The following is a 50,965-nucleotide window of genomic DNA, read 5'->3' as shown; positions in this document are numbered from 1 at the left end:
ATGAACCCAATGCGTGGAATTTAAGTGTTCACGATAAAACCGGAATCGGTGTTCACCATCACCGGAATACGCAAATGTAGAGAATGTCATAACTTAATTGATTATAGAGCTTCTGAGGCGTTTTTAGAGTGTGGTTGTGGTTATAAACCAACCAGTAGTGAACAGTTAAACGATGCAGACTTTAAAATTGCATTTGCGCTTGCAAGTAGTAACAGCCAAAAAATAGTGGGGTTGATACCGTGGTTTGCGAAGGTTAAGCAACTTGATGTAAGCGATGCTGACTTTAATCGAGCTTTTGTTGATTACTTTAGTACTTGGCCTGATGGCTTTACAGCTGAACTAGATTTACTCACAAATAATGCGCGGCTCAAACAACTTAACCCTTTTAATAAAACTAAGTTTAACTCTGTGTATGGCAGGGTGATCCGTGATGGTCAAATAGCTGCAACAAGTAACCGTAAAAACAAAGTTCTTGATGAGATTATTAATTACTTTGTCGAATTAGTTGGTAGTAATCCTAAAGCTAAACATCCAAATATTGCAGATTTACTGCTTTGTACTTTTGATGCCGCAGTATTATTAAACACCACTACAGAGCAAGTTTACAGGCTTCATCAAGAAGGCTTTTTAAACTGCGCTTATCCACAAAAAAAGCACGAACAGCTCAGAGCTGATAGCCATGTTTTTTATTTACGCCAAGTGATTGAACTACAGCAAGCATTCGCAGCAGAAAAGCCTCAAACAAAAAAACAATTTATAGCGCCGTGGTAACTTATGAACTTACAAGATGCATTTGCAATTGAACCATTAAAAGAAAAAACCACAATACTAAGAAAGTTGTTTGCGCCATACACGCCTCATGTTGTGGTAGATGGATTTGAAGAACAAGCGCTGACTGTACTCATTAACCTAGTTTATAAGCGCAGTGAAATTGATGATCTAACAAGTACAAGAACCGCTAAAAGTGTATTACGCGATGAAGTGTTACTGAGTAAGTGCATTAACGAAGTTAAATGGTTTCATACTCATAACTTAAAATACCCCGATATACGCGTAAGCCATCAACGTTTAATTAGTGAGGTTGTAAGTGAAGATATTGCGGGTATTTGCAGCCGGTCATTACCTTTAAGTTTTGGCTGGTCGCACAACAGTGCTGAAATTAATCATGCAAAGCTATTTTTAACCTCATTTATTTGGCAAGGTGAAGTGACTTGTTTAGCAAGGCTGTTAATTAATGAAAAGCATGTTTGGATTAATTTAATAAGAGCATACGGGTTTGCTAAAAAGTCGGTTTTAGAAATCTCGGGTAAAATAAAACAGCAGTTGCCAGTGGTAGAGCTCCCATTAGAAGTAAGTTCTTTTTCACCACAACTACAAATGCCACTCCAGCAAAGCTACCTTGCGGTTACGCCTGTAGTTAGCCACGCAATGCTAGCTAAAATTCAGCAATTAACAACAGAACGTAAGTTAAACTTTGGTTTAGTTGAGCACTCAAGGCCAGCCAATGTTGGCGATTTAGCAAGCTCAGTAGGTGGTAATATTAGAGTGTTGCGCTACTCCCCTAAAACATATTCAAAGGCTATTAACCGCTCAAAAGTAGCCAATAATGATATTGAAAAAACATTTAAAATTCGTGCGCTATTAAGTAATCAATTTCAGCATGCACTCTTGGTGTTGGTTGGTATTAAGCAGTTTAATACGTTAAGGCAAAAGCGATTAGCGCGAGTAGCGGCTATTAGGCAGGTACGTGTTAGTTTGCAGTTATGGCTTGATAACATTCTTGAAGCTAAAAATAACGCGCAAAACCAAGCTTACCCTGAGTGGGCAAAGCATTACTTAGATCAGAGTATTACTAACTGTATTAGCCAATTTAGTAACATACTAAATGAGAGCCTAGGTACTTTAAGTAAGCTCAAACGCTTTGCATATCACCCTAATTTAATGGGGTTGTTTAAAACGCAGTTAAACTATGTGTTTACTCATTGTACAACTCAAGAAGAAATATTAAATGATGAGCAAATAGTGTATGTACATTGCCAAGATATGCGAGTGTTTGATGCCGAGGCAATGGCTAACCCATATATTCAAGGCATGCCGTCACTTACAGCTTTAAATGGGCTTGCTCATAATTTTGAGCGTAAGCTAAAAAACTTTATAGACCCTTCAATTAAGTGTATTGGCAGTGCTATTTACATTGAAAACTATCAACTACATAAAGGTAAACCATTACCTGAGCCAAGCAAGTTAAAACAAGTTGCAGGGCGTAGTCATGTAATAAGGTCAGGTATTATTGATAAACCTAAATGCGATATAACACTCGATTTAATATTTAGGCTTTTTGTACCAAATACTGAGCTGTTAGATAAGTTAAATAGTCAGCTTATAAAGCCCGCACTACCATCTACGTTTGCAGGCGGCACTATGCATCCACCTTCGTTATATCAAAATATTGACTGGTGCCATTTATATACTAAACCAAGTGAGCTGTATAAAAATATAAAGACAAAATCGTTAAATGGCAGTTGGTTGTACCCTTCAAAAAAAGTAGTCAAAAGTTTTGAACAATTGATTGATGCCCTTAACGGTAACTTTAATTTAAGACCTGCTGCAATTGGCTTTGCTGCGCTTGAAGAACCCGTAAAGCGAGATGCAGCATTACATGAATACCATTGTTATGCTGAGCCCGTAATTGGGCTTTTAGAGTGTGTTAGCAATACATCAGTAAAGTACGCAGGGGCTAAGCAGTTCTTTCATGACGCATTTTGGGTTATGGATGTTCAAAAAGAGTCTATGCTTATGAAAAAGTCTAAGTTTGAGTATGAATAATGCAATTACCTCGGCACTTAAGTTACACGCGTTCGCTCTCACCCAGTAAAGCGGTGTTTTTTTATAAAACACCAGAGTCTGACTTTGAACCGCTACAAATAGAGCAAAATAAATTAGTTGGGCAAAAGTCAGGGTTTGGCGATGCGTATCAAAAGCAAAATGTGGCTAAAAATTTAGCGCCACAAGATTTCGCTTTTGGTAACCCACAAACAATTGATGTGTGTTACGTGCCCCCAACAGTAAATGAGCTGTTTTGTCGTTTTTCACTCAGGGTTGAGGCCAATAGTATTGAGCCTCATGTTTGTGATGACCCTAAAGTTATTTATTGGTTAAAACGTTTTTTTGAAACCTATAAAAAGCACAATGGCCTTAATGAAGTTGCGACTCGCTATGCTAAAAATATACTGATGGGCAACTGGCTTTGGCGCAACCGCCAATCACCAAATGTTGATATTGAAATCCTCACAGAACATTTAGACCCAATAATCGTTGAGGGTGCACAAAAGCTAAAGTGGCAGGGCAATTGGAAAAATAATCAAACAGCACTAATAACACTATCAGAAGCTATTCAAGAAGGGCTTAGCAGCCCTCAAAATTATTGTTATTTAGATATAACCGCAAAGATTAAAAATGCATTTAGCCAGGAGGTTCACCCAAGTCAAAAGTTTGTAGATGCTGTTGAACAGGGCATGTCATCTAAACAACTTGCGTACACCCAAGTGGGCGATAAAAAAGCAGCAAGTTTAAACTCACAAAAAGTAGGGGCGGCTATCCAAACTATCGATGATTGGTACGAGGGAGGCTACAAACCTTTACGCACTCACGAGTATGGCGCAGATAAGCAAATATTAGTTGCACACAGAACACCTAAGAGCCATTCAGACTTTTATTCATTACTCCCGCGCATTGCTTTGCATATTAAACACATGGAAAAGCATGGTTTAGAGCAAGGTGAAGAATCAGACGCAGTTCACTTTATTGCGGCAGTGCTGATCAAAGGTGGCTTGTTTCAAAGGAGTAAAGGTTGAAGCGCTATTATTTTACTATTACTTATTTACCTAAAAATTGTGATGTAAGCCTTCTTGCTGGGCGTTGTATTGGTATTTTGCATGGGTTTATGAGTTCACGCGAAATAAGTAATATTGGTGTGTGCTTTCCTAAATGGAATGAGCAAACAATAGGTAATGAAGTAGCGTTTGTATCGACAGATAAGAAGCAATTAATCAATCTATCTCAGCAAAGCTATTTTGAGATGATGGCTCATGATAAGTTATTTGGCTTATCAAAAATACTCGAAGTACCAGTAAACCAAAGCGAAGTCATGTTTGTTCGCAACCAATCAGTAGCCAAAGCATTTGTTGGCGAAAAGCAAAGACGGTTAAAGCGCGCTAAAAAACGAGCTGAAGCCAGAGGCGAGGTTTACAATCCTGAATATAAATTTGAGGCAAAGGACATAGGCCACTTTCATTCAATACCCGTATCAAGCAAAGGCAGTGGCCAAAGTTATGTTCTGCATATACAAAAAATTGAAAAAGCTGAACCCATAAATAATCATTTTAACAATTATGGCTTTGCTACAAATCAAACATTTCAAGGCACGGTTGCTTCTTTAAAGGCCCTTTAAAAGTAGTTATAAAATATTCATAGTTTTTTCAATAGCTTAAACTTATAGGTAAAAGTAAGTGTAGATCATATAAAAATCACTTAACAGTTTGGTATTTAAGGTAATACGTACTATTATTTATAGTGAACTGCCGAGTAGGCAGCTGGAAATTTTCCAGCATCTACAGGTCAAAGCCTGCACCTGTGAACTGCCGAGTAGGCAGCTGGAAATTTTTGAATGTGGTCTGGTCGTTCATTACGATGGTGAACTGCCGAGTAGGCAGCTGGAAATTCTAAGTTAACTAATGCTTCTTTACGCAAATCGTGAACTGCCGAGTAGGCAGCTGAAGTTAGGCCGGGAAGTAAACAACCACAAATTGTAACTTTTAACTGCCGAAAAGGCAGAGGGTAAATAAAAAGACCTCAGCAAACGCTGGGGTCTTTTTAAGCGTTATAACCGTGTTTAAGGCTATTAACAACGTTCCTAATTAACCTTCTACCCGCAATTGTATTTACAAATGTTAAAGGTGTTTTAGAGCTAAATTGTAAGGAGCATGTATTTAGCCATTTATTCCATCGTTCAATATTTTCAAAGTAATCAATACAAGTTGATGCTAAATGAGCCAACTCAAAGGTATTTTCGCTCAAAGTTGCATTTAAACGTTTATGCTCTTTTTTATGACGTTCGAAAATTCTAGTATTTGTACCAATTGCTTTAGCAAAGGATTGAATATCCCAACGTAACTCAAGCCTAAATTTCTCAACACTTTTTATATCTAAACCACGCTGAATTAATTCAATTTCATCTAAAGGGTTTGAGCTTAAATTAACTTTTCCATTGCTAAGTATATCTACAAATTTATGATTAGCACTAAGTTGAATATCACTAGGCATAGATACCTCAAAGCCAGAAAAGGTTATATTTAATAATAGCACCTCTACTATCCAGCTGATAGTCGGGTTAGAGCGAAAACCAGCCATTGAGATTGACTAAATATAATAGTTAATTGAGCCGTCAAACGGCTCTTTGCGCATATATTCATGAAAATGAGCGACGCGCGCATATTGGTTCATTTAACTTTACTTTAAAATTTAAGAAAACATTGTGATAGTAATACCTTAGGTTATTTGTTAAAACTCTATAAAGTTGATGAATGAGCGTTAAATCGATAGAAATATGCGCGATGAGCGCACTATTAAATGTTAGGCACACAAGGAGGTAGAATTTGAGCAATTTAAATATTGTAGAACTGAAGGCATTTATTCCATCAAAAGACTTTAATGTCTCAAAGCAGTTCTATTCCGATTTAGGTTTCATAAAAGCATCAGACCAAGATGGTGTTGCATATTTCCACTGTGGTAATTGTAGTTTCTTGCTTCAAGATTTTTACAATCAATCATTAGCCGAAAATCTTATGATGCATCTACTCGTCGAAGATATAGAGTCATGGCATAAACAAGTCATAAACTCAGGTGTCGCCGATAAGTATGGTGTTACAATTTCAAAAATAACTAAACAACCATGGGGCATGCTAGATTTTGTAGTCCATGATCCAAGTGGCGTTCTTTGGCGGTTTGGTCAAAATGTATAGCCTATCAAACAGCTCCACCGGACTCCGCAATGTTTGCACCTTTCCTGCAAAAACACGCAGTAAAGTCGCCAACATTACTTCGCGCGGTGAGCTGGGCGTTATGCATCTCTGACGGTTTAGGATTTTACAGAGGGTAATAAAATGGGAATTAACCAAAGTGACATTAAAAAACTTTTCAGTTTGTCTGCTGGTAGGTGCAATATCTGTCGTTGCTCACTTATTGAGGATGACGTTCTAATTGGTGAGATGGCTCATGTCATAGCTCGAAGCTCAGACGGGCCACGAGGGATTGATGGAAAATCAAACATAAACACATATGATAATTTGATATTGCTTTGTGCTAACCATCATAAAGTGGTGGATTCAAAGCCTGTGGATTATTCTGTTGAAAGACTTTTGCAGATAAAAAAAGATCACGAAGAATATGTAAAAACAAGCTTGGATAATACTTCTGAGCACTTTGCAGACTTATCATCTTTGAATACGCTCTTTGAATATATTCCCATTCTTAAGTTTCGGGGAATGGCCTTAGGTTTACCTCATAAAATATCTATAGATTTTGATGCTCGTTACATGTTTGAAGCTTTTGTTCAAGGGAATCCTCAGTCATATCCTTTTTGGGACCATTCTCTAACACAATACTGGAGCGATTTTATCCATAAAATGGATAAGCTAAATTTCTGGTTGAATGGCAACCTGCGGGGAGTCAACTTGGTTAATGACGACAACATGTTTTCTGGTGAGCCATTTACAAATATTTATGTCAGCAATAACCACGGGGACATTGTTTTAAATAAAGCTGCGTTGTCTTGGGAACAAATTAATTTAATAAATGAGAATATTTCCAATTTGGTACGGGAATTTCTTCACGCTCACACTACTCTTGTCGATTATATTCGTTATAATTTCAAAAACATAAAGTGGTGATAAAGCAGCATAACAAACGCATTAAGTCGCCGCTGAAAAGCGCGGCTGGGACACCAAAGCTACGCGGTGATTTAGTTTTGGTGCTTCGCAAATTTTAAACTAATCGCCGCTACGTTTTGCTGCTCCTTATGCGGGCGTAATGTATTAGGAGTAACTTTTGACTATTTATGAATTTGTAAGTTCTTCCATAGCTCTTATTGCATCGATTATTTCTATCGTTGCTCTTGTGAGAACGAGAAAAAATACACACAGGTTAATTGAGCTAGAAGAGGTTCATGCAAGATTAAGTGAACGCCAATTACAGAAAATGGATGAACAAGAACAGCAAACTTTAAAAGCTAACATAACAGTTAGTTTAGAAAGGACTGGTAGTCAAAATCGTTTTGTAGTTGAAAACTCTGGTCCCTCGACTGCTTCAAAGATCTATTTTTCGTTAGGGCAAGATAATCAGCATAACCCTTTAGTTTCTGGGGATTATGATAAAAAATCACCATACCCAGCACTAAACCAGAATGAAAGTTATTTTCTCCTCGCAAGTATCCCAATGGATGTTACGCAAATGGTTTATGATATTGATGTGCGTTGGTTAAATGAAGATGGCACACAAACAAAACGTAAATATGCAGTATCAAGATGACACATAACAAAAAAATTATGGTGGAAATTTTACTCGCTGAAAAAGAGCTACTAAAATCCCCATATTTAATGTGTGAAGCTGTAGAATTACTCTTTTTTTAAGAAAAAACAGCCCGTTTTATGGGTTCCAATGCATTACCTAATGCTTTAAAAGCGCTTAGAGTTGATTTGAGGAACTCGTTTTTTAATTGAATTTTACTGTTGGAGTAATTCTACAGCCTCGTTAGCAAACAGGAGTTAATGTGAGTCCTACGGAACGAATTACCAATATTAGAGGTGACGTAAACAGATTAATTTCGTTGCATAAACAAAATTTGTACGAGCATACTTTGCTTGCATATTCTTCTAGCTTACTAGATCTAGCTGATGCAATAATTACTCTCAGCGTTACAGGAAAGTTATCAGGCATTCCTATCCTCTATCGAACATTTTCTGAAACCTTTGTTGATTTTCATAATTTGTCTTCAGATCGCGATTATGGCTACAGATTACAATCAAATCGATTGAAAGAGTGGATAAAAGTATTAGAACATCTAGACCCCAAACATTTGGAGTGGTTAAAAGAGTCTAATGAACTTGATGACCTAGTAGAGTTCAAGGCTCAGCTTGTCAAAGATAAAGCTGAGCTTAGCGATCAATTTAAACCAATTAAAATTAGTGCTAAATTCGATTTAGCAGGTTTAAAAGACTTTTACGAAACAATGTACAATGAACTATGTAGTGACTCTCACTCAAACCTTAGGTCAGTGCGCAGTCGCCTGTGTTTAAATGATAATGATCCTAAAATTCAGAAATGTATTGGTACGATACCTCAAGCACTAACTGAATTAGAAAGAACACTTATTAAAGTCTTTCAGTGAAAAAGCTTGCTAACAACACACTTAAAAGGATAAAAACAGTTGGCTTTTGCTCGTTCCTCGCTGGTTTTGGTCAACTATTTGATTGCTGCTTAGCAAAGCGTTACCACCGTCCGCAATTGGCACATAGCAGCCAACTAAACTTGACAGTATTTTTATGTGGTTGGCTCTAAAACCAGTATTTGGTAACATTATGGGTAGTGTTTAGAAATCTGTGTCATTTCAGTAATATTAAGAAAACAGGAGTGACACATGACTCAATCTTTCGACTTCAACAAAGCATTAGCTGAACTTCAATCTGGTAAAGGGTTAACTGGTGAAGATGGTGTTTTAACACCGCTAATTAAACAATTAACTGAAGCTGCACTCAGAGCAGAGCTAGAGCAGCATCTAGAATCTGATCTGCAACCAAACCGTAAGAACGGCACTAGCAAAAAAACCGTTAAATCATCTGTAGGTCAATTTGAACTTGAAACACCAAGAGACCGCGCTGGCTCCTTTGAACCGCAACTCGTTAAGAAAAACCAAACTAAGTTAACGCCAGAAATTGACCAAAAAGTCCTATCTATGTTTGCGTTAGGCATGAGCTATCGTGATATTCGCAGTCACATTCAAGAAATGTATGGCATTGAAGTATCAGAAGCCACAATAACCGCTGTGACTGACCAGCTAATACCAGAGCTTAAAGCGTGGCAATCTCGCAGTCTTGATGCGTTGTATCCATTTATCTGGCTTGACGCTATTCACTATAAAATCAAGGAAAATGGTCGCTACGTTAGCAAAGCGGTTTATACTGTGCTGGGTATTAATATTGAAGGCCGTAAAGAATTACTTGGCCTCTACGTATCAGAAAGCGAAGGTGCTAACTACTGGTTATCAGTGCTGACCGATTTACATAATCGTGGCGTATCCGATATTTTAATCGCCTGTGTTGATGGACTAAAAGGTTTCCCTGAAGCCATTGGCACTATCTATCCTGAAACAGAGGTTCAACAGTGCGTTATTCATCAAATTCGTAACTCGATGAAGTACGTAGCCTCTAAGCACCAAAAAGCCTTTATGGCTGACTTAAAACCCGTTTATCGTGCAGCAACTAAAGGTGCCGCAGAAGCAGCACTGGATGAGCTAGACGATAAATGGGGCAAGCTATATCCCATTGTTATCGACTCTTGGCGTCGTAAATGGACGAACCTGTCGGTTTACTTCAAGTACCCAGATTATGTGCGAAAAGCCATTTATACCACCAATGCTATCGAGGCGGTTCACCGCCAGTTTAGGAAATTGACCAAGACTAAAGGCGCATTCCCGAATGAAAATAGCTTGATGAAATTATTGTATGCAGGCATATTGAACGCCTCGAAGAAATGGACAATGCCAATCCACAGTTGGAACCTGACATTGTCGCAATTAGCCATTCACTTCGAAGGTAGGTTAGATGGCGTGCTAGATATTTAGCAATTTAGGCTGACACAGAATTCTGAACGCCCTCACATTATGCCAATTTTTACTTCAATATTATGCCAACATACACTACACTAACGGAGCTGTAGCCCAATAAGCTCGTTTGTACTTATGCCAACTTATACTTCAAACAACATTGGGTGCTATAAACTAATTACTTATAATTAAGCCAATTTTTCAACTACATTTTATTCAATTTATTTCTCTCTCATTATTCTACTTTTTTCTAATTTTAATCCCATACTTTAAATACTCACTTAAAACTTACGCTATATCAGCATATTAAATTTATATAAATGTTCGTACATTAAAGTAGATTGCTACCACCAAGGCACTTTATTCTGTGTTTGCGTAACTTAATTTAGTAAATGCGACCTAAGTCTAGATTGCGAAGTGCGCTGTAATACTTAAAATAACGCCAAATTAAAAAGGGGCTCAGTAGTATGCAGTTAGAACGTATCCGCAATAGCAATCTGCACCAAAAAGTAATGTCAGCAGAACAAGCTAGCCAATTTATTAAAGATGGAATGACAGTAGGCATGAGTGGCTTTACTCGTGCCGGTGAAGCTAAAGCCGTGCCAAGAGCACTGGTTGAGCGTGTTAAAAATAATCCAATGAAAATAAACCTAATGACCGGTGCGTCGTTAGGTAATGATTTAGATAAACTACTTACAGAAGCGGGTGTGCTAGCCCGCCGTATGCCTTTTCAAGTAGATAGTACATTACGTAAAGCGATTAATAACGGCGAAGTAATGTTTATTGACCAGCATTTATCAGAAACCGTTGAGCAGTTGCGTAATCATCAATTAACTATGCCTGATGTGGCGGTTATTGAAGCGGTAGCCATTACTGAAGAAGGCCATATTGTGCCTACTACTTCGGTAGGAAACTCTGCAAGCTTTGCTATTTTTGCTAAAGAAGTGATTATTGAAATAAATATGTTGCACAGCCCTGAACTTGAAGGCTTGCATGACATATATATTCCTTCGTATCGCCCTGTGCGCCAACCAATTCCTTTAACTAAAGTAGATGATCGTATTGGTAGCACGGCTATTCCAATTGATCCTGCTAAAATTGTTGGCATTGTTTTTACTAATCAGAGCGATTCGTTTTCAACAGTTACCGACCCTGACGTAGATACAGCGGCTATTGCCAGCCACTTAGTGAGCTTTTTTAAAGAAGAAGTAGCACAAAAGCGTATGGCAGAAAACCTAGGGCCATTACAAGCAGGTATTGGTAATATTGCTAACGCGGTAATGATGGGATTGTTAGATTCTGATTTTGAAGATTTAACAATGTACTCAGAAGTATTACAAGATTCGACCTTTGATTTAATTGATGCCGGTAAACTTAAATTTGCTTCAGGCAGTTCAATTGTTTTATCAGAGCGTTGTAATGCAAAAGTATTTAATAACCTATCAGAATATAAAGATAAGTTAGTGTTACGTCCGCAAGAAGTGTCGAATCACCCTGAAATAGTACGCCGTTTAGGCATAGTGGCAATTAATACTGCGCTTGAGTTTGATATGTACGGTAACGTAAACTCAACCCATGTTTGTGGTACTCGCATGATGAATGGTATTGGCGGCTCGGGTGACTTTGCACGTAATGCGCATTTAGCGATATTTGTTACTAAGTCGATTGCTAAAGATGGCGCTATTTCGAGTGTAGTACCTATGGTAAGCCACGTTGACCATAACGAACATGACGTTGATATATTAGTAACCGAGCAAGGCTTAGCCGATTTACGCGGCTTAGCGCCACGTGAACGTGCTGTACAAGTTATTAAGCACTGTGTGCACCCAGATTACCGTGATGCCATGCTAGATTACTATGAGCGCGCTTGTAAGCGAGGCGGACACACACCTCATTTATTAGAAGAAGCGTTTAGCTGGCATATTCGCCTTGAAGAGCAAGGCAGTATGAAAAAAGCCTGATAAATATAATCCCAAATTGCACCAATCCATACAGTTAATCTGTTTTGGGTTTAATTAAACGCTCCTTTTAGGGGCGTTTTTTTAGCGCTACTCTACACAATTAATTAGCCACTTAGTCTTGAGTATTAAAAGGCCTAAATTCGGATAATAAGTGCTGGCTAATTACCTTTAAGTAATCCATTAACACCTGGTATTAATGGGTTACTTAAACAGCCTCTAAAATCAAACTTAAGTAAGCTTTTTAGTTAGCCACATACCGCCTAGCACGGCCGCAAAAAACAGCAAAAATTCCATTTTAAGAGACACTAATTGAACCAAGCCCGGGCCTGGGCATATGCCACTTAAACCCCAGCCTAAACCAAAGAGTATTGAGCCAGTAATTAAGCGCGCATCAACTTTTTTTAAATCACTTAAATTAAATGATCCTGAAAGGAGTGGCTTCTCTTTTTTTGCAACCCATAACCACGTAAGCATCATTATTAGCATGGCAACAGCCATCACTATAATTAAACTTGCGTCCCATTGGTTCCCGTAGGTAGGAAAGTTAATTACTTTAGCGGGGTTTGTCATACCGCTAATAATAAGCCCTAAGCCAAATATAAAGCCTATAACAACCATCATAATTGCTTTCATTACTTATCCTACCAGGTTTGCTGTAATAAAGGCGACGAGCATAAATGTACACGTTGCAACCCAAGAGCGGGTAGAAAAACGCGACATGCCACACACACCATGGCCACTTGTACATCCATTAGCTAAAGTTGTACCTACGCCAACTAAAAGCCCCGCAACAACAATAAGCCAAGGCGACAACTGTAATTCGGCTTCTAATAAAGAAGGGGCAAATACCCTTACAGCTACACCTGCCAACAACAACCCTAAAATAAAGTATAGCTGCCAACGAGAGCCCGAACTTACTTTAGCAAATACAGACTTAACAATGCCCGAGATGCCTGCAATTTTTCCGTATAAAACCAGTAATAACGTACACGCTATACCTATTAATGCACCGCCTATTGCAGCCGACACTGGGGTGAATTCTGTTACCATTTTTTAAATTTCCCAAACAATAGAAACACCTAAACCGGTTTGTTTCATTTCGATTGATACTTGCTGATTCGGCGCTAAGTAGTTAGCACCCGTTATTTTTTTGCTGGCGATTAATATCACCGCTTTTAAAAATTACATAGATTCGAGCGTTTTACCGCGTGTTTCTTTTATGTATTTAACAACAAAAAACAGGCTTATAAGTGCCGATAACGCATAAAAGCCATAAGCACCGGCAAGGCCAATGTTAGCCAGCATAATAGGGAAGGTCATGGTAATGGCAAAGTTAGCAATCCACTGCGCACTGGCGGCCACAGCAAGGGCTGCAGCATCATAATTAGCGTAAGAAATAATATTATTAGCACTATTAATGGTGCTAAATCTTGTCCTAATTAACGCCTGATAACTCAAAGCATTACTGATTACAACTTTAAGATTGAATAATAAGCATAAATACTAGATACTGTTTTTATATACAGTCATGGCAATGTTATGAAAAAAGAATTACCAGCAAAATACTATTTAGCGCATTTTAGAGAGCTTATTGAGTTTGTAACAAGTAAATGCATGCATTTACTTGAGCCTAAACATAGTGAATTTATTAGTAAAATTAATCAGCTAGATGAGCAAAGCCAATGCATGTTGGCGCGTGTGTACTCGCGAAAGCCTTATTTAGTGCAGGCGCAATCGCTTAATTATGAAGAAATAACCTCGCCGCATCAGGCTATTTATACGCTAAAAAAAGCCGGCATTTTATTTGAGCCAAACGAGCAGCATTATTCGCAGCTTTTAGCGCACTTAACCAAACCTGCTTTACTAGAGTTACTAAGTAATTACGACGAACAAATAAGCTATAAAAAGAGCGCCGCTAAAGGCGCGCTGGTGGATAGCGCCCGTGAGTTTTTTAAAAGCTGCCCGCACGAGCTTGCACCGTTTTATAGCCAGTATGTAATTAATAATCGCAGCGATTATTATGAGTATTTTGAGTTTTTATTTGCAGGTAAACTAAGCAGTGGTGATGTGAATCATCAAAACCGTTTTGTAATGCGAGACTTAGGTTTAACCGCTACGCGTGAAGGGCATAGCGAGAGCTTATCGCGCTTTGAAACGAAGGCCGAGGCGCAATCAAACTATTTATTAAACCGTTACCGATTAGCATTTAAAAATATAACCGATGAGAACGATTACGTTGCTTTAGCGCCGCAGGTTCTAGTGCAAGCTGCGTATGGTGCAATAGCTGTTGCGCTTAAAAATAAGTTATTAGTACAGCTTTTTAAACAGTTAAAAAACACCAATAGCGAACTTGCTTTTAGTTTACTTGAAGGGTGTGTTGATGATAGCGAAGCACACGAAATTCAAATAAGAGAGCAATACAGGCTTGGTAATAAACAGTGGGTAAAAGCACGCTTAGAAGCCATTATTGAAAATCCGCTAACGGATGATTTACTGTACTTTGCTGATGACTTTTTAATGCGTAAATTTAATAAGCAAACGCGTTCGCGTTTAAGCACTATGCTTGCTGACACTCAGTGCGTACTCGAAATTGACGAATTATACCGAGGTGAAGTAGAGCAAGGCGTAAACGATTATTACACTGCCCAAGGTATGCAGGTATTTAATACCGAAAACACATTGTGGCAAAGTTTGTTTGGTTTAGTATTTTGGCACGAATTATTTATTGATACCCCTTATCCGCTATGCAATGAGTTTGATATTTATCCGCAAGTATTAAGGCTTGGTAATTTTTATGCAGCGCAACCAGCGCAAATAAATGAGCGCTTAGCACAGTGCCAAACACCTCAGGCATTACTTAAATTAGTATGTAAAAATGCAGCGCAATACTTTGATCAACCTAACGGTTTATTTAAATGGCATAACGAGTTATTACAACCACTAGAAGCGCTTATTTTAAATAGCCCAATTGAGGCGTTAATTACTCACTTAACCAATATGAGTAAACATTATTTACAGCTAAAAGACGGCTACCCCGACTTAATGGTTATCCATAACGGCAAAGTACATTTTGAAGAAGTAAAAGCCCCAGGCGACAAGCTAAGGCGAAATCAATTAACGACTATAGATAACTTAAAGAGCAGTGGTTTTGAGGTACATATAGCCGTTGTTAAATGGTTTATAGATCCCAACCGCATTTACAGCGTAGTTGATTTAGAAACGACAGGCGCATTAAAAGGCGGTAACAAAATAACCGAAATTGGCTTAGTTAAAGTACAGCATGGCAAAGTAATCGATACCTGGACTACTTTAGTTAACCCACAGCGACATATACCTGGGTTTATCACGTCGTTAACCGGTATTAGCGATAGCATGGTAAGTAATGCGCCAGTATTTGCAGATATAGTAAAACCTTTAATGGCTAAATTAGCGGGAAGCATTTTTGTTGCGCACAATGTTAACTTTGACTACGGGTTTATTAAAAAAGAATGCGAAATGGCAAAGGTGCCTTTTAAAATGCCCAAGTTGTGCACTGTGGTGGAATCGCGTAAAGCCTTTGCGGGCTTAAAGTCGTACTCGTTGGGTAATTTGTCAAAGCACTTTAATTTAAACTTAACTAGCCATCACCGAGCGCTTGCCGATGCAACCACCACAGCGCAGTTGTTACTATTAATTCAAAAATCACAAAGCTAGCTCATTACTCTGCTTTTTTTCAAAGTCGATTTTTACTATTTCGAGTGCTTTAAGTACTTCATCAGGAGCAACGTCGTGTTGCTCTAGTAGCATAATTAAATCGACTGCGAGTTTTATATGGGTTGGTGCTTGTTGTAGGTTATTGCTCATGTTGGTGTTTCTTTTTTGCAATTTGGCTAATTGCTACATCAATGGCTGTTTGCACTCGTTGTTGCATATGCATACGCTCTGTTTGTGATAAATAATAGGCCATATCTACGTCGGAGCGAATATAGCGCGCAGGCAGTTGATTTAAAACAGTACAGCAAAAATCGGCCATTACATCATCAGTATACTGTTCATTAAGTTTGCGATTAATTATTTCTTCTAAAACAAATTTTTCATAAAAGTTATGTATATCTTCGTGTAATTGCATATTCCACTCGCTCGTTTTTAATCCATTTAATTGAGTTTATACCAAGGAACAGTATAAATCGAGGGGATAGCTTTACAGCTATTTATTAACGGTTAATTAGTTAACGGCTTGATTGGTATTGTAAAACATACTTAAAGTGTTTAGCGAAGTTGTTGTTTTTCTACACGTTGTATTTTTTCTTCGGTGGCCGAAATCGCTTTTCTACAGCGCCCTAAGCGTGCATGCGTTGTTAATATTTCCAAATTTAGCTTTTGTGCTTTAGCTGGAGTTGCTTTATCCATTTGCATTTTACGCTCTTCAATCATTAACAATAATCGGCGTTCAAATTCGTGGTTTTGTTTAAGTTCGTCATAAAGCTCATGAGATGATTGTATTACTTGTTGCACAGCTTGTTTATAAACGGCTTGTTTGGGACGTGGTTTATAATGACTTTTATTTTCTTTTATCCAAATAGGGGTTGATTTAATAACATTAAAAACAGCTTGTACTTGTGTTGCTATACGCTCAAGTGCATAGGTGTATGCATGGCGATGCTCACTTGGTGGTAAAGACGATACTTCGTCTTCTATTTCGGTTACATAGTCAGCTAGGTTCATACTTTTAGTACTAAAAACAGCACGGTCAAATAAGCTTGGTTGCGCTTGCATATAACGGTTTTTAGAAAACAGTTTTGCTTTATCAAATTGCTCGGCTTGCTGCTTTAAGGTTGCAACTTGTTGGCGTAGTTTATCAAAAGCGGGTGAGTGCATATTAAAAGTAAGCCTCGTAAATAAGTTTTAGTGCTAATAATATAACCATAGTATTAAATACTGGGCGAATAAACTTACTGCCAAAGCGTATTGCTGAATGCGCGCCAAACCATGCGCCTAGCATGATAAAAAAGCCCATAGTAATACCCAGTAAAAAGTTAACATGGCCTAATGCTACAAAAGTAATAAGTGAAATAAAGTTAGACACAAAGTTCATTGAGCGCGATAAACCACAATTTAGCAGTAGGTTCATTTTATATAGCATGCCGTTTGAGGCGGTCCAAAAGGTGCCTGTACCTGGTCCTGCTAAGCCATCAAAAAAACCTAAGCTTAAGCCTTGCAGCCACTGCTTTATTTTCATTGTTTGGGTAAGCTTAGGTAGCTCACTTCCCTCTGTGGTACTTAAACTACCAAACAAGCTATAACAGGCTACAACAATTATAATTATAGGTAATAATTTATTTAAGAAGTCGATACTTAAATGATCAACTATTAAAGTGCCTATTAATGCGCCAATGGCGGTGGCAAAAATAGAGGCTAGCCAAAACTTAGGGTTAAATAAGTCTTTTTTATAATAAGTATAACTTGCAGTTAAAGAGCCAAAGCTTGCGGCTAATTTATTTGTGCCAAGCGTTAAATGCGGTGGTAAGCCTGCTGTTAATAAAGCAGGAACCGTTAACATACCACCACCACCGGCGATGGCGTCAATAAAACCTGCGGCAAGTGCAACGGCACATAAAATAGCCCAGGTTGTTGGATCGAGTGCAAGTTCAAACATTATTAATAATCTATCTGTCTTTTAAAAGGAGGTAAGGTGTCGAGCATTGCTTTGCCGTATCGCTTAGTGATCAAGCGTCTATCGAGAATAGTAATACAGCCAGCATCGCTTTCTTTACGCAGCAGTCTACCACAGCTTTGTACCAATTTCTTTGCCGCATCGGGAACGGTTATTGATAAAAAAGGATTGCCGCCTTTACTTTGTACAAACTCGGCTTGCGCTTCTTCAATTGGCGAGGTGGGTACGGCAAAAGGAATTTTTGTAATTATTAGATTTTCTAGGTATTTACCTGGTAAATCAAGGCCTTCTGATAGGCTTTGGGTGCCAAATAAAATACTACCTTTGCCTTCATCAATATTTTTAGTATGTAATTTAAGCATTGCCTCACGCGACATTTCGCCTTGTACTAATAAGTTAAAACCTTTTGTTCTAAGAAACTTTGATACATGGTCCATTTGCCAATAAGAAGCAAACAATACTAGGTTGGCTTTTTTGGTGTCTAAATACTCAGGTAGAGTATTGGCTAAGTGATCGCTAAATGCTTTATCGGTTGGTTCAATTTTAGAAACCGGAATACGCAAAGTTGCTTGATTAGGGTAGTCGAAAGGCGAGGGCACTTTAATAAATTTAACGCCTTCCTCTTTGGCCAGGCCTGCTTCGTAAGCAAAATGATCAAACGAGCCTAAAGCACTTAATGTAGCCGAGCATAAAACTGCGCCCGCGCACTCGCTCCATAGCTTGTCTTTTAAGTAGTAACCTACTTCAATAGGGCAGTCGCTTAATAAATGGTCATGGTGGTTTTTATACTCAAGGCGCTTTATCCACCTAGCATGGGGTGTGCCTTCACCTTTATTTGCATAGCTAAACCACAGCTTATTTAATTGCTCTAAACGATTTATGTATTGCCCGCTCTCGCCTAAAATAGGGTCGGCTACGTAGGGTTTTATATCGCCGTCGCTTACATCTTGGGTTAGCGTGTCATGCATTTTACTTAAGCAGCGCAGTGCATCTCGCGTGGCTTCGCTTATATCTTTGGCTTTACTGTGTAGTGACTGTGGAATTTCGCCATTTTCGAATCTGTAAGTATCATCTTTTGAATATTCAAAGTCAGCATTATCGAGAATGTCGCGTACTACTTTTAAATCTTTGTTGGCGTCGTTAATGCTATCGCAAAGCTTAAAGTTTTGCCCTATCGCCTTTTGACCCACTATTACTTTAGCCATTTTTCCGCTAAATTTAGTGAGCTTATCGAGCCACTCTATGGTGCCTTTTATTGTCGCCGCCGCAGATGAAAAGTCGCGAGTAATATGCGCTAAGTGGTGTGCTTCATCAATTACATAAATAGTGTTGTCGGGTTCGGGTAAAATTTTACCCCCGCCTAAGTCCAAATCTGCAAGTAATAAAGAGTGGTTTATCACCAGTACATCCATTTGCATTAATTGCTGACGCGCAAGCTGAAACGGGCAGGTTTGATGCGCTTTCATTTGGCGCTGGCACGAATGTTTATCGCAGGCTATTAATCCCCATACTTTATCGGGAACCGTGTCGGCCCAGCTATCTCTGTCGCCTTGCCATTTTTTAGTCGTATAAGCGGTGTAAAGATCATTTAAACATTTGGTTTCCATTACGCTTAAAGGGGAGCTAAGCGTAGGCATAAATTCCATTTGTGTTTGGCTATCGCCGTTAACCGCATTGTGTAGTTTATGAGCGCAAATATATCGCTGGCGACCTTTTACTAAATCAAACTTAAAACTAAGCCCTGAATGCTTTTTAAAAAAAGGTAACTCTTTGGCTATTAACTGCTCTTGCAGCGCAACTGTGGCGGTTGAAATAACTAATTTCTTTTTTTGTGCTAGCGCAAGTGGCAAAGCGCCTAAACAATATGCCAGAGACTTGCCCGTGCCTGTACCTGCTTCTATAACGCAAATACGTTGTTTTTTGTGATATTCCCCCGCTAGCGTTTTTGCTATTTCGGCAACTAAGTAATTTTGGCTGCTACGCGGGCGGTAATCACTTAGGTTATTAGCCACATGCTGATGTACTTGCCTAATAGTTTTTTTTAATGAGCTCGATAGCATGTGATGATTACCTAAAGTATGTATATAATTACAGTGTATATATTAAGTGGGATCGGACATTGACACAAGCAATCTATCAGGGCTTTATTTTATCAAGGCAACAATACTCGTCTAAAAACAGGCAGGGCCTTACTTTGTGTTATTGGTTAAGCTCTGAGTCTGGGCCTATAAAGGTGGTTGTTGAAAACCAGCAAGCCGTATTTTTTATTGCGCAACAACAACTTCCTCTTGCACAAACGTTATTAGCCAAAGCCAAAATAAAGGTAAGTTTTAAAGCGGTTAATATGCGCCACTTTAGTGGTGTTGACTGCACAGCCTGCTATTTTAACGACAGTAGTAGCCTTTATAAAGCAAGAGCCCAGCTTGAGGAGCAAATAAATATATACGAAGGCGATATTCGCCACAGCGACCGATTTTTAATGGAGCGCTTTATTAAAGGAGGAGTGTGGGTAACTGGAGAGGCGCTACAAAAAAATGGCTTTATCGAAATTACTCAAGCAAAACTAAAAGCTAATCCAAACTATACGCCACAGCTCGCGTCGCTTTCATTAGATATAGAATGTAACGGGGAAGGGGTGTTATTTTCGGTTGGATTAGTTGGCAATGGCCTAGATTGTGTATTAATGATTGGTGAGCCACAGCCTCACAGTAACACATTTAATATTGACTGGTGCGTTGATGAAATAAATCTACTGCAAAAATTACAGCGCTACATTACTAGTAACGATCCGGATGTGATTGTGGGTTGGAATGTAATCGAATTTGATTTTAGCGTATTTAACGCGCGCGCAGAAGCATTAGGACTGGTGCTTAATTTAGGTAGAGATCAACAACCTTTAACAATTAGAACGGGTCATTACACCCGGCTTACTTTACCCGGGCGCAGCGTAATAGATGGTATAGATACACTAAAAAATGCCACTTATCATTTTGATAGTTATTCGTTAGCTAATATTTCTCATAAAGTGCTGGGCGAGTCTAAGTTAATTCAAGCAGATAATCGCCTTAGCGAAATTATTCGTCAATTTAATCACGACAAGCTCGCTCTTGCCGCTTATAACCGCCAAGACTGTATATTAGTAAATAGAATTTTTGTTAAGTTAAAGCTATTTGAATTTGCCATAGTAAGAACGCAACTTACGGGGCTTGAACTAGAGCGTATGGGCGGCTCGGTAGCTGCATTTACCAACCTATATTTACCCTTATTACATCGCAGTGGCTATATTGCACCTAATTTAGGCGATCATGGCTTATCGTTTGAAAGCCCGGGCGGTTATGTAATGGAGTCGACTCCTGGGTTATATGAAAATGTATTAGTGCTCGACTTTAAAAGCTTGTATCCGTCAATTATGCGCACTTTTTGTATTGATCCATTAGGCCTTATAGAGGGGCTAAACTCTCCCGAAAGCGCGGTAGCAGGGTTTAACGACGCACTATTTTCACGCGAGCTGCATCACCTACCCAAATTAATTAAGCACTTAACCCGTACTCGCCAAAAAGCCAAAGACACCAACCAGCCAATGCTTTCTCAGGCAATAAAAATAATAATGAACAGCTTGTATGGCGTATTAGGCTCTAAAGGTTGCCGGTTTTACGATCCAAGGCTCTCAAGTTCAATTACACTTAGGGGGCACGAAATCATGCAAACAACCCGAAAATGGATTGAAGAGCTAGGTTATGAGGTTATTTATGGCGACACAGATTCAATATTTGTAAAAGTAAATGAGCGCTTAAATGCCACACAGTGTAATGAAATAGGCAATGATGTGATGCAAATTATTAACAAACGCTGGTCTGATAGCGTTAAAACTCGCTTTTCGTTGACCAGTTATTTAGAAATAGAGTTTGAAACCCATTACAGCCCATTTTTTATGCCAACCATAAGAGGAAAAAAAATAGGCTCAAAAAAACGTTACGTTGGCCAAATTGATAAAAACAACGCCAAGCAGCTAATTTTTAAAGGAATGGAAACCGTGCGCAGCGATTGGACCCAGTTTGCTCAAGAGTTTCAAACCGAACTTTTTAAAACATTATTTGATCAACAATTTAAAATAGAGCAATTAAACGACATTATAAAAAGCTACACTAAAAAACTATACGCAGGGGAGTTTGATAAAAAACTTATATACCGTAAACGTTTAGGCCAAAATTTAAGTGACTATGTAAAAAATATTCCCCCGCATGTGCAAGCAGTAAAAAAATATAAAGCGAATAACCCCGACTTTGATGTAAAGCGCGGCCAAATAATAGAATATGTTTATGCTATTAATGGCGCTGAAATTTACAATGCAAATAACACCCTCAATTACCCTCTTTATATACAGCGGCAGCTAGAACCAGTTGCCAATATGATTCTAAGCGCACTTGGCGTACTGCCAAACTCAACCCAAAGTACCTTGTTTTAAGCTTAATAATCAGTAAAAAATCAAAGTGTGAAACTGATTAAATAAACTGTTTACAAAAATTCACATGCCGAAAGTTAACAAGTATGATTTCAATTAAACTACAGTCGAAAACAATGCTGAAGCAAACTGCTTTAAAAACAATGGGTTATTTTTGTTTTTTTAATTTGTATCGCACTTACCAAAAGACTTTTTGTAAACGGCCAGTACTAATAGCGGTGATTAAGTGTGATATATGATAATGACAGGTCACTTAAAGTTAATTTTATGTTGACCTTTCTGTTCTCATAGTATTATCATTGGTTGCATAATCATTGTTTATTCGTAATCAGATGATTAAATATAAAAAATAAAATAGTATTCTTGGGAGAATCAAATGTTAAATAATCAAGTTTCAAAAGCTGTTCGCTTAGCAATCGCTTTTGGTGCAGCTTCAACAGCTGTATTTTCAGCAAGCTCAATTGCTGCTGAAGAAGGCGTAGAAAAAGTAGAGCGTATCGCTGTTACTGGTTCACGTATTAAAAGAACTGACCTAGAAGGTTCTGTACCTGTAACTGTTATCGATCGTGCTGCGATTGACTTTTCAGGACAAACTTCTGTTTCAGACTTATTACGTAATACAAGCTTTAACTCGGCGGGTTCATTTCGTCCACAGTCTGGTAGTTCTGCGCAAGGTGTTTCGCAAATTAACTTACGTGGTTTAGGTGCTTCACGTTCACTAATTTTAGTTGATGGTCGTCGCTTACCTAAGTCACCTTCAACTGGTAACTCACAAGATTTGAACTCAATTCCAATGGCGGCGGTTGAGCGCATTGAAATTTTATCTGATGGTGCTTCTGCAGTATATGGTTCTGACGCTATCGCTGGTGTAGTTAACATTATTACCAGAAAAGATTTTAACGGTATTGAAATGCGTATCGGTGCTTCAGAAGTAAGCTTACCGAAAGACGGTGGTGACCGTGAAGAAGGCTCTGTAGTATTTGGTGCTTCAAGCGATAACTCTTCTGTAATTGGTGGTGTTTCTTGGAACAGCCGTGACATTATTTATGAAAATGCTTACGAATGGGTACAACCTGGTGCTTCAAGCTTTGGCGCAAACTGGGTAAGACCAAGTGGCTACGATGGTATTGGTGCTGATGGCGAGCCAAGTGCTGGTGGCTTAAGTTCAATTTTATCAGCTAGCGCTTGTGATGGAATCGATAACTTCTTTTCACTAGGTGATGATTTCTGTGCATATAACTTTAACGCGACAAATGCTAACGAAGCTTCTACATCAAACACATCAGCGTTCTTAAAAGCTAATTATGATATTAATGATGACTGGAGAATCTTGTCTCATACTCTAGTATCAAAAACTAAGTCTTTTGGTCGTTACGCGCCAACATTGAATGACGCAGGTGTTGGTGCTTTCATGTCAGCTGATAGCCCAAATAACCCAACTAACCCAGCTAGCCCATTTTATGATGCTCCTTCAGATGGTCTAGGTGCACGTGAAGTTGGATATCGTCATCGTTTTGCTGCATTAGGTAATCGTGATAGTCAAGTTGATAACTGGTCTACAGACTTTATGATTAGTGTTGAAGGGCAAATCGGTAATGTTTTTGTTGATTTTGGTGCGCGTAAAAACCAAACAAAAACCTATGAAATTGGTCGTGGTTATTTAATGGGTTCAAATGCAAGAACAGCTGTTGATAACGGTGATTACATGCTAAATGACCCATTTGGCACACGTTTTACTACAGATGAAGAACGTAATAATTACGCTAAAGTACTAAACGGCTTGAATGTAACTACATCGCGAATTGGTACTTTCCAACAAGAAGAAGTGTTTGGTTCTGCTGCATTTGATGTAATGGAAATGAATGGTGGAACTCTACAAGCTGTTGTTGGTCTTGAATACCGTAAAGAAGATTATTCTGATACGTACGATTCATTATCAGAAGCTGGTCAAGTAGGTGGTTCTGCTGGTAATAGTGCTGGTGGTGGTCGTAATTTAACTAGTGCTTACTTTGAAGCTTTATTCCCAGTTATGGAAGGCCTAGAGTTTACATTAGCAGGTCGTTACGATGATTATTCTGATTATGGTTCAGATTTTTCACCTAAAGTTTCAGTAAAGTATGATGTAACAGAAGAGCTAGTGCTACGTGCATCATATGGTGAAGGTTTCCGCGCACCTACATTGGATATCCTTACAGCTAAACCAGCTCCAGGTAACCCAAGTGTATCTGATGATCCGTCATGTCTTAACTTAGGTTTACAGGCCGGTTGTGATGTGCAAGTAAGTGCAATTACTTTAGCAAACGCTGAAATGGGTTCTGAATCATCAGAGCAGATTTCATTAGGTTTAGCTTACCAACCAACAGATTGGTTAAACTTTTCTGCTGATTATTATGAGATTGAAATCTCTAACATGATCCGTTTCTTTGGTGCTACTACCATTCTGACTCGTGAACAAACAGGCGACCCAATTCCTGCAGGTTTAGGTGTTACACGTTTAAGCAATGGTGGTATTGACCTTATCACTCAGGGTTATGCTAACGAAGGTAAATGGGAAATCAGTGGTTTAGATGTAAATTTAAACACAACATTTGACTTTGATGCAGCGGGTACGTTAAAGCAAACATTACAATTTAGTCATCAGTTTGAAAGTAAAATTGATGGTGGTCGTAATACACTTAAAGACACTGGTGAACCACAGCAACGTGCTTCATTGTCAAATAGCTATGCAATACAAGACTTTGACTTTACTTGGAACATCAACATGATTGGTTCTCAGTATGAAGATGTATCGCAAGTAGCCGGTGGTGGTGTTGAGCGTACAGGTAATATTGCAACGTGGATCACACATGATTTACAAGCAACGTATAGCTTCCCTACAGGAACAAAGGTTTCTGTTGGTATGCAAAATGCTTTTGAAAAAGAGCCACAGTTAAGCAGCTTTGGCGGTCGTAGCTATAACTTCGACCTATATGATGCTTACGGTCGTGTTACGTACTTACGTTTCTCACAATCGTTTTAATTTATAAAATAAGTTAAATAAAAAGGTGGGTTTAAAACCCACCTTTTTTTTATGGGTAAAAAATGCAACATTGGAATTCATACTGGTCAAGGACCAAATCACTTAATAGTTTTGCAGAAGGGGAGCACAGCCAAGGTTATAAAGGCATTGTCGCAAGTTTTTGGCAAACTATTTTTAAATCACTACCTGAATCAACTACAATTTTAGACCTAGCTACCGGGAATGGTGGACTGGCTGTTTTAGCACAGCAATTTAATGCAAGTTTTGATGTTTATGCATCAGACGCGGCAAACATAGCACCATTATCTCAACATGCCCCCTCAGATTCTAATTACAAACACCTCGAAAAAATACATTTTTATGGCAATATGCCCTCTGAAACCTTAGCGTTTGAGAACGTTCAATTTGATAGTGTTATAAGTCAATTTGGTTTTGAGTATGCAGAGCCCGCCGCCGCTCTTTTAGCGGTAAATAAGGCATTAAAACCTAATGGTGAATTTATTGCGTTAGTACATCATCAAGACTCATTTATTTCTACAGATTGTAAAATTGGGTTAAAAGTACTCAAAGACTTAAGTAAAGACAATGGTTTGTTATTGCAACTTCAAGACTTCGCTGATTTTTGTCAGTCTATTACAAATAAGGTAGAGCCGACTGCTGAGCAACAAGTTCAATTTAAGCAAAAAAATGTAGACCTGTTACAGCAAGTAAAATATCAGCAGAGTAAATGCAACAGTGAAGATGAGTTAGACTGGTTTAATTTGTTAGTAAAAGAGCTACTTCCAGCGATCATTGATTGGCCGCAAACAGACAGTAAAAGAGTAGAAGAACTCCGTGATAATTTATATTCTTTTCAGCTTCGCTTACAAGATCAACAAGCCGCATCGTGGTCAAACTCAGATGTTGAGTATATAAAAACCCTTCTGCAAGATAATTGGTCCAGCTACGAGTTCGATGTTATGAAAATAGACGCAGGTATTTTTTGTTGGGTTATAAAAGCACGAAAGTAAATTTAACATTGAATGTATTGTACTAATTTAAAAGTGTAAATTAGTACAATAATAAATAGCTATGTAGTTCTTCATTGCTGTTTAAATTAAGTAAAAAAGAATTGTAAATTACTATCTGCTTATTATAACCAATAATCCCCTCATTAATAACGCAACAGCCTGCAGGCTATTAATACTGTAGCGGTCTGTTTTAAATAGTTATCTTTCTGACTTGAGGCATATAAACCTCTGCCCCTCTGCTTATTTTATATAAGCTTTAAAGTTATTAATCCGCTAAGTGACTTTGTAGATATGTAGCAGCTACTATTACGCTTTTGTGCAGTTAAACTCAATTGTTCTATTTAGTTAGTAATATGTTACTGCTTTAGTATGGGCTGTTTTTCAATTTTAATGTAAAAGCTAGCTTAATAATTACTAAACCAAACATAATACAGAGATTAATTATAAGTAATATTACCTTTACTTCTATACCTTTATTTTTGCTCTATGCCCCGCCAAATATGAAAATCTGATTTTTATCAGTTAATTCATATACCCCTAAAAACTCAATTATAGATAAACAATAGTACCCACAAAAAGTGCGGTAAATTGTTTATCAGATATTAGTTATTGTGTTTATGTGAATACATGCGCCTTGTAAACACATGTAAACAAAAGCTCTTTTGTGTTAACTGGGTGTTGACCTGATGGTGTACTTAGTAATACTCTTTAATTGAAAGTAGATGCTATGCAGAATACCGTAGCTTTATTTTTCATAAAAAATGATAAAAATAAAATAGAAACATAGGGAGAATCAAATGTTAAATAATCAAGTTTCAAAAGCAGTTCGCTTAGCGATTGCTTTTGGTGCAGCATCAACAGCTTTATTTTCAGCTAGTTCATTTGCGGCAGAAGAAGGTGAAGTTGTAGAAGAAGTAGAAAAAATTCAGGTTTTAGGCTCTCGTATCCGCACAGATAGTTTTGCTAGTGATACGCCTATTACTATCATTTAATAGATATAAATGTTTTATCGTAGTATTCCCCATTAAAATGAGTTTTAATTATGTGATTTAAAAACCGCGTAATTAATAATTACCTTTAAAGTTAAGTTATTTGCTAAAATCCCTCATTAAAATTTAATTGTTATCTCATGACCTACACCCTAAGACCTTATCAGATCGAGGCGGTTGAACGTACCGTTTTACACTTTAGAAAAACCAATGATCCCGCAGTGATTGTATTACCTACTGGCGCGGGTAAAAGCTTGGTAATTGCTGAGCTTGCGCGTATAGCTAAACAAAAAATATTAGTACTGGCGCATGTTAAAGAGTTAGTAGAGCAAAACTCACAAAAATATAAAAGCTTTGGGCTTGAGGCGAGTATATTTTCGGCAGGATTAAAAGAAAAATCGTTAAACCATCAGGTTACTTTTGCCAGCGTGCAGTCGCTATCGCGTAATTTAGATCAGCTTAATGAGCATTATTCACTGTTAATTATTGATGAGTGCCATAGAGTTAATGGTGATAAAAAAAGTCAATACGGTAAAGTTATTAATGCCTTACAAGCGCATAACCCTCAATTAAAAGTATTAGGGTTAACGGCAACGCCTTATCGGTTAGGTATGGGGTGGATTTATCATCATCACTATCATGGTTTTGTGCGGGGCAATAAAGACAGCCCATTTAAAAGCTGTATTTTTGAATTACCGCTGCGCTATATGATCAAACATAACTATTTAACGCCACCCAATGAAGTGGATGCGGCGATTAGTCATTACGACTTTTCGGCGTTAACCAGTGACGCATTTGGCCGTTATACTAATGAGGATATGAATGCGTTATTAAAAAACAGCGCACGCGCAACGCAGGCCATTTTACAACAAGTAATACAATATAGTGAAAACCGCCAAGGTATTATGATTTTTGCCGCTACGGTTATGCACGCACAAGAAATTTTAAGTTATTTACCTCATCAGCAAAGCGCCTTAATTACAGGTGATACACCGAATAGCGAACGCGATAAAATAATTAAGCAATTTAAAGCCAAGCAATTAAAATACCTGGTTAATATATCGGTACTCACCACCGGCTTTGATGCACCTCATGTTGATTTTATTGCTATTTTACGCCCTACTGAGTCGGTGAGTTTATACCAGCAAATTGTCGGCAGAGGACTTAGATTAGCCGAGTCAAAAACAGATTGTTTGGTGATCGATTATGCCGGAAATGGTTTTGATTTGTTTCACCCTGAGGTCGGCGATAAAAAAGGCGATAGCGATAACGAGCCGGTACAAGTGCTTTGTCCTGGCTGTGGCTTTGCTAATATTTATTGGGGTAAAACTGACTCTACAGGAAAGGTTATTGAACACTTTGGTAGGCGCTGTAAGGGCTTGCTAGAAGATGATGAAGGTAATAAAGAGCAGTGCGATTATCGTTTTCGCTTTAAAGAGTGTGATGAATGTGGTGCGCAAAACGATATAGCCGCACGTAAATGCCATGATTGCGGTGCGGTAATGGCCGACCCTGATGATAAATTACGCAATGCTTTAAACTTAAAAGATGCACTCGTACTTCGCTGTAGTGGGTTAAGTGTAACGCAGCTTAAAAATGAGATGATTAAAGTAACGTATTTTGACGAAGACGGTGCAAGTTGCGATGAAGTTTACGATATTGCAAATAAAGGGGCGGCGTATATTTTTAATCGGCAATTTGGTAAGCGGGTAGGCCAAGGTCAAGCACCCGTAAAATTTAAAACAGCAGAGCAGGTAATTAACGCACAGTTAGATTTAATTGCGCCCGACTTTGTAATTGCCCGTAAAAGTAAAAAATATGGTTGGAAGGTAGCAGATAAGCTGTTTGATTATAAAGGCAGTTTTAGAAAAGCTAATCAGTTAAACCCTTAGGTTTAACTGATTTATAATTTAGTATGGGAATGCAGATTAAGCTTCTTCTGCGTCCATTAATCCCCAACCATCGCCGTAACCGTTAAAGTTATTAGCTATGCTTTCAATGTATTGCTCAGCTTGGCCTAATAGAGTGTGCTCAGGAACCATTTGTACTTGAGTAATTACTTCCCATACGCCAGTGTCTTGGCATTTTTCGAGTTCAGCATGCTGTACTAATGTATCGGCTACTACTTCTTTGGCAAACTTTTCTGCATCGCTTTGTTGCTCAAATAAAATATAAAAATCGACTTGGTGCATTTTACTTAAATCAATACCAGCGGCGGCTATTTCAGCTAAAAGTTGGCCATTTTCGTCATCAGGAAATTGCATTAAAAAACTCATTAAAATTATTGTGTACTTGTTAGGGCTATTGTAACCAAAATAAACGCTTAAAGCGTACTAATTTTAATATTATAGATTGCATATTATGTCACTGGGTAGCTATTAAGTTAATGTAAGGCTCATTACGGCTATGATATTATAGAGTTGATGCATCGTTATATTTTAAGAATTAAAGGTAAGGATATTTACTTGTTTAATCAGTTTTTGCGTTACATGTTTATTTTTTGCATTCTTCTGAGTGCTCAGTCTGTTGCCTCTGAAAATGTAATAGAAGATTATGAGATTAAAGGGATAAATGACGATTTAGAAAAAAATGTTGCGCTTTATTTAAAACAACTTATAGGTGAAAAGCCGACCTTGACCCTGCGCCGCTATGCAAAAAAACAAGTCGAGAATAGTATTAAAGCATTAGGGTATTACAGCCCTAAAGTAGAGGTTAACTTTGATAAAGATGAGCGTGATTTGGTGGTTAGAGTTGAGCGAGGGCCAGCTACTCGCATCGCTGCAATAAATATTAGTGTAAAGGGGGCTGGTAAGCAGGACCCCGCTTTATTGGCAGTAATTAATAATATTACCCTAAAGCAGGGAGATATTTTAAACCACGGACATTATGACAGCGCGCATAAAAAAATAGAATCAATGCTGTTAGAGCTAGGTTATTTTGACGCTAAATGGCCTGCGCGTAAACTAGAAGTATCTTTGGGGAAACATAGCGCAGAAGTTACTTTTATTATTGAAACTGGGGTGCGTTATCAGTTTGGCGATATTGTAATTGCTAGCGATACACCTGCTGAAAAGTATATTCGTTCTTTAGCGCCTTTTGCCAAAGGGCAGCCTTATAAATCGACCCACATAGCCGATTATAATCTTGATTTATCAAGCACGCCTTATTTTACTAGTGTACGAGTATATGCAGATATAACCGAACGTAAAAATAACCAAGTACCGATAAAAGTAGATGTATTACATAAACCTGCAAATAGCTATGAAGTGGGTGGTGGCTTTAGTACCGACTTAGGCCCCAAAGTGCGCTTTAAATGGAGTAAACCATGGATAACGCAAGATGGCCATTACCTAGAAAGTAACTTAAATGTGTCTGAGCGACAACAAGATATTTCAATGGCTTATACAATCCCAGAGGATGATCCTAATGACGATTTATGGCGTTTTTCGGTTGGTTATAAACTTGAGGATGAATTAGCTAATAATATTTATAGTGAAATACTTACCGGGCAAGTACAACGCCAATGGTTAACTGATAATAACTGGGTGCGTACCGCTTTTATACGCCGCGACCATGAAACATATAGAATAGGTGACGACGAAGAAGAAAGCAGTGAAATGTTAATGCCGGGTATTAGTTATGCACGTAAAAAATCAAAAGGGGGAACAACCCCTTATTGGGGCGAACAGTGGTTAATATCTGCAGAGTTTGGCGTAGAAGATGTACTCTCTAGTACTAATTTGATCCGCGTGCAGTTACAAAACGCTTGGCTGAGAACTTATTTAGACCGCCATTTAGTGTTTTTAAAAGCGAACCTAGGTGCCATGTTGGTCGATAATATAGCTAATGTGCCGTATTCACTGCGCTTTTTTGCTGGTGGCGATCAAAGTGTGCGTGGTTTTGCGTATCAATCAATTTCACCCGAAAACGATGAAGGGCAGCTAATAGGGGGTAAGTACTTAGTCTCTGGTACTGCAGAATACAACTATCAGTTTGCGCAAAATTGGCGGGTTGCTTTATTTGTAGATGGAGGTACTGCAACCAATGATTTTTCGGATAGATTTGAAGTAGGTGCTGGTTTTGGTTTTCGTTATTTAACACCTGTAGGTCCGGTTAGAATTGACCACGCTTGGGGACTTACCAAAGAAAGTAAAAGCACCCGTTTGAGTATTACTATAGGGCCTGAAATTTAATGACTGTATTTAAAAAAATAACTGCAAGTGTCAGTGCTGTTTTAGTCATACTGCTAATAACCGTATTTTGTATATTATTTACTGCACCCGGTAATCAATTTATTGCTTATAGTGCAAACAAGTTGGTTGATGGTTTAAATATTGACATTAAAAACGGTCGGTTTTTATATAACGATGTATTTAATGTTAGGTATAACAATAACGGGGTAGATTTTAATGCCCAGCAACTAAAGCTTAATTTATTTTGGTGGCAGTGCGACGGCATTTGCATTGATAATTTAAGTGCTAATACAATGGCCTTAACTTTGGAGCAATCAACTGAAGCAGTTGCAGAAGAGCCATCTGAGCCACTAACTAAAATTACCTTACCTTTTAATATCGCTGTTAAAAATATAGCTGTAAAAGTATTTACTTTAGAACACCCAAGCGCCAATGTGCGTGTTGATAACTTTAAGTTATCGGCAAAAGCGATGGGATCAGAGCTTGTAGTAAAAAGCTTAAACATACCTAAAATACTGGTTACGCTAAAAGAGCAAGCCCAATCCCTGCAATCACAAACAGCATCAACGGCAATTACGCAGCTTCCTGCACTGCCTAATATCGAATTTACTTCACCACTGGATATAACCATTGAGCAGTTTGATATTGATAAAGTGGCTATACAGCAGGGCGAACAAGACTATGAGATAGAAAATATAGCACTGCAAATGACTGTAGAAGATGCCAAAATAAATTTATATTCTTTAGCGGCTCGTTATCAGCAGTGGCAATTAAATACACAACTTAACACAGAGCTTGCAGGTAATATGCCGCTAAAAGGTCATATTGTATTAAAAAGCCCGCAACACCAAGCTGACTTATCACTCAGTGGCGACTTGGCAAATTTAAACGTTGATTTAGAAACCACCGGGCAATTTCCGCTTAGTTTAAATGCCAATGCTAATTTAAAGCAAACAAACTACCCATTTACAGTTAAAGGCAAAATAAACCAGTGGCTGATCGACGCACAAAGCGAGCAGTTAACGCTACGTAAGGTTAACTTAAGTGCGCAGGGCAACGCAGATGACTATCAACTTAGTTTAACTGCAACGAGCCAGTTAGGCGCGTACCCGGCCGTTGATTTAAACACACAATTAACGGGCACGCTTACCCATGCACAGCTTTCTACATTGTCGGTTAAGGCCAACGACAGTACTGCAAAAATAAATGCCAATGTTAACTGGCAACAAGGTATAAAAGCAGATTTTGCAGGGACGCTATCGCATTTAAAAGCGCAATACTTAACAGATGCAGTAACGAGTGATATTTCTGGGCAGTTTAAAGGCTCATTTAATGCACAAACGGATACTTGGCAACTGAAAATGAATAATACCAAACTCATCGGCACACTTAACGACGTGCCATTAGAGTTTGCCGCAAACTTTAGGCTAGATAATGCATTAAAAGCTAATATTGATAGTTTTTATTTAAGCAGTGGTAAAAATAAATTAGAACTCAATGGCCAAATAGATAGCAAATGGTTAGTAGATGGCAATATAACACTACAAAGTGATGAGCAGGCTAATATGCCATTTATTGCAGATGGTAAGGCCAATATAGCCCTTAGAGGTCAAAGGTTAACACCGTCGGTTGACTTAGCATTAATGCTGGAACGTTTTATTTTTGATGAAATAAATATAAGTAAGTTATCTGTTAAAGCTGATCTTGATACAGCGGCCGATTGGCAAACTAATATTGCAATAGATGTTGGTTCGGCTTTAGTTGCTGAGCAACAAATTAACAGTGTAAAAATAGATGCAACAGGGGATAAAAAAGATCATCAACTTACCGCATCTGTTGATGCGCAACAAGGTGCAGTTGAGTTTGAAGTTAATGGTCAACTTACCAATGCGATTTGGCAAGGTGCATTGAGCAATGTGCAGTTAAGCGATAAAAAGCTAAGCTTTAACAACAGTAAAAAAATTACACTTAACGTAAACACCCAAACAGGCGATTTTGATGTAAGTAAGCACTGCTGGCAATCTGCACAAAGTGAGTTGTGTATCGACACTTTGTCGCAAAATAAACAGTTAGGTCAATTCAATGCTAAATTAAACAACTTAGCACTTGAGGAACTAAAGCATTTACTACCAGATAATGTTGGTGCAGAAGGCGCTTTAACAGGGGAATTTGTTGCAAACTGGCAAGCGAGTGCGCTGAAAACATTACGCGCTTCTTTAAATTCAAATAACTTAATAGCCAAATACAATTCCGAAGAAGATAACTTTCGTTTACCAATAGAAACGCTTAGTGTGAATGCATTTACTGATTCTCAAACAGGTAAATTAACAGCTAACTTAAACTCTAGCGTGTTAGGTGAAATTACCACGCAAATTAATGTAGATGACATACAAAACACGCAAGCGTTAAGCGGTAATGTAAACATAGATAAAATATTATTTTCTAACTTGCAGCCATTTTTAGACACTATTGAGCAGCTCAAAGGCAATATTAGCGGTAAAATTGCATTAGCAGGTACATTAAAAGAGCCACTCCTTGAAGGTGAAGTAAATATTGATGATATTAATTTACAAGGTGAACAACTACCAATAGCACTTGAAAAATCGAATGTGAGTATTTTATTTAACAAAGCGACAGCAACAATTAAAGGCCTTTTAACAGATCCCCAAGGCGGGAATATTAAATTAAATGGCGACATAGATTGGCAAGGTGAACAACCAGCCGTTAACGTTGCAATAGTAGGTGAGCAATTTTATGTACGTGCTCAGCAAGGAGTCGTTTTTAAAGTATCTCCAGATTTAAAAATTGGTTTGGCTAACAACGCAATAAACCTTGTGGGTGAAGTAATTGTCCCTTATGGGCGAATTGAAATAGAAGAGTTGCCAGAGGGCGCTGTGCAAGTTAGCGATGACGAAATAATCGTTGATCAAAAAACCAAAGCGACTAAAAAAGTGCCATTTGATTACGATATAGATTTAAAACTGATTGTAAAAAATGACGTGAAAATTGAATCATTCGGTCTAGAATCTAAAGTAGAAGGCGATTTGGCGATTAAAATGAGCCAAGGAACTCCTATTATTGCCACAGGCGAGCTTAAGTTAGTAAACGGTACATACTTAGCATTTGGCCAAGATTTGTTAATTCGTACCGGCCAGGTTGGCTTTAGTGGCTCAATAGAGCAGCCTTACTTAAATATTAAAGCCATTCGTAATCCCGAAAACACCGCCAATGGTGTTATTGCTGGGGTAACGCTTACAGGTAATGTAGAGCAACCCAGGCTAAAAGTGTTTTCGGAGCCAGCGATGGATCAGGCACAAGCTTTGGCCTATTTACTCAATGGCCAACCACTAGGCGAGGGCGATAGCTCCACCGATGCTATGCTCACTCAGTTGTTACTTTCGCAGGGGGTTAGCCGCAGTGAAGGGCTGGTTTCTAAAGTGGGTGAAACGTTTGGTTTGTCGGATGTTAGCCTTACCTCTAAAGGCAGTGGTGAGCAAACAAAAGTAGAAATATCAGGCTATGTGGCACCGAGCTTACAAGTAAAATACAGTGTTGGTATTTTTGACTCCCTTAGTGAAGTGGCAATACGTTATCAGCTGCTTTCGCAGTTTTATATCGAAATAACCAGTGGGCTATATCAAAACGTAGATATACTTTATAAGTTTGATTGGGACTAATAACTACAGGTTAAAGCAGATGTTAGCAAGTAATAACCAAGCTTAAGGATAAGACCCTAATGTAAAACTATAATAATAAGGCGCTAATTTATGAAAAAGTACCTGTTAACAGTGGCCGCTGCGATGTTATTAAACGGCTGTGCTGGACAATATAAACAAAGCATTACCACGCAACAAGTTGAGCCGAAAATAAAGTACACTGCCAGTGACGTTATTACTAAAGCCGCCGAGGACGAGTGGCGAGTGGTTAACTCGCAAAATATTTTAAAAATAACCTTACCCACAGGCGCCACTTATATTGAGCTTAATCCGCAGCTTGCTCCACAGCATGTAAAAAATATTAAAAAGCTTGCGCGAGAAGGCTTTTATCAAGGAACGAGTGTTTATCGCTTTGTTGAGGGATTTGTAGCTCAAGGTGGTGCTAGCAGTGCTAAAAAGATTATTAAGACTGCAAATAAATCACTTTTGGCCGAGTTTTATTTAACTACTAAACACCCGTTGGCAATTACAGCCCTTGAAGGTGATGGTTATGCACCTATAACTGGTTTTTTAAATGGTTTTGCGGTTGCTCAAAACGCACTACAAACCCAAACTTGGCAAGTACATTGCAGTGGCATATTTGCAATGGCGCGAGATAACGATATAAATAGTGCAAGCACCGAATTCTTTATCACTATAGGGCAAGCGCCACGTTATTTAGATAAAAACACCACTGTATTTGGACGCGTACTTGAGGGTATAGAGCATGTTAACCGCTTAGAGCGTACCGCTCGCAATGATAAAGAATTTAACCCAATAACTGATATTCAAGTACTTGAAGACATTAATAATAGTGATAAAAGTGTTTTTAAAGTGATGAAAACAAACTCACAGGCATTTAAAAACCTAATTGCGGCAAGAAAAAATCGCTCTGAGCCTTGGTTTGTACATACAGCTAATTATATAGACGTGTGCGCTGTGGCTATTCCCACCAAACGTAGTGAATAAAAAAGGAGCCTAGGCTCCTTTTTTATTACAATAAACACTTATTGGCGGTTAATTTTAACTGCAAATGGCGTGTCGTTATTATGAGTTGAGCGATACGGATTTATATCAAGGCCACCACGGCGCGTATAGCGAGCATAAACTTCAAGATTTTTAATGCTGAGCTGAGTGCTTAAATCGCTATAAATACGCTCCACGCATTGTTCATGAAACTCATTATGGGTTCTAAACGAAATTAAGTAGCGCAGTAACGACTCTCTACATATTTGCTCACCTGTATAACGAATAATTACACTTGCCCAATCGGGTTGTGAGGTAATTAAGCAGTTAGACTTAAGTAAGTGGCTATGCAGGGTTTCGGTTACCGTTTTATTGCTTTGCGATTTTAGAGAATGAGCGTCAATATCGTAGTTATCAATTTCGATATCTAAATCATCAATACACTCACCAGGTAATGGGGTGTAAGGAAGGCAGTTATACTCATCTGCATTGTATAAAGTTACCTGTACTAAGCTGTTAACCACTGCGGTTAGATCTTTAACTAAATGCTGTTTTACTTCATCACGGCTGTTAAATCGAGTTTGGTTAAAGCTATTTAAATACAGTTTAAACGATTTAGATTCAACAAGGTGACTGCTTTGGCAGGCAAAAGTAAATACAGCGATAGCGACTTGCGGCTTGCCTTTGGCGTTTAACCACGACAGCTCGTAACCAGTCCAAATGTCTTGGCCTTTGAATGGTAAAGCGGCTTCGTCAATATTTAAAGCATCTCTATTTAGCTTGCGTGCAATTGGAAAAAGTAAGCTTGGAGTATATTGATCTATATATTCAGTTGATTGGCCTAACACACTGCCTTTAAGGTCGGGAGAATTGCTGTAATCTGTCATGTTTGCCCTTAAATAGTTACAATAGCGGCATTATATCTAATTTAAATGAGTTTCATAGTATGTCTGTTGTATTGCAGTTAACCCAGCTACACCAAAGGTTTAATGACAAAACCCTAAAAAACACGCAAAAACATCCACTTATGGTGCACGATGAGCAATGGCCAAGCCCATGTGAAATAGGCAATGTTGATCAACAAGGTAATATTCAGTGGCAAGCTGTGCTGCAGCAACCTGCAGGCTCGCTTAATGATTTAGCTAAGGCGTTGGATGTTACATTTCCAAGTGGCTTAAATGCGCTTTATGGGCATATGTATGGTGGCAATATTCAAGCTAGTATTGATGGTCACCAAGTTGAATTGTTACAGGCATGGAATAGCGATGACTTTGATTTATTGCAACAAAATATAACTGGCCACGTTTTAATGAAGCGTAAACTTAAACAACCTGAAACAGTATTTATAGGGTTAACAGCACAAGATGATTTGTTAGTAAGTGTGTTATTGCACAGCGGTGAAGTGTGCTTAGAGTACGTAGGCAAAAAAACGCATCATGTGCTTGCTGCCAATATAGAAGAATTTTTGCAAGCGCTTGAGGTTTAATTAAAACAGGCGTTAATTACCTTAAAACGATTTAGTGTAAAGTATTAGCTCGGAATTAATTTTAATATCGAGCTAATACATTAATAATATCTTTAACTTATTGAAAGTCCCACGATATATTAGACACTAAGGCGCAGGGCTCACACCTAAAATCAAATAATCCAAACCAGGATTCAGGTAACCTCCAATCGCCATTACAGCTTGGGCATTTACGCTCTAGTTCAGAAGTTTTATCGGTGCCACCTACGCGGTATATATAGTAATACACAGGTTTTTTAGTTAAAAAGCTAATTCGTTTAGTAATGTCTTTACCGCGGCGGAATAAGTCGCTTTTAATACTCGAAATTTCTTCAAGAGCAGGAAACTCACAACGTGTTGCGCCATTAATTTGAATTTGATCGCAGGCTTGCCAGTCTTCCTGCCATTTAATTAAGGTTTTATAATCACCATTAGCAATTGCTGGGATCCGAAATAGCGGTACCGGTAAAAAGTCGTCACCACAATAAAGTGGGCTACAAGTATGCACATAAGTGGTGTATAAAATATAGCTAGAAGGCTCGGCGCAGCAATCAGACCCATTAGAATGAATATCTTGACCAATAATTTTTACTTTTGGCGCAAGTAAACCAGCGCTGTGCAATTGCTCAATGCTGTGTTTTACAAATGGACTATTGTTAAGCGGGTGCATAGCATCTTCGTTTGGGCACATAACACGGGTAATAAAGTAACCATCTTTTAAAACAGTAGGAAACTCTTCGCCCATTATTTGGCCATTAAAACGTAGCGCATTAACCAAGCGATTAATAGCTTGTTCGGCTTTCTCTAAAGTGGTGTCTTGGTAGCAATCAAAGGTTAAATCAACAACGAACATTTATAGTCTCGAATTATTATTTTTCTAGTAGGGTAAGTAACCGGTCGAGCTTTTCTTCAATTCTGTCTAGCTGCGAAGTTTTAGAATCGCTACTACTCGGCTGTACTTGGCTTTTCATTAAGTTATAAATTGAATCTGGATTGTTTTTATACTGACTCACCGCCGCAATAATAACAGGCATCGGCACAGGCTTAATTAAACGACTTTTAGTAAGCGCGACAGTAGGTACTTTGCCTTCATCAAGAAGGACTTTAATTGCATCAAATACAGCAGCATTCATTAGGTTTATAACTCTTTAGTATAAATAGGTACGCAGCATGAAGCTGCTGCGTGGAGGCTATAGTAACAATAAATAGGGAGGGGCACATTAAATGTCCCAAATTAAATCAATTACCTTAAAATTAATTGCCTTAAAATTAATTGCCTTGGCGAAGGCGTACATCAAGCTCATCAATAACTTCACTCCAATCACTGTCCTCTGCGAGTGATTCAGCTAAAAAATGCTGTTGAGATTCATCCCAAAAAGGTGCATCTTGTATTAACGTTGTATCTTCAATCGCATGGGAAGCAATAAAAGCATCAATCTGAGCTTCAGAACTAGGTAAGCCAAGTTGTGCAAACAGTGTATTTATATCGTGCTTTGTTGTATCCATGTTGTGCTCCTAGCGTGTCAAAATAAGATTATAAATAAACTATAGTCTAAGCCAGCTAAACTCACGCTGAATTTACCATTAATAACTTTACAGCTATAGTTTAGAAAGTGAGTAAATAAAGCGCTTATTTAGAGAACAAATATAAATTTATTATGTGTGTAAGTTGTAGCTATGAGTAAACCCAATCGCATTAAGTTAGTGATTATAGCGCCAAGCTAATGGTTTAATCATAAGGCGAAAATAATGATGTGTTGTTCTAATACAAAAAAGGAATAATAATGACTGTGACCACCCAAGCCGATACATTTAGCGTACAGTATTTAGCCGCAGAAGATATAAGTATTGCCGCAAGTTTAATTTATCAGGCGTATCACGACGATCCTATTTTACAAATTATGCTCAATTACGAGCAAGAGAGTAAATCGGCCTACGAAAAAAAACTTCGGTCATTAATTCGCGAAGAGCTAAGCAGCTTTTGGCAAGAAAAGCAGCCGCTTATTGGTTTATATCGTAACGATAAGCTCAAAGCCGTTGCCTGCGTGTTCGAATCAAACAGCCAATTACAGGCGCAGCGTTATTGGCATTGGCGCTTAAAGCTAATGTTAAGTGCTGGTTACTTACAAACCAATCAACTAATAGATAAAGAGCAAACAATTAGAGATGCACTAGAGCAGCAGGGCAACTACTATTTTTTAGCTTTTATTGCGGTCGATCCGCATTTTCATGGCCAAGGGTTTGGGCGTTATTTATTAAGAGGCCTAAATGACCTAGTTCAATCTAATGCTGAGTCTACAGGTATGGCGGTGTTTGTAACGCGCAAAGAGCATACTCAATTTTTTAAAACCGAAGGGTTTGAAAGCTTTAAGCAGCTTACTTTTAATAAGATTGCGGGCGAATTGTTATTTAAGTCAAAAAACTAAATTTAATTTAGGTTATAAGGTAGCCTGCATTGGTGGTTTACATCCCAAAACGGACATATGACCGTGAGATATATCTCACATCGCTGTGCGAGTTGTCAGTTTAAATTGCATTGAAATAGTTATTCCTTACCTATTTGATTGATATGTAAGGTTATTTTTATAGTTTGTGTTTTTTAATATAAATGCCATTTAATAATTAACAGCTAGGTACTATATCTACTAGCCATTTGCTTTAAACTTTACTTTGTCAAGACGACACAGCTCAATGATTGAGTGATTGCCAAGGATACGGAAGTAGGCAACATAGCAGACGCTAGCAAGAAGCAAAACGGACAAGTTAACACGGATGCAAGGATGAGTAGGAAAGTGCATGATGCGCTTAAGTGGCAGGAGCTACTAAGGGATAATCAAGGATGGCGCTACAGGAAGTAGCCGGAGCGTTAGTTTACGCAGGACAGCCAAGGTGGCAAGAGGATATTGCAGGATGCAATGTGAGGGTGAACAAGGTTGTTTGCTCGTTCAGAGGATGATAATACGGATTACACAGGTAAAGGATACCTAACAGGATGTTTGTCAATTGGGGCGTAACTTTAGTTACGCCTTAGTTTTTTGTGTTTTACTTATTTTTAAATTAAACCTTACCCTAAATTAAACTTTTAGCGCAGTATAAAGGTTATATTTTATGCGGTGGAATAACCACACTTTTTAAATACTCATTTTCCATGATCAGTATTCCCTGATAGGCATTTTCGCCATCACTTGAAAACTCAAAAATAAATTCGCTTTTCACTCCAGGTTTACCACTTTTTAAAAAGCCAAAGCGGCGTTTACTACAGGCAACGCTCATTAATTGCACCTGCAGTTGTTCGCTTTGGCGTTTAGCATGAACGTTCGCCGCCTCGGCTACCTTTCGGTTTAGCCAAAATAAGTAAATTACACTACCAATAAGTATGAACGTCCATAAACTTGCCATTTAAGAGAATAACCTTCCAATTGCACGCGCGAGGGTTTCGCTACGATTTTCTTTACGTAATAAGCCTAATAAATGCGGGCGAATGGTGGGTATTGCAACTAAATCAGCAAAAACACTCACAAATAGTTCAGTAATTTGTTGATGGTGTGCACAGTTGTCCATAAATACATGCAAGCGTTCAGGGTCTTCTAGTTGTTTAAAACAACGCCCAGCAATAGTGAGCAGTACGTCAGCATCTTGATTAACCGATGAAGTTAATACGCTATCGACCAATTGGGCGGTTAAGCCTTGCGCTTGCGCTTTAGAAAGCGAACGTAGCGCTACTGTAACAGCAAACGGGTCGTTATTTTTTATAGCCGCTTGGCCGAACTCTACTAGTAATTGACTTAATGAGGGCGGTATTTCTACATGCTCAAGCATGGCGCTAAGGGGTTGTAATACCTCAACGGGCAAATGAGGCCAGGCTTTTTGTAAATTAGCTAAGTTAGTCTCATTATCGAGGCGCAGTGCAAAATCGGCAATGCCTTGTAATGCCACACTTTGCCAATTTTCAAAACCCAGCTTACCACTAAAGTACAGCTGCGTATGCTCGTAATACTGTGATGCAGGTTGTTTTAATAGTACTTTAAGTTGCGCATTAAAGGCTGCTAATTTATTAGCGTTTGGTGTAAAAACATAAGGATTGTTATCAAGTTTACCATCGGCTTGCTCACCGGTAAGCTGTGTGCCGAGAGCTTCAATTACCATGTCGGCAAAGTGATCGCGACTCGCACTCACCAGTTTGCTTTGCTCATCTACTGGAAATTTCAAAAACCATACATAAGGTTCTTTACTCGCTTTACTATCCCAAAACTGAATAGCTAACCACGCATGACCAGCAAGCGGATATGGGTAAGGGACTTGTGCTTGCTCTATGGCTAAAAATTGTTTTTTATCAAGCTTAGTTATGTGTCTACCAATATCAAACGCGCGCCACTGAGTACCTGCATTATCTAAAAGCTGCCCTAATGTCGCTATTTGCTTACTCATCGTTTTCTCAATTGTTTTTACTACAAAATTGCGTCAATTATACGCCATAGCAAAGGTTGAGGGAACCGCGCTTATAGAGTTTGAGTTTTGATTTTGCTAAATAACTGAGCAAGCGGGGGTAATATTAAGCGGGTATTTTCAGTTACTATAATTTCCCTCTTAATAAATACAAATGGTATTATTACTTCATCTAGTTTTAAGAGGGCGGTTATGTACCAGCAAACCCAAGCTTATTTAGTGCAGTTAAGGGCACTTTTAAAAAAGCATCAGCTTTGGCAAAATGAGCCAATAGCAGCAGAAGCATTACAATCAAACGTGCCTTTTTGCCACGACACCATGGCATTTGAACAATGGTTACAGTTTGTATTTATTGAAAAAGTTGAGCAGCTAATTATTGATAAGCAGCCATTGCCGCGCAACTTTGCAATTGCTCCTATGGCACAAATGACGCTTGCGAGTAAAAAAGGCAGCGATGAAATTATTACTCTGTTAACAGCTCTCGATGCCTTTTTAGGAGATCCAAATGAGTGAGCGCCCAATACCAATTGAGTATGGCGAACTGACTATCTTGTATCAGGATGAAAACTACGTAGCCATAGATAAACCCTCAGGCTTATTAGTGCATCGTTCGTTTTTAGATAAGCACGAAACCCAGTTTGCTATGCAAATGCTACGCGATCAACTTGGGCAGCATGTTTTTCCGGTACATAGGCTCGATAGACCCACATCGGGGGTGTTACTGTTTGCGTTAAGTTCAGAAGCGGCCCGCGATATGAATCAGTTATTTATTGAAGGCACTATTAGTAAACGCTATTTAGCCTTAGTACGTGGTTTTGCACCCGAGTCGGTATTTTTAGATAAACCACTAAAAGAAGAGCTGGACAAAATAGCAGATAAGTTTGCCGATCAAGACAAAGCGCCACAAGAAGCGCAAACTCAGTTTAACTGCTTGCACCAAGCAGCCTTGCCTATTCCCATTGGCAAGTACCCAACGGTGCGCTATTCCCTCGTAGAATGTTTTCCTAAAACGGGGCGTAAACATCAAATTCGTCGGCATTTAAAGCATTTATCACTGCCTATCATTGGCGATGTAAACCATGGTGATAATCAGCATAATCAATTTTTTAGGGAGCATTTTGAGCTGCGCAGATTAATGTTATTTGCAACTGAGCTTAGCTTTGTGCACCCTTATAGTAATGAATCAATAACAATTAAAGCGCCACTAGGTGATGCAATGCTCAGCATTTGCAAACAACTAGGTTGGCCAGATGAAGAAAAGGATTATTAATTAATGGCACATATTAGTATTTTTGTAGGCAGCGTATATGGCGGTGCAGAGCGTTTAAGTGACGAAGTAGCCACAACAATAGAGCAAGCTGGGCATGGCGTTACGGTATTTAATGAGCCAGTGTTGAGCGACATTCAAAGTGCATCACATATTTTAATTATCACCTCAACAACCGGCCAAGGCGATGTGCCTGATAACTTGGCTGATTTTTATAATCAGTTAAATAGTACTTTTCCTATGTTAACCGACAAGCCATTTGGAATTATTGCCATGGGCGACAGAAGCTACGGCGACACCTTTTGTGGTGCAGGGCGCAGCTTTGATGAATTATTACGTGACTTACAAGCTAAGCCTGTTGGTAACCGCTTAGAGGTTGATGCCTGCGAAGACTTTGAACCTTGGCCGGTTACCGAGCCGTGGTTAAAAAATTGGCTTAGTAAGCTTTAATTATTAATAAAGGTGAGTGTTACCCTAAGCTCACCTTTATTATCTGAGTTATTTTATTTTTAGGTAGCAAAATAGCTATGCAGCTAAATCCCATCGCGGTTCATTTGTCTGAAAGTTTTGGCGTAGGCAATCAGCATATCAGTATCAAACCAATCGGTAGTGGGCTGATCAATAGTACATGGTTACTTAGCACTGCTAAAAAGTCGCTAGTAGTACAAAAGCTCAATGTTGATGTGTTTCCTGAGCCCGGTTTACTCGTAAAAAATGCCCGTTTAATAGAGCAACACCTAACTAGCAAGCAGCAATTGGGTGAGTACAACTTAGATATTATTCGCCACGTAGCGACTATTAATAATGACTATTTAGTTAACTGTGATCAGGGGGTATGGCGAGCACTAGAGTTTATTGGTGGCAGTTACAGCGACGATGTAGTCACTAATGCTACCCAAGCGCAAACTGCGGCGAATGCCTTTGGTCAATTTGCTGTGGCGCTAGAGGATTTTGATGCAGAACAATTGCACCATGTGATCCCTGACTTTCATAACTTAGCCATGCGTGCACAGACGTTTAAAACTGCAGTTAGTCTTGACCCAGAGCAGCGCTTAGCTAGTTGCCAAGCTGAGGTTGATTTTTGTTTATCGCAATTTACACTCATTGATGAACTCCAAGCATTAGCAGGATCTATACCGGTAAGGCCTTGTCATAACGATACAAAAATAAATAACATGCTGTTTTGTGAGCAATCACATAATGCTAAAGCGGTAATCGATTTAGACACTTGTATGCCAGGGTATTGGCTTTACGACTTTGGTGATATGGTACGCACCTTTTGCTCACCAGAGCAAGAAGACTCCACCGATTTAAGTAATGTAGGTGTGCGCGAAGAAATATTTGCAGCCATAGTTAAAGGTTACGTAGAGCCATTAAAAGGCCTGATCACCGAGCAAGAAAAACAAAGCTTTTGGCTAGGTGCTAAAGTGATGACCTTTATGATAGGCCTGCGATTTTTAACAGATTATATTGATGGCGATAATTATTTTTCAATCAAACATGCCAATCATAATTTAGAGCGGGCGCAAAATCAGTTTGCGCTTTATAAAGATATTATTGCAAAACAAAGCACCCTTAAAGCAATATTAGCACAAGCCTAAAATAACTAAGGCGCTATAAGCGCCTTAGTTTTACCTGTTGCAGTTTAACTGCTTCTAACATCTACTTTTAATTTAAGCTTTTGCCCCGGCTGTAAATACTTTTGTCCGGCTAAACTATTCCACTTTATAATGTCGTTTACAGTTAAGTTAAACTTAGACGCAATACGCGCTAACGAATCACCACGGCGCACTTTATACGTAATTGTACGATGCGTAGTGTTTGCTGCTGTCTTTGCTTTATTAGCAGATTTATATACCGTTAGCTTTTGATTTAAACGCAATGTGGCGCTTTTCTTCAGCTTATTCCACTTTGCAAGCTCATCCATAGTGACATCGTATTCACGACTAATATCCCACAGCGTATCACCACTTTTAACCGTATGCGAAAGCTTAGTACGGCTGGTATTATTAGCCGCAGAGCGCATTTGCTCTGGTAAATGTTCGCTATTAATTGCGCCATCAGTTAGTGGCACTAATAGTTGCTGACCGACTCTAATTGTATTTGAGCTTAACTTATTTAATGATCGGATTGCACTGGTGCTGGTGGTAAACTTTTTGGCAATAACCGATAAACTGTCGCCACGCTCAACCGTATATTGCTGCCAGCGTAAGCGGTTTTTAATATCAGTATTAGCTAATTTTTGACTAAACTGCTCAGCTTTATCAACCGGTAATAGTAAAGAATGCGGGCCATTAGGATCGGTTGCCCAACGATTAAAACCAGGGTTTAACCTATACAACTCAGTGAGTGTTATATCGGCCATTTCTGCAGCGAGTGCTAAGTCAATTTGCGAACCAATTTCAACTACTTCAACAACTTGTGCATTTATAATAGGATTCCACGTCACGTTAAAGTCATCTGAGCGCTTTAATAAGTCGGCCAGTGCTAATAATTTTGGTACATAGGCGGTGGTTTCGCTAGGTAAATCAAGTGACCAAAAATCGGTCGGCAAGTGTTTCTTGCGATTCTTTTTAATCGCGCGCAACAAACGACCTTCACCCGAGTTATAAGCTGCAATGGCATTGAGCCAATCGCCCTCAAGGGTTTTGTGTAAATACGACAAGTAATCAAGCGCAGCGCGAGTTGATTGTACTATGTCGCGACGCCCGTCATACCACCAGTTTTGCTTTAAATCGAAACGCTCACCGGTTTGTGGCATAAATTGCCAAATACCCGACGCCGTGCGATGCGAGTAACCAAACGGATCAAAAGCACTCTCTACAATAGGCAGCAGTGCAATTTCGATAGGCATTTCACGTTTTTCTATTTCTTCAACAATAAAATGCAAATAAGGTTCGGCACGCTTCGAAATACGATTTAAATAAGATTGGTGCTTTGCATAATAGTTACGCTCGGTAACTACGGGGCGATTTTGCGGCACCTCTATTGAAAGCTGGTAACGAATACGCTCCCATACATCATCAAAAATAGGTGCTTCAGTGTCAGTATCTTTAACGTGTTGATACTTGGCGCTGCTCATTAATGCATTGCTAATATCGTGTGGACTTGCGCCTCCAAGCTGCTTATTTGCTTGAGTTGCGGCTTGCGAGTCAGTGTTTTCGTTTGTTAACGTTTGACAGCCGCTTAGTGCTAATACTAAAACCAGTAATAGGGGAGATTTATTCATAAATACCAATACATGGGGTAAAAAACTCGGCGAATACTACCCGTTATGAGCTAACATTGCCACTTGTGACCTTTTAAAACACTTAGCAATAATCAAATGCTAATTTTAACTTTTTGATTGCTAAACAAAAAGTACATGTGGCTATTGGTTAGCGGATTAAAAATGGTCTTTGAACTTTCTCAGACCCGCAAAGTTTTCCCAAGGTTCATTGTTTTTTGTAACCGAGCAAAATTCTTTTGGTATTAGTTCAGTAATGTTAGGTAAATCGCTGCGCATAAAGGGGTTTATTTTTAGCTCTTGGCCGATAGTGCTTGGTAAAGTAATTCCATTTTTGCTGCGCAGTTCATCTACTCTTTTACTATAGGCAAGTAGCTCTGGGTTACGCGGTTCAATGGCTGTTGCAAAAGCGAGGTTAGCTTGAGTGTATTCGTGAGTACAGTAAACTTTGCAATCAGCAGGTAATTCGCGCAGTTTATTAAACGAGTGCCACATTTGTTCTGCAGAGCCTTCAAATAAACGCCCACAACCACCACTAAATAAAGTATCACCAGTAAAGGCAAGTTGTTCATTAACATAACAAATATGATCTAGAGTATGCCCGGGTGTCGCTATAATATTAAAAGCAGTATTAAGCACTGTAATACTTTGGCCATCAGTAAGTTGCTGAGTAATCCCCTTAAACGGGCTGTTAGTTGGGCCGTATACAGCAATATTTGGGTTTTCGCTAACCAGCTTTGCTACGCCATCGGTATGGTCGTAATGATGATGGGTAATTAAAATACCCGCCAAGGTTAAATTATGCTGCGCCAAATAATCAAGTACTGGCTCTGCTTGGCCCGGATCGACTACCCAAGCTTGCGTATTATTGCTTGTAGTTAAGCACCAAATATAATTATCTGAAAAGGCTTTAATTGCTTTGACTTGCACCATGTAACGTTGCTCTATAAAGTGACAGTTAACACCTAGTATAACGAGCTCATAAAATGAAACCAGCCCTTAGTTTTCAAGAAGGACCTAAACCGTTGTCATGGCAGCAGTTTCCTCATGGGGATTATTTACGCTGTGAGATTGAACGTAAATTAGCGCCGTGGCTCCCCCGTATGTTTGGCTACCATATGCTTAAGTTAGGTAGTTTGAGTGGCGAGCTAAACACCAGTAAATGTTTAATAAAACACCAAGTGTGCGTAGCGCAAGCGGGCGCTCACACCGGCGTTATTGCCGATATAGACGAATTACCATTTTATGAGCACACTATTGATGCATGTATTTTAAGCCATTGCTTAGAGTATCACTCAGATCCTCACCATATTTTACGCGAAGCACATCGCACTTTAATTCCAGGTGGGTATATTGTGGTAACAGGCTTTAATCCGTTTAGTTTATGTGGGCTTGCCCAATTACTGCCATTTAGTGGCCAGAAACTGCCATGGACAGGGCGTTTTTTTACCCCTGCACGGGTTAAAGATTGGCTTAATTTATTGGGGTTTGAAATAGTGAGTGATGAGCGCTTTATTTACTCATCACTGGCGCGAGGTAATAGATTGTCGCGTTTTGCGTTTTGGCGTAGCTTTACCAAACAATACTTAAAACCTATGGGCAGTGTTTACATGCTGGTGGCACGTAAACGTGTTGCACCGCTCACACCCATTAAACCTAAGTGGCATGCTCGCCCGCGCTTTACAACTGTAGAAGGGGGCCTTAGACAAACCTCAAAGCAACACTTAAAGCATTGTGAGCAAAATAAAAAGTAATTTGGTATGTGCTAATCAGCTTTAAGGTTGATAACCTACATCATCGAGTAAATCTTTACTGCCAGCGGCATCGCGCGCTAAGTCATCTACAATTTCATTGTATTTATGACCGCTATGCCCTTTAACCCATTTCCAGGTTACGGTGTGTTTAGCGCACGCTAAATCGAGGCGTTTCCATAAGTCGACATTTTTTACTGGTTTTTTAGCTGAGGTTAACCAGCCGCGCTTTTTCCAATTCGTGATCCAAGACTCAATACCTTGTTTCACATATTGGCTATCGGTAGTGATATTAATAACACATGGGCGAGTTAATACTTCCAGAGCCACAATTGCCCCCAGCATTTCCATGCGATTATTAGTTGTTAGTTTATAACCTTGACTCAATTTTTTTTCATGTTCGTTATAAATCATGAATATACCATAACCACCGGGGCCTGGATTACCTAAACACGAACCATCGGTATAAATCTCTACGGTTTTTTCCACTGTTTTACCTTGATATTATGTACAATAAAGTGATTATAGAAAGATACCAGAGTCAGGATTAATTCGATATGGCACGCAGACAAATAGTTTTAGATACAGAAACCACCGGCATCGACCCTAAACAAGGGCATCGTATTATCGAAATAGGGTGTGTTGAATTAGTAAATCGCCGCTTAACCGGCAATAACTTTCATGTGTATATCAACCCACAGCGCAACAGTGAAGAAGAAGCAATAGACGTTCACGGTATCACTAATGAGTTTTTACGTGATAAACCACTGTTTCATCAAATTGCTCAAGAGTTTTTTGATTATATTAAGGGGGCAGAACTGGTTATTCATAATGCGCCGTTCGATATTGGCCATATGGATAACGAATTTTCTCTGCTTAACCAGGGCTATCCTAAAACGGCCACTTTCTGTCAAGTACTCGACACGCTTAAAATGGCGCGTGACTTGCATCCAGGACAAAAGAACAACCTAGATGCGTTATGCCGTCGTTACGACGTAGATAACGCTAAGCGAACATTGCACGGCGCATTACTGGATTCTGAAATATTAGCCGACGTTTACCTAGCAATGACTGGCGGACAAGTTAAGCTAAATTTGAACCAAAACAAAAATGACGATACCGAACAGCAAAAAGGCGGAATACGACGCTTAAGCGCCCAAAGAGCACCTCTTGTAGTATTAAGCGCCAGTGAGGCAGAACAAGCTGCACACGAAGCACGATTAGATATTGTTAATAATGAAGGCGGCCACTGTATATGGCGCGCTGATTAAGGCCATATTATGAAAACCTTTTATTTGGTAACCGCATTAGTATCTGCTAGTTTTTTTGCAACCAGCGCATATGGCGTTAAACAAGTTGAAGTACTAAAGCGTGATGGGAGGCAAAATGAAATCCCTTTATTAGATAATCGTTTTCGTATTGATAGTAAAGTAGCTGAAATAACCTTACTTTTTTTTAGAAAACCAGGCTCACCGGCTGTTATTTTAGTAAGGCCCGATGGCAGTAAATATTTTGCTACCGAATCAGTTAAAAACCCTGACTTAAGTTGGCATGACGAGCTTAGTTATGATTTGGTTACCATACGCAACCCCATGGCTGGCCCTTGGCAAGTTATAGGTAATATCTTACCCGACAGCCGCATTGTCGTATTAGGCCAGGTATCACTTGAGGCAGAGCCGTTACCGGAAATGCTGTTTCGAGGCGAGACAATAAAAATCACCGGAAAAATTTTAAATGACGGTGCTCCCATAAATGCCAATCTATTTAGAGATGTCGTTACCTTAAATGTTGATTTTGTAAGTACTAATAGTGCAGAGGCTGCTAATTTTGGAGCCAGTACTCAAGAAGTCGCTGAATTTAAAGATGATGGCCGAGGGTTTGACGAACGCCCAAACGATGGCGTTTTTACGGGCGAGTTTAAATTAGACTTTCCCGAAGGAGAATGGATCCCCGAACTCTACATAGCAACCCCCTTATTACAACGTCGAATAGTGCAAAGCAGCATTGTGGTACATTCTGCCCCAGTAAGTTACGACATGACGCTAGCAGAGCAAGAAAGTAACGAGCACCTTTTAGCTATTAATTTAGATGACACAATAGTTAAGCCAGAAACCGTAATTATGCAGGGTAAAATTTACTACCCTAATAACGAAGAGCAAATGTTTAGTATAGAGTCGGATGCACAACATACGAGGCAGTTAGCAATTAAAAATTATGGTTGGGGTCGATATAGTGTCGAGCTGTCTATTTTTGGCACAAATATAAAGGGTCGTGAGTTTATGGCAACGCTGCCAACGTACAAATTTGAAATTGCACGCCCAATAGAAGCGGTACCAGCAGTTGATCCAGCGACCATAATTCCACCTGATTTAATGATTGAGAGTGAACCCGTAGCAGAAAAAATAGCGAATTGGGTTTTACTCAGCTTAATTATTGTTGGAAATCTGTGCGTTTTATTAATGGGTTGGCTGGCAATTCGTATTTTTGTACAGAAAAAATCGCTTAAATTTAAAGTGAAGCTGCCTTTTATAAATAAAAAGACAACAACAAATGACGATGTTGGTAATTCTGAAAAAAAGCAAAGTACTAAAAACGGCTCAAAAAATGACAAAAGCGGTGAAATTTTAAACCTTTCGATGACAGATGACTAAAAAACCTAAATAAAAGCGAAAAAGCCCTTGACGAAATAGGGGCTGGTTCGTATTATTCACGCCGCTGTCAGGGGAGACTCAAACAGCAACGAAAATGTGGAGTGGTAGTTCAGTTGGTTAGAATACCGGCCTGTCACGCCGGGGGTCGCGGGTTCGAGTCCCGTCCACTCCGCCAACGCTTACACAACATATGGTTGTAAAACATATTCTTATTCTGGAGTGGTAGTTCAGTTGGTTAGAATACCGGCCTGTCACGCCGGGGGTCGCGGGTTCGAGTCCCGTCCACTCCGCCAAC

General features: G+C 38.9%; 45 protein-coding genes, 2 tRNA genes and 2 pseudogenes. 30 read left to right on the top strand and 19 right to left on the bottom strand.

The genetic code is table 11. From position 1 onward, the window contains the following. Positions 1-24: 24 nt before the first annotated feature. The 4 genes from AAEZ22_RS14145 to cas6f are packed head-to-tail and all read left to right on the top strand — an operon-like array spanning position 25 to position 4,450. The gene (locus AAEZ22_RS14145; RefSeq protein WP_352297718.1) at positions 25-771 is read left to right on the top strand and encodes a hypothetical protein; all 747 of its coding nucleotides are present in this window, start codon (positions 25-27) and stop codon (positions 769-771) included. A 3-nt stretch (positions 772-774) separates the two neighbouring features. Beyond that, positions 775-2,826 carry a type I-F CRISPR-associated protein Csy2 gene (locus tag AAEZ22_RS14140; protein WP_179807310.1) on the top strand — a complete coding sequence of 684 codons (2,052 nt, stop codon included), beginning with the start codon at positions 775-777 and terminating at the stop codon, positions 2,824-2,826. Beyond that, on the top strand, positions 2,826-3,854 hold the full coding sequence (csy3, locus tag AAEZ22_RS14135; RefSeq protein ID WP_087530663.1) for a type I-F CRISPR-associated protein Csy3: 1,029 nt from the start codon (positions 2,826-2,828) through the stop codon (positions 3,852-3,854). Before AAEZ22_RS14140 ends, csy3 begins: the two co-directional genes overlap by 1 nt. Beyond that, positions 3,851-4,450, top strand: coding sequence for a type I-F CRISPR-associated endoribonuclease Cas6/Csy4 (cas6f, locus tag AAEZ22_RS14130; RefSeq protein ID WP_087530662.1), 600 nt, complete (start codon positions 3,851-3,853; stop codon positions 4,448-4,450). Before csy3 ends, cas6f begins: the two co-directional genes overlap by 4 nt. Positions 4,451-4,872: 422 nt before the next feature. Here cas6f and AAEZ22_RS14125 read toward each other — a convergent pair whose 3' ends face one another. Beyond that, positions 4,873-5,409 carry an Xre family toxin-antitoxin system antitoxin gene (locus tag AAEZ22_RS14125; RefSeq protein ID WP_352297713.1) on the bottom strand — a complete coding sequence of 179 codons (537 nt, stop codon included), beginning with the start codon at positions 5,407-5,409 and terminating at the stop codon, positions 4,873-4,875. Positions 5,410-5,654: 245 nt separating this feature from the next. Here AAEZ22_RS14125 and AAEZ22_RS14120 point away from each other — a divergent pair, with 245 nt between their 5' ends. The 6 genes from AAEZ22_RS14120 (at position 5,655) to scpC (ending at position 11,838) form a co-directional block, all read left to right on the top strand. Next, a complete protein-coding gene (locus AAEZ22_RS14120; protein ID WP_352297710.1) occupies positions 5,655-6,020 on the top strand; it encodes a VOC family protein in 366 nt (121 codons plus the stop codon). A gap of 141 nt (positions 6,021-6,161) precedes the next feature. After that, a complete protein-coding gene (locus tag AAEZ22_RS14115; RefSeq protein ID WP_352297707.1) occupies positions 6,162-6,947 on the top strand; it encodes an HNH endonuclease signature motif containing protein in 786 nt (261 codons plus the stop codon). Positions 6,948-7,104: 157 nt separating this feature from the next. Further along, a complete protein-coding gene (locus AAEZ22_RS14110; RefSeq protein ID WP_352297704.1) occupies positions 7,105-7,584 on the top strand; it encodes a DUF8453 domain-containing protein in 480 nt (159 codons plus the stop codon). Positions 7,585-7,825: 241 nt separating this feature from the next. Further along, complete coding sequence (locus AAEZ22_RS14105) at positions 7,826-8,443, top strand: DUF5677 domain-containing protein (RefSeq protein ID WP_352297701.1); 618 nt, start codon at positions 7,826-7,828, stop codon at positions 8,441-8,443. 249 nt (positions 8,444-8,692) lie between these two features. Beyond that, the gene (locus AAEZ22_RS14100; RefSeq protein WP_352297698.1) at positions 8,693-9,895 is read left to right on the top strand and encodes an IS256 family transposase; all 1,203 of its coding nucleotides are present in this window, start codon (positions 8,693-8,695) and stop codon (positions 9,893-9,895) included. 449 nt (positions 9,896-10,344) lie between these two features. Further along, on the top strand, positions 10,345-11,838 hold the full coding sequence (scpC, locus tag AAEZ22_RS14095) for a succinyl-CoA:acetate CoA-transferase ScpC (RefSeq protein ID WP_086999312.1): 1,494 nt from the start codon (positions 10,345-10,347) through the stop codon (positions 11,836-11,838). A 228-nt stretch (positions 11,839-12,066) separates the two neighbouring features. On the opposite strand, the gene AAEZ22_RS14090 is transcribed toward scpC, so the two are convergent. The 3 genes and pseudogenes from AAEZ22_RS14090 to AAEZ22_RS14080 form a co-directional block, all read right to left on the bottom strand. After that, positions 12,067-12,471 (bottom strand): DUF6691 family protein, encoded by a 405-nt coding sequence (locus AAEZ22_RS14090; protein WP_352297695.1) that lies wholly within the window; start codon positions 12,469-12,471, stop codon positions 12,067-12,069. A gap of 3 nt (positions 12,472-12,474) precedes the next feature. Beyond that, positions 12,475-12,888: a YeeE/YedE family protein gene (locus AAEZ22_RS14085; RefSeq protein WP_179807317.1), complete on the bottom strand. Its 414-nt coding sequence runs from the start codon at positions 12,886-12,888 to the stop codon at positions 12,475-12,477. Positions 12,889-13,020: 132 nt separating this feature from the next. Further along, a pseudogene (locus tag AAEZ22_RS14080) lies at positions 13,021-13,212 on the bottom strand (MFS transporter); the annotation flags it as partial. A gap of 165 nt (positions 13,213-13,377) precedes the next feature. On the opposite strand from AAEZ22_RS14080, the gene AAEZ22_RS14075 reads away from it, so the two are divergent. Then, a complete protein-coding gene (locus AAEZ22_RS14075) occupies positions 13,378-15,531 on the top strand; it encodes an exonuclease domain-containing protein (RefSeq protein ID WP_352297692.1) in 2,154 nt (717 codons plus the stop codon). Here the strand turns inward: AAEZ22_RS14075 and AAEZ22_RS14070 are convergent. From AAEZ22_RS14070 to dinG, 5 genes are all read right to left on the bottom strand, one after another. Beyond that, positions 15,520-15,681 (bottom strand): DUF2496 domain-containing protein, encoded by a 162-nt coding sequence (locus AAEZ22_RS14070; protein ID WP_179807318.1) that lies wholly within the window; start codon positions 15,679-15,681, stop codon positions 15,520-15,522. The two genes, AAEZ22_RS14075 and AAEZ22_RS14070, sit on opposite strands and share 12 nt — an antisense overlap. After that, positions 15,671-15,946 (bottom strand): late competence development ComFB family protein, encoded by a 276-nt coding sequence (locus AAEZ22_RS14065; RefSeq protein ID WP_352297689.1) that lies wholly within the window; start codon positions 15,944-15,946, stop codon positions 15,671-15,673. The genes AAEZ22_RS14070 and AAEZ22_RS14065 overlap by 11 nt, the downstream gene beginning before the upstream one ends. Positions 15,947-16,086: 140 nt before the next feature. Further along, entirely contained in the window at positions 16,087-16,695 is a 609-nt protein-coding gene (locus AAEZ22_RS14060) for a primosomal replication protein (protein ID WP_338411855.1), read from the bottom strand. A gap of 1 nt (position 16,696) precedes the next feature. Then, on the bottom strand, positions 16,697-17,473 hold the full coding sequence (locus tag AAEZ22_RS14055) for a TSUP family transporter (protein WP_011328650.1): 777 nt from the start codon (positions 17,471-17,473) through the stop codon (positions 16,697-16,699). Between the two features lie 2 nt (positions 17,474-17,475). Next, a complete protein-coding gene (gene dinG, locus AAEZ22_RS14050; protein ID WP_352297686.1) occupies positions 17,476-19,551 on the bottom strand; it encodes an ATP-dependent DNA helicase DinG in 2,076 nt (691 codons plus the stop codon). A 59-nt stretch (positions 19,552-19,610) separates the two neighbouring features. Here dinG and AAEZ22_RS14045 point away from each other — a divergent pair, with 59 nt between their 5' ends. From AAEZ22_RS14045 to radD, 5 genes and pseudogenes are all read left to right on the top strand, one after another. After that, complete coding sequence (locus AAEZ22_RS14045) at positions 19,611-21,956, top strand: DNA polymerase II (protein ID WP_352297683.1); 2,346 nt, start codon at positions 19,611-19,613, stop codon at positions 21,954-21,956. 373 nt (positions 21,957-22,329) lie between these two features. After that, positions 22,330-24,972, top strand: a complete 2,643-nt coding sequence (locus AAEZ22_RS14040; RefSeq protein WP_352297680.1) for a TonB-dependent receptor plug domain-containing protein — start codon at positions 22,330-22,332, stop codon at positions 24,970-24,972. Between the two features lie 62 nt (positions 24,973-25,034). Then, a complete protein-coding gene (locus AAEZ22_RS14035; RefSeq protein WP_192531560.1) occupies positions 25,035-25,982 on the top strand; it encodes a class I SAM-dependent methyltransferase in 948 nt (315 codons plus the stop codon). Positions 25,983-26,779: 797 nt separating this feature from the next. Beyond that, positions 26,780-26,971: pseudogene (locus AAEZ22_RS14030) on the top strand (hypothetical protein); the annotation flags it as partial. Positions 26,972-27,111: 140 nt separating this feature from the next. Continuing rightward, on the top strand, positions 27,112-28,863 hold the full coding sequence (radD, locus tag AAEZ22_RS14025; RefSeq protein ID WP_182684273.1) for a DNA repair helicase RadD: 1,752 nt from the start codon (positions 27,112-27,114) through the stop codon (positions 28,861-28,863). Positions 28,864-28,899: 36 nt separating this feature from the next. Here radD and AAEZ22_RS14020 read toward each other — a convergent pair whose 3' ends face one another. Beyond that, the gene (locus AAEZ22_RS14020) at positions 28,900-29,235 is read right to left on the bottom strand and encodes a ribonuclease E inhibitor RraB (protein WP_011328642.1); all 336 of its coding nucleotides are present in this window, start codon (positions 29,233-29,235) and stop codon (positions 28,900-28,902) included. A 201-nt stretch (positions 29,236-29,436) separates the two neighbouring features. Between AAEZ22_RS14020 and AAEZ22_RS14015 the strand changes: the two genes are divergently transcribed. From AAEZ22_RS14015 to AAEZ22_RS14005, 3 genes are all read left to right on the top strand, one after another. After that, positions 29,437-31,164: an autotransporter assembly complex protein TamA gene (locus AAEZ22_RS14015; RefSeq protein WP_041454736.1), complete on the top strand. Its 1,728-nt coding sequence runs from the start codon at positions 29,437-29,439 to the stop codon at positions 31,162-31,164. Further along, a complete protein-coding gene (gene tamB, locus AAEZ22_RS14010) occupies positions 31,164-34,841 on the top strand; it encodes an autotransporter assembly complex protein TamB (RefSeq protein ID WP_352297677.1) in 3,678 nt (1,225 codons plus the stop codon). Before AAEZ22_RS14015 ends, tamB begins: the two co-directional genes overlap by 1 nt. Before the next feature lie 90 nt (positions 34,842-34,931). After that, the gene (locus AAEZ22_RS14005) at positions 34,932-35,828 is read left to right on the top strand and encodes a peptidylprolyl isomerase (RefSeq protein WP_182677419.1); all 897 of its coding nucleotides are present in this window, start codon (positions 34,932-34,934) and stop codon (positions 35,826-35,828) included. 38 nt (positions 35,829-35,866) lie between these two features. Here the strand turns inward: AAEZ22_RS14005 and queF are convergent, their stop codons facing one another. Further along, entirely contained in the window at positions 35,867-36,712 is an 846-nt protein-coding gene (gene queF, locus AAEZ22_RS14000; RefSeq protein ID WP_011328638.1) for an NADPH-dependent 7-cyano-7-deazaguanine reductase QueF, read from the bottom strand. A 59-nt stretch (positions 36,713-36,771) separates the two neighbouring features. Here queF and syd point away from each other — a divergent pair, with 59 nt between their 5' ends. Beyond that, positions 36,772-37,311 (top strand): SecY-interacting protein, encoded by a 540-nt coding sequence (gene syd / locus AAEZ22_RS13995; protein ID WP_089368970.1) that lies wholly within the window; start codon positions 36,772-36,774, stop codon positions 37,309-37,311. Positions 37,312-37,408: 97 nt separating this feature from the next. Here the strand turns inward: syd and AAEZ22_RS13990 are convergent, their stop codons facing one another. The 3 genes from AAEZ22_RS13990 to AAEZ22_RS13980 form a co-directional block, all read right to left on the bottom strand. Continuing rightward, positions 37,409-38,182, bottom strand: a complete 774-nt coding sequence (locus tag AAEZ22_RS13990; RefSeq protein ID WP_011328636.1) for a Zn-ribbon-containing protein — start codon at positions 38,180-38,182, stop codon at positions 37,409-37,411. A 16-nt stretch (positions 38,183-38,198) separates the two neighbouring features. Further along, on the bottom strand, positions 38,199-38,462 hold the full coding sequence (locus tag AAEZ22_RS13985; protein ID WP_011328635.1) for a hypothetical protein: 264 nt from the start codon (positions 38,460-38,462) through the stop codon (positions 38,199-38,201). Positions 38,463-38,598: 136 nt separating this feature from the next. After that, positions 38,599-38,835, bottom strand: coding sequence for a DUF2789 domain-containing protein (locus tag AAEZ22_RS13980; RefSeq protein ID WP_011328634.1), 237 nt, complete (start codon positions 38,833-38,835; stop codon positions 38,599-38,601). Positions 38,836-39,113: 278 nt separating this feature from the next. Here AAEZ22_RS13980 and AAEZ22_RS13975 point away from each other — a divergent pair, with 278 nt between their 5' ends. Next, a complete protein-coding gene (locus AAEZ22_RS13975) occupies positions 39,114-39,755 on the top strand; it encodes a GNAT family N-acetyltransferase (protein ID WP_352297674.1) in 642 nt (213 codons plus the stop codon). 673 nt (positions 39,756-40,428) lie between these two features. Here AAEZ22_RS13975 and AAEZ22_RS13970 read toward each other — a convergent pair. Then, positions 40,429-40,728 carry a DUF3301 domain-containing protein gene (locus AAEZ22_RS13970; protein ID WP_011328632.1) on the bottom strand — a complete coding sequence of 100 codons (300 nt, stop codon included), beginning with the start codon at positions 40,726-40,728 and terminating at the stop codon, positions 40,429-40,431. Then, positions 40,729-41,757 carry a DUF3549 family protein gene (locus AAEZ22_RS13965; protein WP_089368533.1) on the bottom strand — a complete coding sequence of 343 codons (1,029 nt, stop codon included), beginning with the start codon at positions 41,755-41,757 and terminating at the stop codon, positions 40,729-40,731. A gap of 210 nt (positions 41,758-41,967) precedes the next feature. Between AAEZ22_RS13965 and AAEZ22_RS13960 the strand changes: the two genes are divergently transcribed. From AAEZ22_RS13960 to AAEZ22_RS13945, 4 genes are all read left to right on the top strand, one after another. Beyond that, positions 41,968-42,288, top strand: a complete 321-nt coding sequence (locus AAEZ22_RS13960; RefSeq protein ID WP_192531553.1) for a YqcC family protein — start codon at positions 41,968-41,970, stop codon at positions 42,286-42,288. Continuing rightward, positions 42,281-43,045: a tRNA pseudouridine(65) synthase TruC gene (truC, locus tag AAEZ22_RS13955; protein ID WP_011328629.1), complete on the top strand. Its 765-nt coding sequence runs from the start codon at positions 42,281-42,283 to the stop codon at positions 43,043-43,045. The genes AAEZ22_RS13960 and truC overlap by 8 nt, the downstream gene beginning before the upstream one ends. A gap of 3 nt (positions 43,046-43,048) precedes the next feature. Then, complete coding sequence (locus AAEZ22_RS13950; RefSeq protein ID WP_011328628.1) at positions 43,049-43,492, top strand: flavodoxin; 444 nt, start codon at positions 43,049-43,051, stop codon at positions 43,490-43,492. 77 nt (positions 43,493-43,569) lie between these two features. Continuing rightward, positions 43,570-44,643 carry a phosphotransferase enzyme family protein gene (locus tag AAEZ22_RS13945; RefSeq protein ID WP_011328627.1) on the top strand — a complete coding sequence of 358 codons (1,074 nt, stop codon included), beginning with the start codon at positions 43,570-43,572 and terminating at the stop codon, positions 44,641-44,643. A gap of 44 nt (positions 44,644-44,687) precedes the next feature. On the opposite strand, the gene AAEZ22_RS13940 is transcribed toward AAEZ22_RS13945, so the two are convergent. Together AAEZ22_RS13940 and gloB are read right to left on the bottom strand one after the other, a co-directional pair. Continuing rightward, positions 44,688-46,271 (bottom strand): LysM peptidoglycan-binding domain-containing protein, encoded by a 1,584-nt coding sequence (locus tag AAEZ22_RS13940; RefSeq protein ID WP_011328626.1) that lies wholly within the window; start codon positions 46,269-46,271, stop codon positions 44,688-44,690. A gap of 156 nt (positions 46,272-46,427) precedes the next feature. Continuing rightward, positions 46,428-47,201 (bottom strand): hydroxyacylglutathione hydrolase, encoded by a 774-nt coding sequence (gene gloB, locus AAEZ22_RS13935; protein WP_309216277.1) that lies wholly within the window; start codon positions 47,199-47,201, stop codon positions 46,428-46,430. Between the two features lie 53 nt (positions 47,202-47,254). Between gloB and AAEZ22_RS13930 the strand changes: the two genes are divergently transcribed. Next, positions 47,255-48,022: a class I SAM-dependent methyltransferase gene (locus AAEZ22_RS13930; RefSeq protein ID WP_011328624.1), complete on the top strand. Its 768-nt coding sequence runs from the start codon at positions 47,255-47,257 to the stop codon at positions 48,020-48,022. A 21-nt stretch (positions 48,023-48,043) separates the two neighbouring features. Here AAEZ22_RS13930 and rnhA read toward each other — a convergent pair whose 3' ends face one another. Further along, positions 48,044-48,508 carry a ribonuclease HI gene (gene rnhA, locus AAEZ22_RS13925; protein WP_011328623.1) on the bottom strand — a complete coding sequence of 155 codons (465 nt, stop codon included), beginning with the start codon at positions 48,506-48,508 and terminating at the stop codon, positions 48,044-48,046. Positions 48,509-48,576: 68 nt separating this feature from the next. Here rnhA and dnaQ point away from each other — a divergent pair, with 68 nt between their 5' ends. From dnaQ to AAEZ22_RS13905, 4 genes are all read left to right on the top strand, one after another. Further along, a complete protein-coding gene (dnaQ, locus tag AAEZ22_RS13920) occupies positions 48,577-49,290 on the top strand; it encodes a DNA polymerase III subunit epsilon (protein ID WP_086999245.1) in 714 nt (237 codons plus the stop codon). Between the two features lie 9 nt (positions 49,291-49,299). Beyond that, on the top strand, positions 49,300-50,670 hold the full coding sequence (locus AAEZ22_RS13915) for a TIGR03503 family protein (RefSeq protein ID WP_089368529.1): 1,371 nt from the start codon (positions 49,300-49,302) through the stop codon (positions 50,668-50,670). Between the two features lie 98 nt (positions 50,671-50,768). Continuing rightward, positions 50,769-50,845, top strand: a tRNA-Asp gene (locus tag AAEZ22_RS13910). Positions 50,846-50,886: 41 nt separating this feature from the next. Continuing rightward, a tRNA-Asp gene (locus AAEZ22_RS13905) sits at positions 50,887-50,963 on the top strand. The last annotated feature ends 2 nt before the right edge of the window (positions 50,964-50,965 follow it).

It is taken from the genome of Pseudoalteromonas sp. 20-MNA-CIBAN-0454 (assembly GCF_040308685.1).
GTDB classification, from domain to species: Bacteria; Pseudomonadota; Gammaproteobacteria; order Enterobacterales; family Alteromonadaceae; genus Pseudoalteromonas; species Pseudoalteromonas nigrifaciens.
Note: the sequence above shows the minus strand (reverse complement) of the source record. Positions and strands in the feature narration are given on the sequence as shown.

Excerpts from the sequence above, each read along its gene's own strand:
- AAEZ22_RS13945 (WP_011328627.1), top strand. The coding sequence starts at position 43,570 with ATGCAGCTAAATCCCATCGCGGTTCATTTGTCTGAAAGTTTTGGCGTA.
- syd (WP_089368970.1), top strand. The coding sequence starts at position 36,772 with ATGTCTGTTGTATTGCAGTTAACCCAGCTACACCAAAGGTTTAATGAC.
- AAEZ22_RS14020 (WP_011328642.1), bottom strand. The coding sequence starts at position 29,235 with ATGCAATTTCCTGATGACGAAAATGGCCAACTTTTAGCTGAAATAGCC.
- AAEZ22_RS14125 (WP_352297713.1), bottom strand. The coding sequence starts at position 5,409 with ATGGCTGGTTTTCGCTCTAACCCGACTATCAGCTGGATAGTAGAGGTG.
- AAEZ22_RS13980 (WP_011328634.1), bottom strand. The coding sequence starts at position 38,835 with ATGGATACAACAAAGCACGATATAAATACACTGTTTGCACAACTTGGC.
- AAEZ22_RS13990 (WP_011328636.1), bottom strand. The coding sequence starts at position 38,182 with ATGTTCGTTGTTGATTTAACCTTTGATTGCTACCAAGACACCACTTTA.
- radD (WP_182684273.1), top strand. The coding sequence starts at position 27,112 with ATGACCTACACCCTAAGACCTTATCAGATCGAGGCGGTTGAACGTACC.
- AAEZ22_RS13930 (WP_011328624.1), top strand. The coding sequence starts at position 47,255 with ATGAAACCAGCCCTTAGTTTTCAAGAAGGACCTAAACCGTTGTCATGG.
- AAEZ22_RS13940 (WP_011328626.1), bottom strand. The coding sequence starts at position 46,271 with ATGAATAAATCTCCCCTATTACTGGTTTTAGTATTAGCACTAAGCGGC.
- dnaQ (WP_086999245.1), top strand. The coding sequence starts at position 48,577 with ATGGCACGCAGACAAATAGTTTTAGATACAGAAACCACCGGCATCGAC.
- AAEZ22_RS14055 (WP_011328650.1), bottom strand. The coding sequence starts at position 17,473 with ATGTTTGAACTTGCACTCGATCCAACAACCTGGGCTATTTTATGTGCC.
- AAEZ22_RS13915 (WP_089368529.1), top strand. The coding sequence starts at position 49,300 with ATGAAAACCTTTTATTTGGTAACCGCATTAGTATCTGCTAGTTTTTTT.
- scpC (WP_086999312.1), top strand. The coding sequence starts at position 10,345 with ATGCAGTTAGAACGTATCCGCAATAGCAATCTGCACCAAAAAGTAATG.
- AAEZ22_RS14040 (WP_352297680.1), top strand. The coding sequence starts at position 22,330 with ATGTTAAATAATCAAGTTTCAAAAGCTGTTCGCTTAGCAATCGCTTTT.
- AAEZ22_RS13960 (WP_192531553.1), top strand. The coding sequence starts at position 41,968 with ATGTACCAGCAAACCCAAGCTTATTTAGTGCAGTTAAGGGCACTTTTA.
- AAEZ22_RS13965 (WP_089368533.1), bottom strand. The coding sequence starts at position 41,757 with ATGAGTAAGCAAATAGCGACATTAGGGCAGCTTTTAGATAATGCAGGT.
- AAEZ22_RS14070 (WP_179807318.1), bottom strand. The coding sequence starts at position 15,681 with ATGAGCAATAACCTACAACAAGCACCAACCCATATAAAACTCGCAGTC.
- AAEZ22_RS14115 (WP_352297707.1), top strand. The coding sequence starts at position 6,162 with ATGGGAATTAACCAAAGTGACATTAAAAAACTTTTCAGTTTGTCTGCT.
- AAEZ22_RS14140 (WP_179807310.1), top strand. The coding sequence starts at position 775 with ATGAACTTACAAGATGCATTTGCAATTGAACCATTAAAAGAAAAAACC.
- AAEZ22_RS14060 (WP_338411855.1), bottom strand. The coding sequence starts at position 16,695 with ATGCACTCACCCGCTTTTGATAAACTACGCCAACAAGTTGCAACCTTA.
- AAEZ22_RS14090 (WP_352297695.1), bottom strand. The coding sequence starts at position 12,471 with ATGAAAGCAATTATGATGGTTGTTATAGGCTTTATATTTGGCTTAGGG.
- truC (WP_011328629.1), top strand. The coding sequence starts at position 42,281 with ATGAGTGAGCGCCCAATACCAATTGAGTATGGCGAACTGACTATCTTG.
- AAEZ22_RS13950 (WP_011328628.1), top strand. The coding sequence starts at position 43,049 with ATGGCACATATTAGTATTTTTGTAGGCAGCGTATATGGCGGTGCAGAG.
- AAEZ22_RS13970 (WP_011328632.1), bottom strand. The coding sequence starts at position 40,728 with ATGGCAAGTTTATGGACGTTCATACTTATTGGTAGTGTAATTTACTTA.
- AAEZ22_RS13975 (WP_352297674.1), top strand. The coding sequence starts at position 39,114 with ATGACTGTGACCACCCAAGCCGATACATTTAGCGTACAGTATTTAGCC.
- gloB (WP_309216277.1), bottom strand. The coding sequence starts at position 47,201 with ATGGTGCAAGTCAAAGCAATTAAAGCCTTTTCAGATAATTATATTTGG.
- AAEZ22_RS14075 (WP_352297692.1), top strand. The coding sequence starts at position 13,378 with ATGAAAAAAGAATTACCAGCAAAATACTATTTAGCGCATTTTAGAGAG.
- AAEZ22_RS14005 (WP_182677419.1), top strand. The coding sequence starts at position 34,932 with ATGAAAAAGTACCTGTTAACAGTGGCCGCTGCGATGTTATTAAACGGC.
- AAEZ22_RS14085 (WP_179807317.1), bottom strand. The coding sequence starts at position 12,888 with ATGGTAACAGAATTCACCCCAGTGTCGGCTGCAATAGGCGGTGCATTA.
- AAEZ22_RS14035 (WP_192531560.1), top strand. The coding sequence starts at position 25,035 with ATGCAACATTGGAATTCATACTGGTCAAGGACCAAATCACTTAATAGT.
- AAEZ22_RS14065 (WP_352297689.1), bottom strand. The coding sequence starts at position 15,946 with ATGCAATTACACGAAGATATACATAACTTTTATGAAAAATTTGTTTTA.
- queF (WP_011328638.1), bottom strand. The coding sequence starts at position 36,712 with ATGACAGATTACAGCAATTCTCCCGACCTTAAAGGCAGTGTGTTAGGC.
- csy3 (WP_087530663.1), top strand. The coding sequence starts at position 2,826 with ATGCAATTACCTCGGCACTTAAGTTACACGCGTTCGCTCTCACCCAGT.
- AAEZ22_RS13985 (WP_011328635.1), bottom strand. The coding sequence starts at position 38,462 with ATGAATGCTGCTGTATTTGATGCAATTAAAGTCCTTCTTGATGAAGGC.
- AAEZ22_RS14100 (WP_352297698.1), top strand. The coding sequence starts at position 8,693 with ATGACTCAATCTTTCGACTTCAACAAAGCATTAGCTGAACTTCAATCT.
- dinG (WP_352297686.1), bottom strand. The coding sequence starts at position 19,551 with ATGCTATCGAGCTCATTAAAAAAAACTATTAGGCAAGTACATCAGCAT.
- tamB (WP_352297677.1), top strand. The coding sequence starts at position 31,164 with ATGACTGTATTTAAAAAAATAACTGCAAGTGTCAGTGCTGTTTTAGTC.